At 66.0% G+C, this 42,208-nt stretch carries 36 protein-coding genes, 1 tRNA gene and 1 pseudogene (1 of these 38 cut by a window edge); 21 read left to right on the top strand and 17 right to left on the bottom strand.

Features of this window, described 5'->3' with window-relative positions; all coding sequences use genetic code 11:
• Positions 1-428 carry the 5' portion of a glutamate racemase gene (locus EH231_RS14605; RefSeq protein ID WP_124712619.1) on the bottom strand. 349 nt of this gene lie to the left of the window's left edge, so the window shows 428 of its 777 coding nt (coding positions 1-428); its start codon is at positions 426-428; its stop codon lies off the left edge, out of view.
• Entirely contained in the window at positions 425-2,353 is a 1,929-nt protein-coding gene (locus EH231_RS14610; protein ID WP_124712620.1) for a methyltransferase domain-containing protein, read from the bottom strand. Before EH231_RS14610 ends, EH231_RS14605 begins: the two co-directional genes overlap by 4 nt.
• Positions 2,354-2,463: 110 nt before the next feature.
• On the opposite strand from EH231_RS14610, the gene EH231_RS14615 reads away from it, so the two are divergent.
• Together EH231_RS14615 and EH231_RS14620 are read left to right on the top strand one after the other, a co-directional pair.
• The gene (locus EH231_RS14615) at positions 2,464-3,597 is read left to right on the top strand and encodes an AfsR/SARP family transcriptional regulator (RefSeq protein ID WP_124712621.1); all 1,134 of its coding nucleotides are present in this window, start codon (positions 2,464-2,466) and stop codon (positions 3,595-3,597) included.
• Positions 3,594-4,451, top strand: coding sequence for a serine hydrolase (locus EH231_RS14620; RefSeq protein WP_124712622.1), 858 nt, complete (start codon positions 3,594-3,596; stop codon positions 4,449-4,451). Before EH231_RS14615 ends, EH231_RS14620 begins: the two co-directional genes overlap by 4 nt.
• Here EH231_RS14620 and EH231_RS14625 read toward each other — a convergent pair.
• From EH231_RS14625 to EH231_RS14635, 3 genes are all read right to left on the bottom strand, one after another.
• The gene (locus EH231_RS14625) at positions 4,439-5,812 is read right to left on the bottom strand and encodes a serine/threonine-protein kinase (RefSeq protein WP_420891972.1); all 1,374 of its coding nucleotides are present in this window, start codon (positions 5,810-5,812) and stop codon (positions 4,439-4,441) included. The genes EH231_RS14620 and EH231_RS14625 overlap by 13 nt on opposite strands.
• A 151-nt stretch (positions 5,813-5,963) precedes the next feature.
• On the bottom strand, positions 5,964-6,422 hold the full coding sequence (locus EH231_RS14630; protein WP_124712624.1) for a lipoprotein LpqH: 459 nt from the start codon (positions 6,420-6,422) through the stop codon (positions 5,964-5,966).
• Between the two features lie 41 nt (positions 6,423-6,463).
• Positions 6,464-7,096: a cutinase family protein gene (locus tag EH231_RS14635; protein WP_090427634.1), complete on the bottom strand. Its 633-nt coding sequence runs from the start codon at positions 7,094-7,096 to the stop codon at positions 6,464-6,466.
• 149 nt (positions 7,097-7,245) lie between these two features.
• Here EH231_RS14635 and EH231_RS14640 point away from each other — a divergent pair, with 149 nt between their 5' ends.
• From EH231_RS14640 to EH231_RS14660, 5 genes are all read left to right on the top strand, one after another.
• Positions 7,246-8,109: a CDP-diacylglycerol diphosphatase gene (locus tag EH231_RS14640; RefSeq protein ID WP_124712625.1), complete on the top strand. Its 864-nt coding sequence runs from the start codon at positions 7,246-7,248 to the stop codon at positions 8,107-8,109.
• Between the two features lie 476 nt (positions 8,110-8,585).
• Complete coding sequence (locus EH231_RS14645; protein ID WP_124712626.1) at positions 8,586-9,761, top strand: hypothetical protein; 1,176 nt, start codon at positions 8,586-8,588, stop codon at positions 9,759-9,761.
• Positions 9,730-11,385: a hypothetical protein gene (locus EH231_RS14650; protein ID WP_124712627.1), complete on the top strand. Its 1,656-nt coding sequence runs from the start codon at positions 9,730-9,732 to the stop codon at positions 11,383-11,385. The genes EH231_RS14645 and EH231_RS14650 overlap by 32 nt, the downstream gene beginning before the upstream one ends.
• Positions 11,386-12,002: 617 nt before the next feature.
• Complete coding sequence (locus tag EH231_RS14655) at positions 12,003-12,977, top strand: hypothetical protein (protein ID WP_124712628.1); 975 nt, start codon at positions 12,003-12,005, stop codon at positions 12,975-12,977.
• The gene (locus EH231_RS14660; protein WP_124712629.1) at positions 12,974-13,717 is read left to right on the top strand and encodes a hypothetical protein; all 744 of its coding nucleotides are present in this window, start codon (positions 12,974-12,976) and stop codon (positions 13,715-13,717) included. The genes EH231_RS14655 and EH231_RS14660 overlap by 4 nt, the downstream gene beginning before the upstream one ends.
• A gap of 338 nt (positions 13,718-14,055) precedes the next feature.
• Here EH231_RS14660 and EH231_RS14665 read toward each other — a convergent pair.
• Together EH231_RS14665 and EH231_RS14670 are read right to left on the bottom strand one after the other, a co-directional pair.
• Positions 14,056-14,129: transfer RNA gene (locus EH231_RS14665), tRNA-Leu, on the bottom strand.
• Positions 14,130-14,240: 111 nt separating this feature from the next.
• Positions 14,241-15,263 (bottom strand): zinc-dependent alcohol dehydrogenase family protein, encoded by a 1,023-nt coding sequence (locus tag EH231_RS14670; protein ID WP_241177987.1) that lies wholly within the window; start codon positions 15,261-15,263, stop codon positions 14,241-14,243.
• A gap of 211 nt (positions 15,264-15,474) precedes the next feature.
• Here EH231_RS14670 and EH231_RS14675 point away from each other — a divergent pair, with 211 nt between their 5' ends.
• The 3 genes from EH231_RS14675 (at position 15,475) to EH231_RS14685 (ending at position 19,197) form a co-directional block, all read left to right on the top strand.
• Positions 15,475-15,816, top strand: a complete 342-nt coding sequence (locus tag EH231_RS14675) for a nitroreductase family deazaflavin-dependent oxidoreductase (protein ID WP_164481200.1) — start codon at positions 15,475-15,477, stop codon at positions 15,814-15,816.
• A gap of 187 nt (positions 15,817-16,003) precedes the next feature.
• The gene (locus EH231_RS14680) at positions 16,004-16,711 is read left to right on the top strand and encodes an ABC transporter ATP-binding protein (protein WP_420891965.1); all 708 of its coding nucleotides are present in this window, start codon (positions 16,004-16,006) and stop codon (positions 16,709-16,711) included.
• 89 nt (positions 16,712-16,800) lie between these two features.
• Complete coding sequence (locus EH231_RS14685; protein WP_234940678.1) at positions 16,801-19,197, top strand: FtsX-like permease family protein; 2,397 nt, start codon at positions 16,801-16,803, stop codon at positions 19,195-19,197.
• Here EH231_RS14685 and EH231_RS14690 read toward each other — a convergent pair.
• From EH231_RS14690 to kdpA (EH231_RS14720), 7 genes are all read right to left on the bottom strand, one after another.
• On the bottom strand, positions 19,184-19,807 hold the full coding sequence (locus EH231_RS14690; protein ID WP_090427608.1) for a class I SAM-dependent methyltransferase: 624 nt from the start codon (positions 19,805-19,807) through the stop codon (positions 19,184-19,186). The two genes, EH231_RS14685 and EH231_RS14690, sit on opposite strands and share 14 nt — an antisense overlap.
• Entirely contained in the window at positions 19,804-20,376 is a 573-nt protein-coding gene (locus EH231_RS14695; RefSeq protein WP_124714277.1) for a DUF4389 domain-containing protein, read from the bottom strand. The genes EH231_RS14690 and EH231_RS14695 overlap by 4 nt, the downstream gene beginning before the upstream one ends.
• A 10-nt stretch (positions 20,377-20,386) precedes the next feature.
• On the bottom strand, positions 20,387-21,631 hold the full coding sequence (locus EH231_RS14700; protein ID WP_241178181.1) for an FAD-dependent oxidoreductase: 1,245 nt from the start codon (positions 21,629-21,631) through the stop codon (positions 20,387-20,389).
• A 79-nt stretch (positions 21,632-21,710) separates the two neighbouring features.
• Positions 21,711-22,427, bottom strand: coding sequence for a type III PLP-dependent enzyme domain-containing protein (locus EH231_RS14705; RefSeq protein ID WP_164480893.1), 717 nt, complete (start codon positions 22,425-22,427; stop codon positions 21,711-21,713).
• A 119-nt stretch (positions 22,428-22,546) separates the two neighbouring features.
• Positions 22,547-23,176, bottom strand: coding sequence for a hypothetical protein (locus EH231_RS14710; RefSeq protein WP_164480894.1), 630 nt, complete (start codon positions 23,174-23,176; stop codon positions 22,547-22,549).
• 95 nt (positions 23,177-23,271) lie between these two features.
• A complete protein-coding gene (locus tag EH231_RS14715) occupies positions 23,272-24,129 on the bottom strand; it encodes a type III PLP-dependent enzyme domain-containing protein (RefSeq protein WP_164480895.1) in 858 nt (285 codons plus the stop codon).
• A gap of 139 nt (positions 24,130-24,268) precedes the next feature.
• Complete coding sequence (kdpA, locus tag EH231_RS14720) at positions 24,269-25,942, bottom strand: potassium-transporting ATPase subunit KdpA (protein WP_164481201.1); 1,674 nt, start codon at positions 25,940-25,942, stop codon at positions 24,269-24,271.
• Positions 25,943-26,172: 230 nt separating this feature from the next.
• Between kdpA (EH231_RS14720) and EH231_RS34590 the strand changes: the two genes are divergently transcribed.
• Genes EH231_RS34590 through EH231_RS14755 form a run of 7 tightly spaced genes read left to right on the top strand, consistent with a single transcriptional unit; the run spans position 26,173 to position 34,324 of the window.
• Positions 26,173-26,304, top strand: a complete 132-nt coding sequence (locus EH231_RS34590; RefSeq protein WP_268952423.1) for a hypothetical protein — start codon at positions 26,173-26,175, stop codon at positions 26,302-26,304.
• Positions 26,301-26,390, top strand: a complete 90-nt coding sequence (locus tag EH231_RS14730) for a potassium-transporting ATPase subunit F (RefSeq protein ID WP_019347277.1) — start codon at positions 26,301-26,303, stop codon at positions 26,388-26,390. The genes EH231_RS34590 and EH231_RS14730 overlap by 4 nt, the downstream gene beginning before the upstream one ends.
• Complete coding sequence (kdpA, locus tag EH231_RS14735) at positions 26,390-28,060, top strand: potassium-transporting ATPase subunit KdpA (protein ID WP_090427599.1); 1,671 nt, start codon at positions 26,390-26,392, stop codon at positions 28,058-28,060. Before EH231_RS14730 ends, kdpA (EH231_RS14735) begins: the two co-directional genes overlap by 1 nt.
• Positions 28,060-30,207, top strand: coding sequence for a potassium-transporting ATPase subunit KdpB (kdpB, locus tag EH231_RS14740; RefSeq protein ID WP_124712634.1), 2,148 nt, complete (start codon positions 28,060-28,062; stop codon positions 30,205-30,207). The genes kdpA (EH231_RS14735) and kdpB overlap by 1 nt, the downstream gene beginning before the upstream one ends.
• A 1-nt stretch (position 30,208) precedes the next feature.
• On the top strand, positions 30,209-31,069 hold the full coding sequence (locus EH231_RS14745; RefSeq protein WP_090427594.1) for a potassium-transporting ATPase subunit C: 861 nt from the start codon (positions 30,209-30,211) through the stop codon (positions 31,067-31,069).
• 19 nt (positions 31,070-31,088) lie between these two features.
• Complete coding sequence (locus EH231_RS14750; protein ID WP_090427592.1) at positions 31,089-33,626, top strand: DUF4118 domain-containing protein; 2,538 nt, start codon at positions 31,089-31,091, stop codon at positions 33,624-33,626.
• Positions 33,623-34,324 carry a response regulator gene (locus EH231_RS14755; protein ID WP_044520029.1) on the top strand — a complete coding sequence of 234 codons (702 nt, stop codon included), beginning with the start codon at positions 33,623-33,625 and terminating at the stop codon, positions 34,322-34,324. Before EH231_RS14750 ends, EH231_RS14755 begins: the two co-directional genes overlap by 4 nt.
• Before the next feature lie 154 nt (positions 34,325-34,478).
• On the opposite strand, the pseudogene EH231_RS14760 reads toward EH231_RS14755, so the two are convergent.
• Both EH231_RS14760 and EH231_RS14765 read right to left on the bottom strand, forming a co-directional pair.
• Positions 34,479-34,910 (bottom strand): annotated as a pseudogene (locus EH231_RS14760) (phytoene desaturase family protein); the annotation flags it as partial.
• Positions 34,907-35,380, bottom strand: coding sequence for an SRPBCC family protein (locus EH231_RS14765; RefSeq protein ID WP_124712635.1), 474 nt, complete (start codon positions 35,378-35,380; stop codon positions 34,907-34,909). The pseudogene EH231_RS14760 and the gene EH231_RS14765, both read right to left, overlap by 4 nt.
• A 358-nt stretch (positions 35,381-35,738) precedes the next feature.
• Here EH231_RS14765 and EH231_RS14770 point away from each other — a divergent pair, with 358 nt between their 5' ends.
• Positions 35,739-37,610: a propionyl-CoA synthetase gene (locus EH231_RS14770; protein ID WP_124712636.1), complete on the top strand. Its 1,872-nt coding sequence runs from the start codon at positions 35,739-35,741 to the stop codon at positions 37,608-37,610.
• 92 nt (positions 37,611-37,702) lie between these two features.
• On the opposite strand, the gene EH231_RS14775 is transcribed toward EH231_RS14770, so the two are convergent.
• Positions 37,703-39,658 (bottom strand): heavy metal translocating P-type ATPase, encoded by a 1,956-nt coding sequence (locus tag EH231_RS14775; RefSeq protein WP_124712637.1) that lies wholly within the window; start codon positions 39,656-39,658, stop codon positions 37,703-37,705.
• A 106-nt stretch (positions 39,659-39,764) separates the two neighbouring features.
• On the opposite strand from EH231_RS14775, the gene EH231_RS14780 reads away from it, so the two are divergent.
• The 3 genes from EH231_RS14780 (at position 39,765) to EH231_RS14795 (ending at position 42,165) form a co-directional block, all read left to right on the top strand.
• On the top strand, positions 39,765-40,118 hold the full coding sequence (locus EH231_RS14780; protein ID WP_044521695.1) for an ArsR/SmtB family transcription factor: 354 nt from the start codon (positions 39,765-39,767) through the stop codon (positions 40,116-40,118).
• 531 nt (positions 40,119-40,649) lie between these two features.
• Positions 40,650-41,354, top strand: a complete 705-nt coding sequence (locus EH231_RS14790) for a ZIP family metal transporter (RefSeq protein WP_090427584.1) — start codon at positions 40,650-40,652, stop codon at positions 41,352-41,354.
• A gap of 25 nt (positions 41,355-41,379) precedes the next feature.
• On the top strand, positions 41,380-42,165 hold the full coding sequence (locus EH231_RS14795) for a prolipoprotein diacylglyceryl transferase (RefSeq protein WP_124712638.1): 786 nt from the start codon (positions 41,380-41,382) through the stop codon (positions 42,163-42,165).
• The last annotated feature ends 43 nt before the right edge of the window (positions 42,166-42,208 follow it).

Raw genomic sequence — 42,208 nt, forward strand, 5'->3', positions numbered from 1 at the left:
AACGGTTGGGCCACCCGGGACAGCACCTCACGTCCGGGCCGGGCCAGCCCGCGCCGGTAGCAGCCGCTGGCGATGGTGCGTCGCCCGCCGACGATGCCGACGGGTCCCCGGAGGTGATCGGGCACCGACGCCAGGCCGTGACTGATGATGCCCTCCACCGGCACCGGCGCCTGGCTCAGGCGCGGGGCGACGGTGCTCGCCGCATTGCAGGCCAGCACCGCCTCGGTAGCGCCCCTACGGGCGAGCTCGGACACCACGTCGTAGAGCCGGGCCGTCAGGTCCGCGCTGCGCATCCGGCCGTAGGGCATGGCCCCGGCATCCGACCAGTACAGCACCGGCAATCCCGGTGCGCGCCGGTCCAGTTCACGCACCAGCCCGATGCCTCCGATGCCCCAGTCGACGATGCCGAGGCACGCCGTCGGCGTCATGGGTAGGTGAGCGGGGCCGTGAGCCCCTTGTCGAGCGGTCCGGAGTCGAACGCCATCACGCGCTGTGACGGTGTCGCGGTCAGTAGCCGGAGCCGCGTACCGGGGAACCGGCTGGCGAAGTACCAGCGATACTCGTGTTCAGCACGGATCGGGTTGTGCCGCAGCATCTCGCGCCATGCCGGGTGGCTGGTCAACGCCGTCAGGTCGGCGGCGAACTGTGGCCGGGCCCGACGCGTGCGCACATGCTCGAACGCTGACCGGGCCAGCACCGGGAGTTCGCGAACCCGCACCGGATGCTCGACCATGTCCACCACCCAGAGCCGCCCGCCGGGCGCCAACACCCGGCGGATCTCGGCCATCACCGGATCCCAATCCAGGTACCGGAACGACAGAAAGCAGATCACCACGTCGACGTGATCGTCGGGGATGTCCAGCTGTGGACCGTCGACAGCGGTGAACCGCAGCCGGGAACGATGCCGGCCACGGTTGCGCGCCTGGGCGAGCATGCCCGAGGAGATGTCCACGCCGATGCCGAAGTCGAGCGCGCCGTCGTCGTCCAATGCACGCAGCAACGCACCAGTGCCACAGCCGATTTCAAGTACCCGCAGCCCCCGGCCGAGTTCGTCCCGGGCATGTGCGGCACGTTCGGACACCCACCGCCACTCGGCGCCGCGCACCCTGATGTCGGCGTAGGCACGGTCGTAGAGCTCGGCCACCGGATCGTACGAGCCGACAGAACCGGCGGGGTCGGGCATGCTGAGTACCGGCGGCTGCGCTGCCGCTCCGAGGTACTTGCGCGCGGCGCCGAGCGGCCCGTGCGACTTCCGTCCCGGCGTGTCGATCAGGTAGAGATCGGCGCGGGACATCGGGCGGCGCCCCGCCCAAGAAAACCGGTCCTTACGCGCCGACACCGTGGTGTAGTTGCGGTTCCCGAACGCGGGCACACCGAACACGTTGGCGAAGAACGGTGCGAACCAGCGCGCGGTGCGGCAGGCATGGAAGTAGGCCTGCCCGGTAGCAGTGAAAGGGATTGCCATCGAGCGCCATTCGTGCGGCGAGAACTGCTCGGGCCAGCCGGTCGATCCGAACATCGGGCCATACATTCCGGAATGGCTGATGAGATGCAACTGATCGATCACGCGGCCTGTCTCGGCCATTCGGGCGAGTTCCGCGACGAACTCCGCCTTGTGGTGCAGGCCCGACACCTTGACCTCGGCATCGGGATGGGCGGCCGCCAGCTCACGCGCCATCGTCGCGGCGGCCACCGCGAACTCGGCCGATCCACCCCGGTAGTGCGTGGTGTGGGCCACCCAGATCACCGGTGTAGCAAGCGTTTCAGGGGATATCTGGGTGAACGGAATACGCGGGTGCTGCTCTTGCGGGATCCAGGCACCGTAGTTGCCGACCAACTCCAACATCTCGGAGCGATCCACATCGAACACCCTCATGCTGGTGGCAGGCGGGCTGTAGAAATGCAGGGTCAATCCCCCATCCAGGCCGGCCATATCGTGGATCACCTCGCTGGTGATGCTCGTGACCTCGCCGGCGTGGTGCTCGGTGCTGCTGGTGACCGTCAACCGTGGACCGTTCCAGTCGAACCGCCGCTCCTCGAACCGGCCGTCCAGGGCGATGACGAAACCGCCTGCCCCGCCGTGATCGTGAGGTGCGCAGCGTTGCCCTGGTCGCCACCGGGCCAGCATGATCTCGACTTCGTCGTCGACGCGCAAGATCGTCCGGGAGTACGGCTCACCGTCATTCGGGTCGGTCGCCCTCTTGTCCAGTGCCGGCTTCGCACGGGCCACCCGAGCCAACAGTTCGGGTCCGGGGACCTCTCCCCTGACCGCGACGCCGGCCAATGTATCCAGCAGCGAATCGAGCCCGGCGGCGTCGTCGTGCCGGGCGGGCAGGTGCGAAATGGTGGTCATGCCGGAACGATGACGCCGACACCTTGCAGGATTCTCAACGGATCCTTGCGGTAGCGCCGCCTAGCGTCACAATGGGATGCGGACCGCGCCGAACACCGGGAAGGCTTGTGATGAGCAGTACTCGTCTCGGGTTCGGTCTGCTGGGTCCGCTGCAGGTCTCCGTGAACGACGCGCCTGTCGCTCTGGGTACGCCCAAACAGCGCGCGGTGCTGGCATTCCTGCTGATCAACCGTAATCGGGCGATCAGCACCGAATCGCTGATCGACGCTGTCTGGGACGGCGAGCCGGTGCCAGCGGCCCGCGCCACCATCCACACGCACGTCTCCAACTTGCGTCGCCTGCTCGGCAGTGGTGAGCCGGAGACACCCGCAGCGCTTGTCAAAGCGGCTCCCGGTTATCGGCTCAACGTGGCTGCCGGCAGTTGCGATCTGGACCGGTTCATCGCCGAGAAGAGTGCCGGGATCAACGCTGCCGCAGCCGGTCGGTTCGAGGCAGCCGGCACGCACCTGGCCGCAGCGTTGGCCCAATGGCGCGGCGACGTCCTCGAAGATCTGCGCGGATTCCGATTCGCCGATACCTTCGCCGCGGCCTTGGCCGAGGACCACGTGCTGGTACACACCAGCCGCGCTGAGGCCGAGATCGCCTGCGGGCGCGCCGCAACCGTCATCGCCGACCTGGAAGATCTCGCCACCAAGCATCCGTACCGCGAACCCGTGTGGGCTCAACTCATCACCGCCTACTACCTCGCGGAGCGGCAGTCCGATGCGCTCCAGGCCTACCGGCGCGTCAAATCGGTACTGGCCGAAGACCTCGGCATCGACCCCGGACCCACCCTCAGTGCGCTGCATGCGCGGATCCTGCGTCAGGAGCGCCTCGATATCCGGCAGGCCGCCATGGCCACCGCGGCGCGCACCGTGAGCGCCGGACGCACCGCCGCCAGTCGAGGTGCGACGGCCGCCGCGCTGCGCGACGCCGACGGACGCCGATACCCGTTGAAGCCGAACGTCACCCGGATCGGCCGGTTACCCGACAACGACATCGTGCTCGATGACGCCGAGATCAGCCGCCACCATGCCGTGATCATCGACACCGGAAGCAGTTTCGTCATCACCGATCTGCAGTCGGCGAACGGCGTGCAGGTGCGGCAGGAACGTATCCACCCCAGTGCCACCGTCGGCGACGGCGACCACATCCGCATCTGCAGCCGCGAGTTCACCTTCGAACTTCAAAGCGCTGCGCCGTGACATCCATTCGCAGCGGCCGGGTGTGGGCCCTCATCGCCGTCTTCGCCGCGATCGCGCTCGCCGCGGGGGTGATCATCGGGACTCACCTCGGTTCACGCGGGTCCGCACCGGAACGCTCCACGGCTGCCACGTCACTGGCCGCGGAGTTCGCCCGGCTGCAGCCCCAGTTACATGCCGTGGCGGGCATCGCGCTCAGCGGGGTCGGACCCGGACAGGAGCCGATGACCTTGGGCGAGTGGCAGAGCGGCCCCGCCTGGTCGACGATCAAGGTGCCGTTGATCATCGCCGCGCTCCGTGAGGAGGAGCCCCCGCGGGTCACCGAGCCCATGACTGCGGCCATTACCGAATCCGACAATGCCGCAGCGGAATCGATCTGGGAGAGCCTGGGCTCGCCGGCCGAGGCCGCAAGTAAGGTCGAAAACGTGCTGCGGCAGGCCGGTGATCCCACAATCGTCCAATCGCAACGGGTGCGCCCGGAGTTCAGCGCCTCGGGGCAGACCGACTGGCCGCTCACGGATCAGGTGAAGTTCACCTCGGTTGCCGTGTGCGACAACGAGAACGATCCGGTATTCGACCTCATGGGACGGGTCGAACCCGATCAACGGTGGGGCATCGGCACGATTGCCGACAGCCGACTCAAAGGTGGCTGGGGACCGTCACCCACAGGTGGGTATCTGGTTCGCCAGATCGGTGTCCTGACCACCCCGACGGGAATGGTGGCCGTGGCGTTGGCGGCGCTGCCGGATTCGGGGAAGTTCGAGGACGGAACCGCCGCGCTTACGCGGATGGCCACTTGGCTGCGTGAACGTCTGGGTGCCCTGCCGACGGGACACTGCCCGGCTCACCAGAGATAGACACGGGCATTCTTGCCGCCCGTGCAGGTGATCCAGCTGTCACCCGGAGACTGCTGACAGTGCATCAGGAAGTTGGAGCCGTCGCACAAGGCGCCGGGCACCTTGCCGCAATCCACGGCGCCCGGCGCCGACACCGCGCGCGGCAGCGGGCTCGCGTTGCCGTATTCGGCCCAGTACGACGTCAGCACGCTGTTGGTGAAAAGGCATGAGGTTTCCGCGGTTCCGCGTCCGGCGCGGCTGCCGAATCCCGTGCCGGTGGTCACCGCGAAACCGTCGTCGCACGACTGGTGCAGGCTGCTCTGATCCGGTCCGGTGACCAGGGGCGGCAACGGGCCCCCGCCGTGCGCCGGGTCTCCCGCCGACGCCGTGGCCGGTGTATCCGCGGGCTGGCCCGCGTTCTTGACGAGCATGCCGATGACCACGCCGATGCCACCGAGGATCAGCGCGGCGGCTACCGCGATGACGGTCGGCAGCACCCAACCGCGCCTGCGCGGTTCGGACTCTGCGTGAACCGGTGTGGGGTGGTCGGGCACCGGACTGTAGACGGGCGCGGCAAGCGTCGCCGCGACGCTCGGAGCCGGGTGCGTTGCGGTCGCCGGTGCCGAACCGGCCTGCAGCGCCCGCTGCGCGGCACGCCCCAATCCGCCTGCGGTTCCGTACCGGTCGTCGGGGTCCTTGGCCATGCCCCGCGTGATCACATCGTCGAAAGTCGCGGGTACGGCAGGATTCGTCGTGCTGGGTCGCGGAGGCGGTACGGAGATATGGGCGGCGAGCACGCTTTCCAGATCGTCACCGGGAAACGGCACATGGCCGGTCAACGATTCGTACAGCACACAGGCCAGCGAGTACGAATCGACCGCGGATGTCACCGTCTTTCCGGTGAACCGTTCGGGCGCCATGTAATTCAGGGTGCCGATGCGGCTTCCCTCGGTAGTCAGGTGGCTGTCCCCCTCGCTCTCCGCGATGCCGAAGTCGACCAGGTAGGCGAAATCGGCTGGGGTGACGATGATGTTCTGCGGCTTGATGTCACGATGGATCAAACCGGCGGCGTGTGCCGCGTCGAGCGCAGCAGCGACCTGGGTGACGATGGCCACCGCCCGGGCCGGCGCGAGCGGTCCGTCGGCGATCAGATCCGACAGCGTTGCGCCCTGCACCAGACGCATGTCGATGTACAGGTTGCCGTCGATCTCGCCCCAGTCGTGGATGGGGATGACATGCGGCTCCTGCAGGACCGCGGCGGCGTGGGATTCGCGTTGGAATCGGGTCCGAAACGTGGTGTCGTGTGAGTACTGGTCGGCGAGAATCTTCAGGGCGACGGTGCGGTTCTTGTCGTTGTCGAAGGCCTCGTATACCTCCCCCATTCCGCCCCTGCCGAGTAGGCGCGTGATGGAGTACTTACCGAACGTCGTGCCGACGCGCGAGTCCACTGCCGATCCCCCTGGTCGTTCGTTATAGACGCAGTATCGCCTGCACGGCCACGCGATGCAGATGATTGCCGACCTTGCGGCCCGGTCAGGGGCTCCCGATCGCGGGCACTGTGTCGGGCGGGCCCTTTGGCCGTTGGTACCCGGGGCAGGCTATCTCGATCTTGACCTGGCGCCATCCCGGCCCCTCCTCGGCAGGCATCCGTCCACTGATCGTGTAGACGTCGTCGACCTTGATGGCCGTCATTTCCTGCGAGTCCTGGGTGAAGCCACTGCCTTCGGGGAGATGAAAGCCCGCCGCCGTGACGACCAGGCGGTGTGTCGTCGCCAGCATCACCCGGACGCTGCGTCGGTGATTGGTCGCCGACGGCGAGGCATAGATCAGCAGATTGCCGTCGGGAAACCTGGTGCAGGTGACATGCGCGGCCAGGGTGTGCACGTCACCGTCCAACACGATCGAGACGTCGGACGTCCCGCCACCCGACGCGCACCCGGCCACGAGTGTTATCGCAGCTACCGGCGCCGCGACACCGACGACGGCACGCATGTGTGCAGTATGAACCGGTGATTGCGCCGGAGCGACCGGAACTAGAGTCGGCCGGCGGCGAAATCGGCTGCCTGCGCGACCTTTCCGGACTGCACATACGACACGTGCGCACCCATGTCCCAGCCACCTTCCCAACAGATCGGGTCAGCTTCGTTGCACTGGTCGATCGAGTTGGCGGCGTACTGCGGCGCCAGCGTCGGCAGCGGCATCCCGGAAGCCAGGAGGCCCGAGAAGCTGGTGCGCGGCGTACCGAACAGCGCGGTGGCCGCCACGTGATCGGCGGTCTGGGGAGACGCTGCGGTGGTGGCCTGCTCGATGACGGCCGCGCCCTGCGAGTAGCCGCCCAGCACCATCTTCGTGTTCGGGCAACTGGCCGCGATGGACTCGATCAGCGACCGCGCCGCGTCGGTGCCGGCCGGGGTGCTGTTGTGGAAGTCGTTGTTGGCCGGGTAGTCCACCGCAGTTCCGTCGACGGTGCGCGGTGCCACCCGGGCCCGCAGGTCGTCGACGAACGGACCGCCGACGCTGCCCAGGCCAGGCGGTTCATTGGTGCCGCGGGCGAACACCACCTGAACATCGGGGCACGGCGCCGCCGCGGCCGGCGCGGCTGTAGCCATAGGGACAGCTGCGGCGAATGCCGCCAAGGCCAGGATCAAAGCAGGCTTGCTGGTCATACCGATCGATCGTAGGACCGCAGGCGCCGTTCCCCCGATCGGTGGACACGCGATTCCGACGATTCATGGCCTGACCAGCGGACAGACGTGGCGGCTCCCAGCCGGGATGGTGTTTTCAACACACCAACACCGATCGAGGGGAACACCACATGACCACCAACACCACCAACCGCATCGGCTACTTCCGCCGCGCCGCACTCATCGCCGCAGCGGTGGCCGTACCGGCAATCGGAATCGCCGGCGCGCCGACCGCCAGCGCTCAGGCCGCCGATTTCGGTCCGTGCGGAAACGTGCACGACAACGTCGACCTCTGGAAGGACGTCAAATACGCCACGCCAGCACACAAGGACGGCGCCATCGACGTCGTGTTCCCCGGCGGGGACAAATCCCGCGGCTACGCGGTCCGGCAGGGACACAAGCCGGCCCAGCTCACCGACCTGCTGGTGATCCCGACGGCCCGCGAGACCGGCATCGAGTGCGACAACCTGACGGAAGCCGGCGCTCCCCACTACTTCAAGGACGCCTTCGAGCAGGCCAGCATCCTGCCGCCAGGCAACCAGGGCCAGGCTCCGGACTGGGCACTGGGCATCAACTCCGCCGACAACCGCGGCCAGGATCAGCTGCACATCCACGTGACCCTGCTCGACCCCACCGCCCGCGCCGACATCGACCAGGCCGTCAAGAACCACAAGGTCACCAAGGATGAGAAGGCCTGGAAGACCTCGGTGATCGGGGTGCGTGGCCACACCGAGAAGGGCCCGATCGAGACGAGCCCCCGCGGCTACCGGGCCTGGAACACCGACAACATGGACCAGAACTACTTTGCCGCGCTGAACACCCAGATCGTCGCGCCGCTGAAGAAGGCGGGCGCCGACGTGGGCATGAACAACGAGACCCTGCTGATCACCAAGAACCACCAGGGACCCGGGTTCATCGTGCTCGCCAGCGACGAGAAGTCCGGCATGACTCCGTTCGGCGTCAACAACATCGAGCGGCTGCTCGACAAGGGCTGACGCTGCCCCCAAGCCCAACGGTCACCCGAGCACGGGTGGCCGTTGATGTTGGATCGGTGCCCCAGTCGGACTCGAACCGACACTGTGCGGATTTTAAGTCCGAGATTGGTGGCGTTTGTCCACACTGAACACATGCTTATCGAGCCACTGAACTGACCCGACTCGGAGCCGCGTGCATACATCCCGCTTACAGACATGCCTCACGCGGGAATATGGGGGTCGGCTGAGCAGACATCTCGAATCCGGTGAAGAAATCCAACAGGTTTCGACGCACGCCCGTGACAAGATCACTTAGTTGATCAACTAGATTGCGGGGGTCAGGCTCGGGTGATGGGAAAGACGCTTTGGTAGCGCCGCAGCGAGATGACACGAAGCGGCTCGGGCGCGCAGTGGTGTTTGTGCACCAGCACGACCACCGAATCACAAACCCGCTAATCCGGGCAGAGGTCGAGGTACTGCTGCTTACGGGTAAGGCCATGGATTTCGCTGCCAGGCTGAAAGGTCACCAGGATTTCGTGACCCTCTCTGACGAGCTCGTTCGTCGATATGCCGCATATGCGGGATTGGGAAATCTTGAGCTGATGAACACCGTTCTACCGGCTCTCAAACGGGCGGACCTCATTGACTACCAGCTCGCGGACGGGCAAATCACGCATCTCGATGAGTACGTCGGCATCTCAGCTACCGTTGTTGAGCAAACAGTTGCCGTGTTGAATGCGTTGTCACCTCGACGCTCAGATCTTGCGTTCCTGCACTCAGTGGAAGTTGGTGCCATAGCACCACTCGCCGAAAGCCAGCACCTCGAGCAGATTGTTGCGCGTGGTTTCTCCGATGAGGAAGCCGCAGGGGCGCTGCAGCTTTCCCGAGCGGTAGGGCTCAACCTGGATGCACCGTCACAAGAGCTCAACGAGACAGTGGTGTACAGCCCGTACGTCTGGGGCACTAAACAACTCTCGCTCGCTAAGTTCCTACATAACCTCCCGCCGAATGAACGCGACGCGCTGCTCGGCATGAGCGAACAAGTGCTGTCCACTCCTGGCCTGCACATATCAAAATTGGCCGCCTCGAGCGCAATCGTCAGGAGCGCACAAAGTGCAGGCTTGATCCAAGTGGCGTCTGTGCGGACGTCGACGGGTGCAAGCTCAAGCTATGCGTTCTCCCCTCTCCTAGAAACCGAGGACAACACATGCACCACCACTGAGGCGTTCCACATGCGCAAGCTCTTCGTAGCGCACATCCTCTTCGGCCATGAGAAGTCCCGACCCGGTCTAGGGAACATCGCGAGTCCGAGTGTGTTGGTTAGTTCGCTCATCAACCGTGGTCGGGTGGGGCCGGCGACGAACATCGGGACCGACTATCACCTGCTGGAGGCCGCTGGCGTCGTCGCTGTGGAACCTGTTGGTAACCGGGCCTTCCTGCGACTGGTGAAGCCTGAGATCGCCGAGGCAGGGCTCGACTGGATTCGCAAGATTACGGACCCGACTGGTACTGCTGATCTCACACTCTCGCAACGACCCGCTGAGTTCGTAAGTCCTGAGGATGCACGTCGGGTCGATGTTTCTTGGGCCTCCCACGAGATAATGGTGTCCTCGATCAACGAACTTCGGAAGGAAATGCAGCGTGCCGCCCGCCGCGAAGACCCCTGGAATTGACGCTGGAACTCAAGCTGAGGTCCGGGTAGCGCAAGCTTGGTTCTGGGACGGCTGCTACGTACGCCGGGGCGTCGATCTACAGCATCGGTTCGGAGCCGACGTCTCGCTGGTGACGGATCTAGATGTCCTCTGCATCGCCTTCGACGATTCACTAGTCGCCCACAAGTACATCGGTGAAGTTAAGACCGGAACCTCGAAGAGCACTCCGAGACCCCTTGATCGAGCGCTATGGATTCGCGGACTGCGCGAGGTTGTCGGCGCTGAAGCCAGCGAAGTCACAACCGCGCTCCGGGTCTCGAACGTGGTCCGCGACGTCTGCAACCGCCTCGGGACCACCATCCAGCACCTAGATGATCTGCAGAAGCGCGAAATGCGCTTGCGCATCAGCGAAGTTGCGGACATGGGCTCTCAGGGCGAAACCGTTGCCCTGCTGCGCGCCGAGGTTGCCTCCTTTGTCAAGTCCGATGCAATCTTGGAACGAGGCTACTGGTTCCTAGTCTCCGAAGTATGGTTTCTGGAACCGTTTGATGCGCTGAAACGCACCCTCGGGTTGATACGTCAACTGAGCAAAGCATGGCCGCCGGAAACTGATCGAGTAGCGAACCGTGTTGCGCGTTGGTTCTTTGCTGAGGCGATTTCAATCGCAACGGTGAACATCGCACTAGTGGCACGCAAAGCCGTCACGATGGACCCAAAGTCCTTTGCGGACACCGCAACGGCACAGCTGTCGTCGGGCGACATCCCCTTCCACTCGATGCGCGCATTGTCTGACCGCGTAGACGAGTACGTCGGCAAGTTACTCGCTTCCGTAGATGCTCCAGCAGACATGCTGGCGAGCGCAATCGGCGCGTTCCTTCCTTCGCCACCCAGCTACGCAGAACCCCTGCTCGAACTGATCATGAGACTTGCAGCTGAGGCATCGATCACGGCACGCCTACCCAGACAACTGGATTTGATTCTGTTCGAACGCCTAGTCCACCAACGACAACTAGCGCCCGCACTCTATCCACGATTGAACCTAACGCCGTCAACCGAACGAATGATGCGGTTGGTCGCGGCATTTTTACGGGGGCAGTTCAGCATCCCCGAACCGGTGGATAAAGCTTTGACGTCATCTCTAGCCCCTTCCCCTTCAAAGCCACCGTCATCGAAGACTGACCCCACATCACCTGATGTCCCTCGGAGCGAGGAGCCAGCCGCGCAAGGCCCCCCATCCGCGGCAACCACGACTACCTCCGCCCCTGAGCCGGCCAAGCGCGAAAGCTCCTCCGATACCGATCAAATCGGCGTGCTGCCACGGGTCGAGGGGGTGGGTTCACCTCCGCTTCGTCAGAACGGCAGTCAAACTCAGACGCGACGGTGGCAGTTAGTACTTGAAAACCAAACTGACAGCCCCGTGACAGACGTGACATTTCACTATGAGGACGCTAACGGTCAGCAAGTACTGGAGTTCGACGTGCTTGCCGGAAAACACCACAGCATCGATCTCCTCGCCCCCCACGAATCGGTCGAATTTCCGCTCCTCCAAGTGTTCGGCTCCCCGCGGTCGGCGATCTGTGCCGTCGAGTGGTCCGATAAGGAAGGGCAACGACACGCTTCCCGGGTCACCGTCCAGGTCCCCTAGATCGGTGAAACTGCGAACCACACGTCATCCGATTTTCAACTCTCGGACAACGGACGTTAAAGGGTGGCGCGGCTAACGCCCAGTGCATCGGAGACCACGGGCGTCAGCTCACCGTTTCCCCGCGTCCAGGAAGGCAGCGTGACTGGTGACGGTTCGCTCACGGCACCGAAGATTACAACCTTCTTACATTCGTCAGCCGGGGACAGCTAAAAACATGCACTGACTTGGTGCCCCCAGTCGGACTCGAACCGAAACTTGGCGGATTTGAAGTTGACCCTGTACGCTTTGCCCCGATTTCAGCAAACCCCTATCGGCGCAGGTAGCAACATCGCGTGATCTACGAACCATGCTGTGTACCGACCGATTTCGGATGACTGATGGTGTTTGTTGGCGGTAGCGAGCTGCGTTCTGTCGGTCCCCTGGTGCTGGTGCTGGGGTAGTGCTGGGGCGAAATCGGCCCGCACAGCGAACGCCGCAGGTCTGGCACGTTCGATGCATTGGCTACCAAACCGCGCAAGCGCTGGGGTGAGACGGCAAACGCCGTGAGAGTAGGTTAGCTGGGCGTTTCGCTAGGTAAATCAGCCGAAATTTCCGAGCGTGCCAGTACTGTCCACGCCGTGGGAATCTGGAAGACCTATCGAACCTTCAGCACAGCGGTGCAGTGGCTTCTCGGGCTGTCGTTCGTTCTGGGTTGCGTTGCGCTGGCGGTTGGCGTGCGTATCGACGTCATGCGGCCCGCGTGGTGGGCAAATCTCTCATTCACACAAAACGTCGCAGCATCACTGGTCGGATTCCTAATTGGCGTTCCAGTTGCACTCACCGGACTGGCTGCGTTTACAGCAGACCGCGAACACCGGATCGAACTCGCCAGGGTCGAAGCTCTCTCACATACGACGTGGGCGAGATTTCGCGAGGCTATATCGGAGTTCTGTAATCAAAACCGCCGTGACGCCCTGGCGGAAACGGTACCCGAACTGGATAAAAGCAAACGGGCCGTCTCCGAACTCTTGGAAGCAAATCTAACCAAATACCAAACGGCTACACATCCAAAAAATGAGCACTTCCCAGAATTCGGTGCCGAATACGTAACAACGCGTAATGCATTCGAAAGAAATTACTACAAGGTTACCCGAAGTATCGGCACCACCTCGGAGATCGAGCTGGGATGGAGCAGGGTGCTTGCGACATGGACTGAGCTAGATGGGTACGTAAAGAATCAGCGCAGCAAAGTGGGATTGCCCTGGCTCATCGATGAAATCGACACAGATATACGCAACCGGATCACTGGCCGAGAAAATCCTATGAATGAGTTTCTACGCGTACACGAATACGACGCCGGCGGTGCCGAAAAGACCAGCATGGGTGAATTTCTTCGAAACATTAATGACTCCGGCGAACCGAATACAAATGACGCTGACAAATTTGGAACCTGGCTTGTACTCATGTCGGTAATGTTCAGCGATAAACACGTCTCCGATTACGGCAAGCTAGCCAATGCCGCGCTAACCGACCTTTCCGGATTACTGAGCGCATTTCAGCGGGCCAACGATGCGGGTTGGCCTAGCGCAATTCCAACCCTGGCGGGCTCATGAGCATCCTAGCCACGGTAGAACCGTGGCTAAAGGGTGCGATCGGACCGGTCGTCGGTTACGTGCTCGGCGTGGCAACTCCCTACGGGCGTCGGTTTCTACGCACGGCGAGAAGACAACCCGACCTACAAATTCACGTCGAGCACGATCCGGCCATCATTTTCGCGAATGCCCCTCGAAATACGGTCGGATGCCCGATGTTCGTTCCCGGCTCAACCGTCAGCTTGAATCCTGGTGATACCCAAGACGCATTCGCGATTCGGCAATGGGCACTTGAGCACGACGGGTTTCCTGCCATAACCGACTCCGTAGAGGTGACCCTTACCGCGTGGGAAAAGCTCGATGTGGTCGTGGACGCTGTAACGATCAATTGCCGCCAGATACCGATTCCTGACGGCATCGTTGTCATGGCACCCGTTGGCGGTGCGGATATCCATCGAAAGCGGCTCAACGTAGAACTGGCGGCGCATGGGGCACGCGCTGAATACGTTCCTCTCAACGATGATTCGACCAATTTCTCGTTCAAGCTTGGTAGCGGAGATACAGCGAAAATCTACTTGAACGTGTCGGCCGCGAAGTGGAGCAGTGAAAGTGAACGTGGTTACGAATGGACTGCCGATCTACATCTGCTGGTCAACAACAAGCGCAAAACAATTACCGTTGGCGATAACGGCACGCCATTTGAATTCGCTCGGCGGGACGCCGGGCCGATGACGCTGTGGAACGGCAGTGAATGGCAGTAGCCTGCCGCCCCAATCCCTAGCCAGTGGGTTGGCCAGCGGTACCACGTTCGTGATCGATTTCGGTTCTGGCGCGGGGTTTTCCGATTCGGCTGCCTCGCCCTCAATCAGGTCTGAATACACCATGAGCGTCACGGTGTGATCGGGGTGCCCAGCCACTGCGACACCGTGCGGAAATCGGTACCCGAACCCAACCACGTGTAGACACAGCCAAGGCGACGCGCTCAAGGCAGCTGCCGACAGTTTCGGGCGGGTTGTAACAATCGGTGACACCGACACCGACACCGGCGCTGGCGGCTGACCTCAAACCACCGAAATAGTCTCTACCAGTGCTTTTACAGTGCCCCCAGTCGGACTCGAACCGACACTGTGCGGATTTTAAGTCCGCTGCCTCTGCCAATTGGGCTATGGGGGCGTCGCACGAGAGCATATTTCAGGTCGATTCGCCGTCATCGGACCGCCCTCCCGAGCACATCATCCGGGGGCGAACCGGCGCAGACCGAACGCCCGAGAACCGAGCTGCAGATCAACCGACCTCGACAACGACCTTGCCGAACGGGCCGCGATCGAGATTGTCCAGCGCCGCCGGCAGATCATCGAACCTATGGCGCGCACCGACCACGGGTTTCGTCCCCGTGCTGTCGATGGCGCTGACCAGGTCGCTCAGTGCACGGCGATGCCCCGTGCCGATGCCGTGAATCGTGATGTCTTTCATCAGGATTGGCATGACCGGCGTCGAGACCTCGAACCCGTCGAGCGCGCCGATGAGATGGATGTGGCCACCGACCGCGGCGACTTGCGCGGCCTTGCCGAGATGAGCGCCCCCGACGAGCTCCAGCACATGGTCCACACCGCGGTCGCCCGTGATGGCGAGGATGGTTTCGGCCCAGTCCGCGCTCCGCCGATCCACGACGTGGTCTGCGCCCAGTTGGGTGACGCGGTCCAGTTTGTCCGCACTGCCCGACACGATGACCTCGGCGCCGTGCATCTTCGCGATCTGAAGTCCGAACAGCGCGACGCCACCGGTACCTTCGACCAGCACGACCTCACCGGCCCGCACGTGCCCGCGTTCGACCAGCGCGAACCACGCCGTGAGCCCGGCCACCGGCAGCGTGCTGGCTTCTGCCGGCGACAGGGTCCTGGGAGCCCGGACCACCCAATCCTGGGGAAGCACTACGCATTCGGCGAGCACCCCGGGGTAGAAACCGCCGAGCGTCCAATACGAGGGCGTCCGCGCGTCACCCGCCCGGGCACCGTCGATCCAGTCCGGGGTGAACACCGAGATCACCTGATCGTCGACGGCGAATCGGGTCACCGAATCTCCGACCGCGACGACGGTCCCGGCGAGATCGGACCCCGGCGTGAAGGGGAATTCCAGTGGCAGGCCGCGCCCGGTTTCGATCACCATCTTGTCGCGATGGTTCAACGCAACCGCGGCCACCTTGATCAGGACGTCGCCGGGGCCCGGTTGCGGGATGGCCACCTCACGCAACCAGAGCGCGTCTCGGCCGATTCCATCCATCTCCCAGCGGCGCATGATTTCAGCCATGCGGTGCTGCAACCAGGCCGGACAGACGCATATTCCCCGGGGATGCCGGGCCGACCGGCGGAACTACGACCCGCGCTGAGGGGGTTGCGCAGATTTGGTTGAATGTGTCCCAGGGGTGGGACAGCGACGGGGGCCGCACATGCCAAGCAGTATCGCCAATTCGATTGCCGTAGTTGCCGAATGGATCGCGGCAGCGCTCGGACCACGGGCGATGCGGGTGATCGCCCACATCAACAAGTACGTCACCAATCCGCTGCAGCGGCTCTGGGCACCATGGTTGCCCTACATGGCGGTCATCGAGCACACCGGCCGGAAGTCGGGCAAGCCGTACCGGACCCCGGTCATGGCGTTCGTCGACAGCAAGTCCGTCTCGGTAGTGCTGAACTACGGCGAGCACTCCGATTGGGTGCGCAATGTCCGGGCCGCCCGATCGGCCCAACTAGTGCATCGCGGCAGGCACTACCAACTGAGCAATCCCCGCATCATCCCGGCCACTGACCAGAAGGCGCGGTTGGTCGCCACCCTGACACCGGTTTCTACGCCTGGGTCGTGAAAATCGGGGCAGCACGGCCCTGGTGTCGAAAGCGGCGCCGTGGCCATGGTGGAAGCCCGCTCTGACTGCTCGATGCCACCGAGCGTGCGCAAAACGCGCCGAGTCGGGGCAGCAGCCCGCACGTTCGCCCAGATAGGCAACAGCACCCGGCGTAGGCTGCGCATATCCCGACTCCCGGGAGGCTGCGATGCCCGAACTGGCCATCGAACTGCGCGACGTGGTGCGCGAGTACAAGGTCGGCGGTCAGATCGTGCGCGCCCTCGACGAGATCAGCCTCCGACTCAACGGCGGCCAGTTCGTGTCGATCGTCGGCCCCTCCGGCGCAGGTAAGAGCACACTGCTGCACCTGCTCGGCGCACTGGACTCCCCCGATTCCGGCTCGATCACCTTCGACGGCGAGGAAATCGGCGCCCTGGGCGACGAGCAGCAGTCGGCGTTCCGTCACCACCGGGTCGGCTTCGTCTTCCAGTTCTTCAACCTGTTGCCGACCCTGTCTGCCTGGGAGAACGTGGCCGTCCCGAAGCTACTCGACGGGGTCCGGCTCGGCAAGGTCAAACCGCAGGCCGTGGAACTGCTGGACCGCGTCGGCCTCGGCAACAGGACCGAGCACCGCCCGTCCGAACTCTCCGGCGGCCAGATGCAACGCGTCGCGGTGGCCCGGGCCATGATGATGGACCCGCCGCTGATCCTGGCCGACGAACCGACCGGCAACCTCGATTCGACGACGGGTGCGGCGATCTTGACCCTGCTGGCCGAGGTCGCCCACGAGGAGGGTCTGGGCCGGCTGGTGGTGATGGTGACCCACAATGCCGACGCGGCGGCGGCCACCGACCGGGTGATCACCCTGCAGGACGGGCGGCTCGGCTCCGACGAGATGTCGGTGGTGCCGGGGTGAAACTCGCGGCCGCGGCGAGTCGGCTCCGAGTGTTCAGCCTGCGCGAACTCACCGTGCACCGGCGGCGCACCCTTGCCTCGATCGCCGTAATGGCCGTGTCGGCAATGTATCTCGTCACGATCCTCGGCATCTTCGGGTCGATCACCGGATCGGTCAACCGGCTCGCCGACGGTGTCGCCGGCATCGCCGCGCTCGAAGTATCGGGAGTCACCGACGCGGGATTCCCCGACGCCGTCCTGGCCGACGTCGCCAACGTTCCCGGCGTCGCGACCGCCGCACCGATGATCCGGATGACCACGCCCACCGCCACCGAAACGGTCCTGCTGTTCGGCGCCGACGACCGCAGCCGCGCCTTGGAAGGCGCGCTGAAAGATGCCGTCGGAGTGGAGGTCCAATCCCCGACGGCACAGGAGGGCGTCCGCGTCGGACCCGCCGTCGGCCACGCGAAAGGCGAGACGTTCCAGCTCGGCTCGGGATCGGTGACCGTCGCCGAGGTCCTGGAGGGCAAGCAACTCGCCGACCTCAACGGCGGTCACTACGTGCTGGCCCCACTTCCGTTGGCGCAGAGCGTGACCGGACGCCTCGGCCAGCTCGACTCGATCCTGATCACCACCACCCCGGACGCCGATCTCAACACGGTGCGCGAGCAGGTCACCGCGGCCGTGAACGGCAGGGCCATCGTCGCCGCGCCGAGCTTGCGGGCCGCCCGGGCCGGTGACGGGGTCAAGTTGATGAACTACATGGCGCTCATGGGCGCGGCGGTCGCGTTGGTGGTCGGCGCGTTCCTGATCTACACGACGATGACCATGGCGATCGCCCAACGCCGCCCGGTCATCTCGATGCTGCGTGCGATCGGCGGCCGGCGCGCGACCATTGTCCGCGACATGCTCGCCGAGGCCGCGATCCTCGGGCTGATCGGCGGCACCATCGGGTCGCTGCTGGGAATAGCACTGGGCCGCATGGCGATCGGCCGGCTGCCACCGACGGTGACGCAGGGTCTCGAGGCCCGCATCGAATACTGGTTGCCCAGCTACGCGATCCCGGTCGCCGTCGCGGCCACCGCACTGACGAGCGTGGCGGCGTCGGCGATGGCCGCCCGCCAGGTGTACAAGGTCTCACCGATCGAGGCGCTGGCCCCGGTCGGAGTGTCGGCCGCGGACAACGTGCCGCGCTGGCTGCGCATCGCTACCGGAATCGCCGCGGTGGCCGTGCTCGCGGCGTCGATCCTGGTGGTGTTCTACCTGCCGGGCTCCATGGCGTTCGTCGCGATCGCCGCCCTGTTCACCGCGCAGATCGCGCTCGGTTTCGCGCTGGCCGGGCCCATCGTCAAGGCCACCGCCGCGGTGGCGCGCCTGTTCGGCTCGGCCGGTGCCCTGGCGGCGGCGACGGTGGAACGCGCCCCACGGCGCGTGTGGGCCACCGTGATGACCGTGCTGATCGCCGTCGTCACGACCGTGGTGATCACCGGGACCAACAACGACATGATCCGGTCGGCGCGCGACGTCTTCGCACCGGTCGCCGACGTCGACGTCTGGGTGAGCGCCAATTCACCCGACCAGTACCCCACCGACCTTCTGCCGCAAGGCCTTACCGACAAGGTCACCGAGGTGCCCGGGGTCGGGCACGTCACCGAAGGTTCCCTGGGCTTCGCCGTCGTCGGCGGCACCCGCGTCATGCTCGACGGGTTCGCCCCCGGCAGCCACGACGCCCTCTTCCGCGCCCTCGACGACCGGGTCCGCAACGACGTGCTCGCCGGCCACGGCGTCGTGCTCTCGCAGAACCTGGGCAAGACCCTGGATGTCCAGGCGGGCGACCAACTGGAGTTGCAGACGCCGCACGGCCCGCAGCGGACAACCGTGTTGGCCCTGGTGCCGTACTTCTCCACGGTGATCGGCACCGTCGGGATGGGCCTCGATCAGATGCGCGCCTGGTTCGACCGGCCCGGCGCGACCACCCTCCAGGTCACCGCGGCCAGGGGCACCGACCCCAACCGCCTGCTGGCCAACATCCGCCATGTGGTGCCCGCGCCGAACCATACTTATGACGGCCGCACCGCGCTGGCCGGTCTCGAAGCGCCCCTGCACCAGAGCATGCTGATCGCCAACGCCGTGTGGATCATCGTGGTGTTCGTCGCCGCCGTGGCGCTGCTGAACACACTGACGCTGTCGGTGCTGGAACGGCGGCGCGAGATCGGGGTGCTGCGCGCGATGGGATCCAGCCGCCGCTACACACTGGCCATGGTGCTGGCCGAGGCCGCGGCCATCGGCATCGTCGGCGGTGTCCTGGGGCTGATCGTCGGGCTGGTCGATCAGTGGCTGTTCAGCCTCGTCAGCGGAGACATCATGAATTTCAACGTCACGTTCCGGCCGAGTGCGATGGCGCTGGTCTTCACTCTCGGCGCACTGGCGATCAGCCTGCTGGGCTCGCTGCCGCCGGCACGACGCGCGGCGCGACTCAACATCATCGAGGCCGTCAGCGTCGAATAGTCGCGACTCCCTGCAGATGTGGCGTACACGGAGGCGGCACCAGCGTCCGCCGGGTACTGCGCAGCCCGCTGGTGTCGAACCCGGCCGCGGCGATGGCGTCGACGGTACGGCGGTTCGGCTCACAGCCCGATGACAACCACGCCCACGGCCTGGCGATCAGATCCTGGAACCGCCCCATCAAGCCCTCACCGCGCACATGCTCGAGCACGACCAACCGCCCATCGGGGGTCAGCACGCGCCGGATCTCGGCGAGCGTGGCGGGCACATCATCAACCGAGCACAACACCAGACCAACATGAACCGAGTCGAAACTGCTGTCCGGGAACGGAATCGATTCGCCCGCCCCGGCGACGACATCGACGTCGACACCGTTGCGACGGGCCAGCGCACTGGCCATCCGCCGCATCGCGGGATCGGGCTCCACCGCCGCGACGGACGTCACCGCGTCGGGTAGGAACAACAGATCGGTTCCCGGCCCGACCCCGATCATCAGCAACCGGCCGGTCGCATGACTCATCGCCGACCGGCGGTATCGCCGGTAGAACAGCCTGTCGAATATCGGCATACCGAGCCGATACACGTACGGGAACAACGGGTTACGGTGCCTCAATCCGAGCCCCCCAGATCCATTCGGAACGGTGGATACTCGTCGGTCATCAGCGAGACGTACGCGGCGACCCGGTAGCGCCACCGCACCATTCCCATCAGGAAGTCGAACATGCTCTGCGAGACCGTCCCCCGGACCAGCAGCCGCACCGCGGAGATGACGCAAAGTACTTGCAGGGGGGCCTCCATCGCCCAGCACATGATGATCTGCGGCAGCGCCAGCAGCCACGACTTCACCAGCACCGGCCATCTCGAAAGTTGTTCGGGATAGTCGACCTGGAGGTCGCCCGGATAGTCGGCCTGGGGTTTGAGGGTGAACGGCGGGTACTGGTCGGTGGTGTTCATCGGGAACCGGTAATTCATCACCCGCCACGACCAGCGCAGCACCCCGACGTTGAAATCGAACAGAGGCCGCGGATACCGGCCGGTGAACAGGATCGCGATACCCGCGGCGAGCACCACCAGCGGGTACACCAGGTAGAGGCCGATGAGGATCGGGTAGTGCGGCACGGCCAGCACGCACCATTTGACGAGCCACAGGCGGTTCGACGGCGCGTCGATCGCGCCCCGCACCCGTACGGGCTCAGCGGGCATGTTCGTCACTGCCGGACGTCGTCGCCCCGGCGAGGTCCCGACTGATACCCGCGGCCATCCGGCGGTGGCTCACCACCCGCAGGAACGTCGCCAGCACCCAGGTCATCAGCCGGTCCGGGACCATCGCGGCGGGCCGCAGCACCGCCTCACCGTGCGACACCTGCAGCGAGGCCACCCGGGATACCGCCGCGACGCGGCGTCGGCGGGTCTTCTCGTACCAGCGGAGCGCTCCGGACAGGTCGCCGTCGGGGCTGTGGCGGAAATCCGAGATCGCCTTGCACAGCACCATGGTGTCGAGCAGTGCCTGGTTGGTTCCCTGCGCCAGCGTCGGCGGCATCGTGTGCGCCGCATCGCCCAACAACGTGAGCGCGCCGTGGCCCGGCCCCGGAATGGGATGACGGAAATGCGGGTAGGGCGAACGCGCGAGGTCAGCGTCGGTCAATGTGGCGAGTACTTGGTCGACCAGCTCGGACCAGCCGGTGAAATTGGCGCGGATCACGTCGATCGGGCGCTCTGGCCTGACAAAGTCCGGCGACCACGGCAGATCGAACCACCACTGCACCTCGGTGCCTCCGGCCGGCCACAGGCCGAGGTTCCCGTGCTCGCCGACGATGACGAAAGCGACGTGGCGATCGGCCCCGTCCGGAAGCCTGGCCAGTCCTTGCCAGCTACACCAGCCCGTCGGCTCTGCATGCTGTGCGCCGACGATCTCGCGGACCGTGGAGTGCAGGCCGTCCGCGCCGATCACCAGATCACCCTCCGCACAACGGCCGTCGGCGAAATCGAGGCGAATCCCACGACCACCGTCCTCGACGCCGACCACTTGCGTGTTGCACCGAATCCGTTCAGCCGGAAAACCTTCCAGCAGTCGTTCGAGCAGAATCCGGCGCGGGACCATCCGGACCGGAGCACCCATCCGGCTCACGATCGCCGTCACGTCGAGAGTGGTCATCGGGCGTCCCGTCGACGTCACCACCCGCACCGTCGACAGCTCCTGGCCGGCGCCGTCCATAGCGACGCCGAGTTGCCGCAGCACAGTTTCGCCGTTCGACCAGATGGTGACGGCGCCGCCGCCGGCCCGCACATCGGGGCGCTGCTCGAACACCGTGACGTCATGGCCGTCCCGCAGCAATCCCCGGGCGATAGAGATGCCACCCACCCCGGCGCCGACAACCAGGATCCGCAGCGACCGTTTCGGCGCTGGCTGGACGTAGTGCCGGCTCTGGGGCCGTATTGAGCCCACGGCTCAATTTATGTCGGGTCCGGGGCCGCTGTACAGGTTTGTGCGGTACCGGCCTACCGGGGTCGCCCCGCTAAGCCGAGACGACCACCACCGGGCGCGGGAAACTCAGCGTCGCGCACGCATCGTCGAGTGTCATCTCAATGGCCTGCCCGAGTTCGGACAGATCCTCAGGACCTGTGCTGAAGTCGAACCCGCCGCCGCCGATCCACACCCGAGTGAGCACCACGGCGTGCCGGCGTCGAACATCAGCCATCTCCGCGATCAGGTCACCGACCATCTCCGGAAATCCGGTGAAACAGTCCTTACCCGAATCGATTTCGCGATACAGGCCGACGAGATCGAGCCGAGGACCGTTCAGGACCGCGGCCACCGCGTCGACAGCGCTCGCACCGAGGACGACCCGCTGCCGCCGGTGCCGCACGGCACAGGAAACCAGCAGGTGAACCTGCTCGACACTGTTGGCCACCACCCGCCCCACCCCGAGATTGGCGCTACAGAACACCAGTTCGTCAGCGCTGAACCCATCGGCATGCACCACCAATCGCATCGGATGGATGCCCGTCCCGATCGCGGTCGCCAGGTCCCCGCTGCTGCGCACCTCGACGGTCAACCCGTGATCGCGGGCCCATTTGGCCACGTTGTTGTCTCGAAGCGCCCTGGCGGGCAGGGCCAGCTCGACGGGATCAAGCGACCGGCACCACGTGGCGCACCGGTGCATCGCCTCGTGCTCGGGCGATCGCGGCAGCATCGCCGTCGATGTGGACCACAACCCAGTCGTCAGTGTCACCAGAACCTCTTCTTCACCGCGCCGCGGCCGGATGCCGCATGCGCCTGCTTCGAGCCTTCCGCTGTCACGACGGGTGGACCAGGATATTTGCGGTGTCTTGATGCGACCGGATGAAACATTCACGCTGCGTTGACATCTCGTGGCAACAATGCGTGTACAGACGGGGCGACGGTCAGCGCCGGCCGGGGGAAGCGGTAGCGCGCGCATTGCTCCTCAAGGACGTCACCGAGCGCGCCGGCGACTCGGCGCAGTGCCCACGGATGCAGACCGAACAGGCCACCGTCCATGCCCGCCAGGCTGATTCGGCTCAGCAGCACCGAATGGCTACGCCGGATCATGGCCATGTCAGCGAGCGCCGACCGCAGCGCCCCGAGCCCGATCGGATCATGCGCCGGGTCCGCCGCACAGTGCAGACCGACGGGGTCGAGCGCACGGTGCCTCAGCACCTCGGCCACCACAGCGGGCATTCCAGCGTCCGCACACACAAACACATGCTCAAGCCGGCGCGCGCCGCGGGCGAGGGCTGCGGCCTGCTCACCGGAGTCCACGACAAGCCGCGAGACCTGCCCCATACCGGCGCTCGCGAGCGCGGCGGCGTTGCGCGGGTGCATCACGAGTTGCGCCGACCGGATACCTGATGCCAGTGCCAGGTTGAGCTCCGCGGCGGTCACGACATCGACGGTGACACGGTGGCGGCGCATCCAGGCCGCGGCCGGTTCCACGTCGAGCAACTCAGCGGGGTAGCTCACCGAGAATCCTCTGAAAGCGCTGCGCCACACCGCGCAGCGCCTCAGTACAACCGCCTCGTCCAGCAACCCCCTGGGGCGCTCGACGTAACTGGTGGTCACGCGGCGTTCCGTCCACCGACCGCGACGGGGGCGGACAGAACCACCAACGGTCTCGGGAATCTCAGCGTCCCGCAGGCATCGTCGAGCGACTCATCGATCTCAGCGGCGATCCGTCGCCATTCGGCCGTCCACGTCGCGGGTGGGACGATTCGCCCGCAGCCCAGCCCGAGGCGAGTGAGCAGAACACCGTGGTCGTGCCGGACCTGGGTCATTTCGGCGATCATCTGACCGATAGCGGCCGGATAGCTGATGAAGTCGTCATCACCGGTGCCGATGTCGCAGTGCAGCCCAACCAGATTCAGCCGGTCATGCCCGATCACTGCTGCCATCGCGACATCCGCCTCGGTGCTGTCGAATCTGAAGCCGCGCGGAGCGGACCCGGTCAACGCGCGCATGGTCACGCTCGCGTCGGACATTCGGATGGCGACGTCCTGCTGTTGCACGACAACCGATCTCAGGATCTCAATCTGCTGAACCGTTCCGGTCACGATATGGCCGAACCCGAGTTCGGCCGCCGCACGCAACTCTGATTCACGCAGCCCATCGGCGAAGACCGTGACGTGAGAGAGCGGAATGCTCGCCGCAACCACGCCCGCGATGTCGGCTCCTGAGCGAACATCGACGCTGACCTGCTGATCCCTGGCCCACTTCGCCAACGCGCGGTTGCCGAGCACCGCGGCGGGCAGGGGCACCTCAGCCGCCCGGAATGTCCTGCGGTAGTCCTGGTAACGCATCAGATCCTCGCCCCATGGCTCGCCCACTGGACTTCGGACGGCCTCAGTTGCAATCGCGGCCGCGCGGGCGCGCGGTGTCTGTGCGGACAACACGTGCATCAGGAAATCCGAGAGAGTCACCGGGAACTTGTTCTTCCTCAAACGCGGCCCTGGCCCGCTGCCAGTGGCCATCCTTTGACGATCCCGCAGCAGGAGCACCGGCCACGAGGGCCTTAGCGGTCTCTTGACACCGTGCGGCCCAACCTTGACGCGGCCTTGATCACTGAAGCGCGTCCGCGATCGGGCCGACCACCAGAACGGGCAGGTACTCCAGGCCGATGAGGAGCAGGGTCGAGGCCAGTGTCAGCACGACGAAGGTCGGCGTGTGGGTCTTCAGCGTGCCGGCGGTGACGACACCGGGCCGCTGGGCGGCGAAAGTACCGGCGAGGGCCAGGACCGCGATGATCGGCAGGAAGCGGCCGATCACCATCGCGATCGCCAACGCGACGTTGAACCAGGTGGTGTTCCCGCTGAACCCGGCGAAGCCACTGCCGTTGTTGGCCGCTGAACTGGTGAACGCGTACAGCGCCTCGGAGAGCCCATGCGGCCCGGAGTTGAGCATCGCCGCGCGCTGTCCGGGCAGCGCCATGGCGATCGCCGTGCCGACCAGGACCGCGATCGGCAGCGCCAGGAGGTAGAGGCTGACCAGCTTCATGTGCCGGGCCTGCAGCCGCTGTTTGAGGTACTCGGGCGTCGTCCCAACCATCAGCCCGCCCAGGAACACCGCCAGCAGCACCATCATCACCAGGCCGTACAGGCCACTGCCGGCACCGCCGGGGGCCACCTCGCCGAACATCATGTTCAGCATCAGCACCGCGCCGCCGAGGCTGGCGAAACTGTCGTACGACGAGTTCGCCGCACCGTCACCGGACGCGGTGGCCGCCTGACCGAACACCGCGCTCCCGGGCACACCGAATCGCATTTCGGTGCCTTCCACCGGTGCACCGACGGCGTGGACGACGGTGCCGTGCGGCACCGACGTCGCCGCGACGAGGGCCACCGTCGCCAGGATGTACAGCGATGCGACGACGGCGACGAGCGCCCACCCCTGCCTGCGGTCCCCGACCATCACGCCGAAGGTCCGCAGGAAGACCACCGGGATCAACAGCATCGCAACGATTTCCACGACGTTGGTCAACGGTGTCGGGTTCTCGAAGGGATGCGCACTGTTGACGTTGAAGGCGCCGCCACCGTCGCCCGACATCAACTTGATCGACTCCCACGTGGCCACCGGACCACCGAGCAACGTCTGGCTGCCGCCGGCGATCGTCGAAACGCCCTGGGCACCATGGATGTTGTTGACTACACCGAGGGCCAGCAGGATCAACGTGACGATCACCGACAGCGGCAGCAGGATCCGGACCACGGTGCGCACCAGATCCACCCAGAAGTTGCCGATCTCCTGGTTCTGATAACGTGCCAGCCCGCGGATCAATACCACCGCAACGCACATGCCGACCGCAAGGCTCGCGAAGGCCTGCACCCCGAGGCCGGCCACCAGCCCGACGTGACCGAGAGTCGCCTCGCCCGGGTAGTTCTGCCAACTGGTATTGGTCGTAAACGATATTGCGGTATTGAACGCTAATGCCGGCGTCATGCCTTTATGGCCCCACGGTTCGGGCAAATACACCTGCAAAAGCAACAGCCCGTACAGGGCCAGAACACTGACCGCTGAGAATGCCAGGATCGCGCTCAGGTAGCCCGTCCAACGTTGCTGGCTATCCGACTGCACCCCGACCAGACGGTAGATCACCCGCTCCACCCGCCAATCGGTGCGTGCGGTGTAGACGGCCGCCAGGTAGTTACCCAGCGGGACATGCAGAAATAGAACGAGGACAGCGATCGCGACCAGCTGGCCCAAGGCCGCCGTTCCCCACAGCGATGGATTGTCGATGGCTCCAGCTCCTTCACGCGCCGACACTCTCGGCACACGGTAGGAATCAGCGCGGCGAGAATTCGACGGCGATTACGCATTTCCTACGCCACAACCAGGCGCTGTTGACACCATCTTTACGCCGCTGACGAGGGCCTCCAGGGGCCCCGGGAAAGAACCCGTAAAGGTCCGGCAGCCGAGCGTAAAGAAGACATAAAGATCGTCGCCGGCCACCCGCAGCAGACGGACGCTTGATCAGTCGCCGAGATCCGGCGGCCCGAAAAGGTGTTGGAGAACCCATGTCCGTAGTGGTGTTCATCGTGCTGACAGTGGCGATCTTTGCGCTGCTGGGCCTGGTGCAGAAGTTGGTCGAGGGACTGTGAGCTACGAAAACGTCGTCGGCCTGGGCCTGGCGATCCTCATCGCGCTGTTTCTCTTCGCGGCGCTGCTGTTTCCGGAGAGGTTCTAGTGACTACTACAACCGCGGGGATCGTTTTCCTCGTCGTCCTCATCGTCGCGGTGGCGGCTGTGCACGTGCCGCTCGGCGACTACATGTACCGCGTCTACACGACCGAGAAGCACTCACGTGTCGAACGGCTCATCTACCGGCTGATCGGCGCCGATCCGAAGGCCGAGCAGACCTGGGGTGCCTATGCCCGCAGCGTGCTGGCCTTCTCCGCGATCAGCGTCCTGTTCCTGTTCGTCTTGCAGCTGGTGCAGGGCAAATTGCCGCTGCACCTGAACGATCCGGGAACCCCGATGACACCGGCGCTGGCCTGGAACACCGCCATCAGCTTCGTGACCAACACGAACTGGCAGGCCTATTCGGGTGAGAGCACCCAGGGCCACCTGGTCCAGATGGCCGGCCTGGCGGTGCAGAACTTCGTCTCGGCCGCGGTCGGCATGGCCGTGGCGATGGCCTTCGTACGTGGCCTGGTCCGGCGCAACACCGGCGATCTCGGCAACTTCTGGGTCGACCTGGTGCGCGGCAATCTCCGTATCCTGCTGCCCATTTCGATCGTCGGCGCGCTGATCCTGCTCGGCGGCGGCGCGATCCAGAACTTCGCGCTGCACAGCGAGGTCGTCAACACGCTCGTCGGCGGGACACAGACCATCCCGGGCGGTCCGGTCGCCAGCCAGGAGGTCATCAAGCTGCTCGGCACCAACGGCGGTGGCTTCTACAACGCCAACTCCGCGCACCCGTTCGAGAACCCCACCACCTGGACCAACTGGGTGGAGATCTTCCTGATCCTGATGATCCCGTTCTCGCTGCCACGGACATTCGGCCGCATGGTCGGCAGCGTGAAGCAGGGCTACGCGATCGCCGCGGCGATGGCCGTGATCGCCACCGTCAGCGTCAGCCTGATGATGCTGTTCCAGCTGCAAGCCCATGGCACCGTCCCCACCGCCGCCGGCGCCGCGATGGAAGGCGTCGAACAGCGGTTCGGTATCGCCAACTCGGCGGTGTTCGCGGATGCGACGACGCTGACATCGACCGGCGCGGTGGACTCGTTCCACGATTCGTACACCAGCCTCGGCGGCATGATCACGATGTTCAACATGCAGCTCGGTGAGGTGGCTCCCGGCGGCGTCGGCTCCGGCCTGTACGGCATGCTGGTGCTGGCGATCATCACGGTGTTCGTCGCGGGCCTGATGGTCGGCCGCACGCCGGAATACCTCGGCAAGAAGATCACCCCCCGTGAGATCAAGCTCGCCGCAACGTATTTCCTGATCACTCCGTTGCTGGTGCTGACCGGCACCGCGGTGGCGATGGCCATGCCGGGTCAACGGGCGGGCATGCTCAACACCGGGCCGCACGGCCTGTCGGAAGTGCTGTACGCCTTCACGTCAGCCGCCAACAACAACGGTTCCGCCTTCGCCGGCATCAGCGTCAACACCGAGTGGTACAACACCGCCCTCGGACTTGCGATGGTGTTCGGCCGGTTCCTGCCGATCATCTTCGTGCTGGCACTGGCCGGATCACTGGCCAAACAGGGCAAGACGCCCGAGTCCATCGGCACACTCCCCACCCATCGGCCCCAGTTCGTCGGCATGGTCGCCGGCGTCACGCTGATCCTGGTCGCCCTCACCTTCTTGCCCATGCTTGCGCTCGGGCCCCTTGCTGAAGGAATTCACTGATGTCAGTACCTACTCTCGATTCACCGTCGTCCGCACAGCCGAAACCCGGTAGTTCCAACCGAATCAAGGGCGGCCTGCTGGACCCGAAGATGCTGTGGAAATCGACGCCCGATGCGCTGCGCAAGCTCGACCCGCGCACGCTGTGGCGCAACCCCGTCATGTTCATCGTCGAGATCGGCGCGGTCTGGAGCACCATCCTGGCCGTGCTCAACCCGTCCTGGTTCTCCGGGCTGATCGTCATCTGGCTCTGGCTGACGGTGGTCTTCGCCAACCTGGCCGAAGCCGTCGCCGAGGGACGCGGCAAGGCCCAGGCCGAGTCGCTGCGCAAGACCAAGACGTCCACCATGGCCCGCCGCCTGACCGGCTGGGCCCCGGGCGTCCCGGGACAGGAAGAAGAGGTCGCCGCACCGCTGCTGCAGCAGGGTGACGTTGTCGTGGTCGAGGCCGGCCAGGTCATCCCCGGAGACGGTGATGTCGTGGAAGGCATTGCCTCGGTGGACGAGTCGGCGATCACCGGTGAATCAGCACCCGTCATCCGGGAGTCCGGTGGCGATCGGAGCGCGGTCACCGGCGGCACCACCGTGCTCAGCGACCGCATCGTCGTGCAGATCACCCAGAAGCCCGGTGAGAGCTTCATCGACCGGATGATCAACCTGGTCGAGGGCGCCAACCGGCAGAAGACCCCCAACGAGATCGCACTCAACATCCTGCTGTCCTCGTTGACGATCATCTTCGTCTTCGCCGTCGCGACCCTGCAGCCGCTGGCCATCTTCTCCAAGGCCAACAACCCGGGTGTCGCAGACACCCTGGCGCTCAACGGAAACGGCATCTCGGGCATCGTCATGGTGTCGCTGCTGGTGTGCCTGATCCCCACCACCATCGGCGCCCTGCTCTCGGCGATCGGCATCGCCGGCATGGACCGGCTGGTGCAGCGCAACGTGCTGGCCATGTCCGGCCGCGCCGTCGAGGCAGCCGGGGACGTCAACACCCTGCTGCTCGACAAGACCGGGACCATCACGCTCGGCAACCGTCAGGCCGCCGCGTTCGTACCGCTGTCGGGCATCACCGAAGATCAACTCGCCGATGCCGCACAGCTGTCCAGCCTGGCCGACGAGACCCCCGAGGGTCGGTCCATCGTGGTGTTCGCCAAACAGCAGTACGGTCTGCGGGGCCGCACCCCCGGCGAACTCGACAAGGCGCACTGGGTGGAGTTCAGTGCCAACACCCGGATGTCCGGCGTCGACCTCTCCGGCGACCACCGGCTGCGCAAGGGCGCGGCGGGCGCGGTGGCCGAGTGGGTGCGATCCGAAGGCGGCCTGGTACCAACCGAACTCGGCGACATCGTGGACGGGATCTCCGCGGCCGGCGGCACACCGCTGGTGGTCGGGCATGTCTTCGACGGAATTGCCGAAGTGCTCGGTGTCATCCATCTCAAGGACGTCGTCAAGCAGGGCATGCGGGAACGCTTCGACGAGATGCGCCGGATGGGCATCCGCACCGTGATGATCACCGGCGACAATCCGTTGACCGCCAAGGCCATCGCCGACGAGGCCGGGGTGGACGACTTCCTCGCCGAGGCCACGCCCGAGGACAAGATGGCGCTGATCAAGAAGGAGCAGGCCGGCGGCAAGCTCGTCGCGATGACCGGTGACGGCACCAACGACGCGCCCGCCCTGGCCCAGGCCGACGTCGGTGTCGCGATGAACAGCGGGACCTCGGCGGCCAAAGAGGCCGGCAACATGGTCGATCTCGACTCCGACCCGACCAAGCTCATCGAGATCGTCGAGATCGGCAAGCAGCTGCTGATCACCCGCGGGGCGTTGACCACGTTCTCCATCGCCAACGACATCGCGAAGTACTTCGCGATCATCCCGGCGTTGTTCGTGGCCCTGTTCCCCGGCCTGGACCTGCTGAACATCATGCGGCTGCACAGCCCGCAATCGGCGATCCTGTCCGCGGTGATCTTCAACGCGATCATCATCGTGGCGCTGATCCCGTTGGCGCTCAAGGGTGTCCGATACACCCCGAGCAGCGCGTCCAAACTGTTGAGCCGCAATCTGTACGTCTACGGCCTCGGCGGCATCGTCGCGCCCTTCATCGGCATCAAGCTGATCGACCTCGTCGTCCAACTCTTCCCGGGAATGTGACATGAAATTCTCCAACCTGCTCCGCCAACATGCAGCCGCCCTGCGGGCCCTGCTGGTGCTCACCGTGATCCTGGGCATCGGGTATCCGGTCTTCATCTGGCTGGTGGCCCAGATCCCCGGTCTGCGCGACAAGGCCGACGGATCGCTGATCGAGGTGAACGGAAAGCCGGTGGGCAGCAGCCTGATCGGTCAGTCCTTCACCGATGCCGACGGCAATCCCCTGCCGCGCTACTTCCAGAGCCGCCCGTCGGCCGCCGGTGACGGCTACGACCCCATGGCCACCAGCGCGAGCAACCTCGGGCCGGAAAGCGTTGTCGACACTCCGGACAAGCCGAGTCTGCTCACCCTGGTGTGCTCACGCAGCGCCGCGGTCGGAGAGCTCGACGGCGTCGACGGCGCCCGCCCGTTCTGCACCGGAGACGGTGTCGGTGCGGTGCTGTCGGTGATCGGGCCACGGGATGCCCGCGGAAACGTCATCCACCCGACCAAGGTGGTCAGCGTCAACCAGCCGTGCGACACCACGAAGACGCCGTTCATCAACACCTATGAAGGCGTGCGGGTCGAATGTGCAAAGGCGGGCGAGGACTACAGCACCGGCCTGATCGTGCCGATCCGCGGCAGCGCTCCCGCAGACCCTGCGGTGCCCGCCGACGCGGTGACCGCCAGCGGCAGCGGACTGGACCCGCACATCTCGTTGGCCTACGCGGATCTGCAGGTCAACCGGGTGGCCAAGGCCCGCGGTCTCAACCCCGAACTGGTGCGCTCCATGGTGGCCCAGCACACCGACGGACGCACCCTGGGCTTCTTCGGCGAACCGCGGGTCAACGTGTTGGAACTCAACATCGCCCTCGACTCGCTGTAGGCACGAGGATGATGGTCTTGTGAGTACGTCGGCGCCGAACCCCACCAAACGCGGTGAGCTGCGCATATATCTGGGTGCGGCTCCCGGCGTGGGCAAGACCTACGCGATGCTCGGTGAGGCGCACCGCAGGCTCGAACGCGGCACCGACCTGGTTGCCGCGGTGGTCGAGACGCACGGGCGCAAGAAAACCGCCGACCTGCTCGACGGCATCGAGACCATCCCGCCGCGCTACGTCGAGTACCGGGGAGGCAGCTTCCCCGAACTCGACGTGGCCGCGGTGCTGGCCCGCAATCCCCAGGTGGTGCTGGTCGACGAACTCGCCCACACCAACACCCCGGGCAGCAAGAACCCCAAGCGCTGGCAGGACGTCGAGGAACTGCTCGAAGCCGGGATCACCGTGATATCAACGGTCAACGTCCAGCACCTGGAAAGCCTCAACGACGTGGTCACCCAGATCACCGGAATCGAGCAGCAGGAGAAGGTTCCCGACGAGGTGGTCCGGGCGGCCGACCAGATCGAGTTGGTCGACATCACCCCGGAGGCGCTGCGCCGCAGGCTGTCCCACGGCAACGTGTACGCGCCGGAGCGCGTCGACGCCGCACTGTCGAACTACTTCCGGCGCGGAAACCTCACCGCACTGCGCGAACTGGCCCTGCTGTGGCTGGCCGACCAGGTCGACGCCGCACTGGCCAAATACCGTGCCGACAACAAGATCACCGACACCTGGGAGGCCCGCGAGCGCGTGGTGGTCGCCGTCACCGGCGGCGCCGAGTCGGAAACCCTGGTGCGCAGGGCATCCCGCATCGCGTCGAAATCCAGCGCCGAACTGATGGTGGTGCACGTCGTTCGCGGGGACGGCCTGTCAGGGGTTTCGGCACCGCAGATGGGCAAGGTGCGCGAGCTGGCCACCAGCCTCGGGGCCACTGTGCACACCGTCGTCGGCGACGACGTCCCCACCGCGCTCTTGGATTTCGCCCGCGAGCGCAATGCCACCCAGCTGGTGCTGGGCACGTCGAGGCGGTCCCGCTGGGCCCGGATGTTCGACGAGGGCATCGGCGCGGTCGTGGTGCAGCATTCCGGCAAGATCGACGTGCACATGGTGACCCATGAGCAGGCCCGTCGCGGCTTCGGCTGGTCGACGGCCACACCCCGGCAGCGCCACATCGCTTCCTGGCTCGCCAGCCTGGTGGTTCCGTCGGCGATCTGCCTGGCGATCGTGACCCTGCTGGACCCGTATCTGGGGGTCAGCGGCGAGAGCGCCCTGTTCTTCATCGGCGTGCTGATCGTCGCGCTGCTCGGTGGCGTTGCCCCCGCCGGACTCTCGGCGCTGCTGTCCGGGCTGTTGCTCAACTACTTCCTGGTCGACCCGCGCCACACATTCACCATCGCCGAACCCGACAGTGCGGTCACCGTCGTCGTGCTCCTGTTGGTCGCGGTGGCGGTCGCGGCGCTGGTCGACGGTGCCGCCAGCCGGGCACGCGAAGCCAGGAAGGCCTCCCAGGAAGCCGAGCTGCTGACCTTGTTCGCCGGGTCGGTGCTGCGCGGTGCGGATCTGACCACCCTGTTGGAACGGTTGCGGGAGACGTACTCCCAACGGGCGGTGAGCCTACTGAGGGAACGCAACGGCACCGCCGACATCGTGGCCTGCGTGGGCACCAAGCCGTGCGCAGACGTGGACACCGCTGACACCGCGATCGAAGTCGGGGACGACGAATTCTGGCTGCTGATGGCCGGACGGAAACTGGCCGCGCGCGATCGCCGCGTGCTGAGCGCCGTCGCGAAACAGGCTGCCGGGCTGGTCAAACAGCGCGAGCTCACCGAGGAAGCCGGCAAGGCCGCCGCCATCGCGCAGGCCGATGAACTGCGCCGCTCGCTGCTGTCGGCGGTCAGCCATGACCTGCGCACCCCGCTGGCCGCGGCCAAGGCTGCCGCCTCGAGCCTGCGCAGCGAGGACATCGACTTCTCGGCCGAGGACACCGCCGAACTGCTGGCCACCATCGAGGAATCCATCGACGCGCTCACGGCGCTCGTCGGCAACCTGCTCGACTCGTCCCGGCTGTCGGCCGGGGTGGTCCGCCCCGAGCTGCGCCGGGTGTACCTGGAGGAGACGACGCAGCGTGCTCTGCTGGGAATCAGCAGGGGCGCCACCGGATTCACCCGCGAGGGCCTGGACCGGGTCAAGGTCGACGTCGGCGATGCGGTGGCGATGGCCGACGCTGGGCTGCTCGAGCGGGTGCTGGCCAACCTGATCGACAACGCGCTGCGGTACGCGCCCGGCGGTCCCATCCGGGTGAGTGCCGGGCAGGTGGCCGACCGGGTGCTGATCGCGGTGATCGACGAAGGGCCCGGGGTGCCACGCGGGGTTGAGGAACAACTCTTCGCCCCCTTCCAGCGACTCGGCGATCACGACACCAGCATCGGCGTCGGGCTGGGCCTGTCCGTTGCCCGCGGCTTCGTCGAAGCCATGGGCGGGACCATCTCGGCGACCGACACCCCCGGCGGTGGCCTGACCGTCGAAATCGACCTTGCTGCACCGCCAAAGGACGAACCGGCATGACACCTACCAACGCCATCAAAACCCGGGTCCTTGTGATCGACGACGAACCGCAGATCCTTCGCGCGCTGCGGATCAACCTGTCCGTGCGCGGCTACGAGGTCGACACCGCCACCAACGGCGGCCAGGGACTGCGGGCCGCCGCCGATCACCGCCCCGACGTGATCGTGCTCGACCTCGGCCTGCCCGACATGTCCGGCATCGAGGTGCTCGCCGGACTTCGCGGTTGGCTGTCGGCGCCGGTGATCGTGCTCTCGGCCCGCACCGACTCGTCCGACAAGGTCGAGGCGCTCGACGCGGGGGCCGATGACTACGTCACCAAACCCTTTGGCATGGACGAGTTCCTGGCCCGGCTGCGCGCTGCGGTGCGCCGCGGTGCGGCGGCTTCCGAAACGGACGAGCCCGTCATCGAGACCTCGTCGTTCACCGTCGACCTCGCCGCCAAGAAGGTGACCAAGAACAACCACGAGGTGCACCTGACCCCCACCGAGTGGGGCATGCTGGAGATGCTGGTGCGCAACCGCGGCAAGCTGGTGGGCCGCGAAGAGCTGCTGCGCGAGGTGTGGGGACCGGCCTACGCGAAGGAAACCCATTATCTGCGGGTCTATCTGGCGCAGCTGCGTCGCAAGCTCGAGGACGACCCGTCACGCCCGGTCCACCTGCTGACCGAGGCGGGGATGGGGTACCGCTTCCAGGAGTAACCTCTTGCGCCGAGCAGACGCAAAACTGCCCCCTTTTGCGTGAAAAGGGGCAGTTTTGCGTCTGCTCGCGCTAGGTGGTGACCAGCACCGGCAAACGCTGCCATCCGGCCGGCTCCCCGACTTTCGCCCGCGAACCCACGGTCAACGCCAGGACCAGCGTCGAGATGAGAGCACCGCGGATCTGCTCCCACTGCTCGAAGAGCGCGTACCAACGCAGGCCGTCACCGACCTGGCGGCGCTCCAATTCCGCAACCGTGCGGTCGATCTCGCGATAGATCACCGGGGCATCGTCATCATCGGGCGAACGGGGGTGACCGACCACCGCGGGAGCGTGAGTCCACCGCAGCCCGTGGTCCTCTAGATGCAGCGCGGCCAGCGCAGGCGAAACCACGGACAACGGGTAGAAGGCGCTGTAGAGGTCGCTGACATACCCCGGGAAGAGTTCGGCGCTCTTCACCGCACCGCCGGGCACCGACTGGGCTTCGAGCACCATCACGTCCCAGCCCGCATCGGCCAGCATCGCCGCGGCAACCAGGCCGTTGTGACCGGCACCGATCACCACCGCATCGGCATTGTCTGTGCTCATTGCGGCTCGGTGCGGCGTTCGGCCAACGCCACCAATCGTTCGGTGCATTCGCGATTGCGGGGATAGGCGACCGCCAACGCCAGCCGGCGCGGCACCCAGTTCAGCGGACCGCCTACCGGAACCTCCGCCATCTCGATGCGCGATCCCGAAGAGGTGTCACTGAGCCGCAAAGCAATTCGTGCCAGTCCGAAGGGTCTGGCCTTGGCCAGCAACACCAGTTCCTCACCCGGCGTGCAGGACTCGACGACGGTCTCATCGTTGAGCGCCATCGGCCAGATGCCGATTGTGTGGTGAATCACACTGCCGGGGGCCGGCCAATTCGGATCGACCGCACGCATCCGGGTATTGCCCACCACCCACTGCGAGTACGTCCACCCGTCGGCGATGACGTCCCACACCTGCTTGCGGGTCGCAGTCGTATCGCGCTTGACGGTGAGGGAACTGTCCACTGCAACCGAGGTTGAGTTCATGTCACACGATCCTTTCGAATCAGGTTCGTCCCGGAGGGTCCGGAAATCAGCCGGCATGGCACTGCACCGAATCCGGATGGCACCCGGTCAGCCAGGCCGATGGCCTGGGATAGAACGGACTCGGCTAGTACCTCGCCGACCCCTCATGAGCGCCTCATCTCGTGCCCGGCGGGACGCGATTCGATCCCAGCGTCACCATGGCGAACATGCGAACGGTCGTGCTTCAACCATGGTCATTGGGCTACCCGGCGGTGCCCGAATCAAACGTGGCTGCCGTCCGCAGACAAAAGGCCACCGCTTGTCGATCATTTGCGGGGTTGTGCCGAGTTTGCGAGTGACGCAGATTACGGTTTGCGCTATGTCCGGTTACCGCGCCCTCTTCGACGCCAGCCTCAACGACCCGGCCACCTTCTGGGCCGACGCCGCCAAGGCGGTGACCTGGACGTCCGAGCCGCAGCGCATACTCGACGACACCAACCCGCCGTTCTACCGGTGGTTCCCCGACGGCGAGCTCAACACCTGCGCCAATGCCCTCGACCGCCACGTCGCCGAGCGCGGCGATCAGACCGCGCTGATCTACGACTCCCCCGTCACCGGCACGAAGGCCACCTACACCTACAGCCAGTTGCGCGACGCCACGGCCCGGTTCGCCGGTGCCCTGCGCGGACTCGGGGTGAAGAAGGGCGATCTCGTGGTGATCTACATGCCGATGGTCCCCGAGGCCGTCATCGCGATGCTGGCCTGCGCCCGGCTGGGCGCGGTGCACTCGGTGGTGTTCGGCGGGTTCGCCGCACACGAGTTGGCCACCCGGATCGACGACGCCCGCCCGGTGGTCGTGGTCAGCGCATCCTGCGGCATCGAGCCGACACGCACCGTCGAATACAAGCCCATGCTGGACACCGCACTCGAGATCGCCGAGCACAAGCCCCGGGCCTGCGTCATCCTCCAGCGCGAGCAGTGTCCCTGCGAGCTGGTCGCCGGGCGCGATCACGACTGGCGGCAGCTGGTGGCCGACGCCGCACCGGTCGATCCGGTGCCGGTGGCCGCGACCGACCCGCTGTACGTGCTCTACACGTCGGGCACCACCGGTAAACCCAAGGGCATCGTCCGCGACAACGGCGGGCACGCGGTGGCCCTGCTGTGGAGCATGCGCCACATCTACGACGTGGAACCCGGCGACGTGTTCTGGGCGGCCTCCGACGTCGGCTGGGTGGTCGGCCACTCCTATATCGTCTACGCGCCATTACTTTTGGGCGCGACAACCGTTCTCTACGAAGGTAAACCGGTCGGCACCCCCGACGCCGGGGCGTTCTGGCGAGTGGCCGCCGAGTACGGCGTCAAGGCGCTGTTCACCGCCCCGACCGCGATCCGGGCGATCAAGAAGGAAGATCCCGAAGCCACGCGGCTGGCCGACTACGACCTGTCGGGGCTCAAGTACCTGTTCCAGGCCGGCGAGCGCCTCGACCCCGACACCTACCACTGGGCCAACGACAAACTCGGCATCCCGGTGGTCGACCACTGGTGGCAGACCGAAACCGGCTGGGCCATCGCCGCCGACCCGATGGGCGTCGAACCCCTGCCGATCAAGCCCGGTTCGGCCACCGTGCCGATGCCCGGCTACGACGTACAGATCCTGCGTTCGGACGGCACCCGGTGCGAGGCCGACGAGGAAGGCGCCATCTGCATCAAGTTGCCGCTGCCCCCGGGCACCCTGCCCACGTTGTGGGGCGACGACCACCGCTACGTCGCGTCGTATCTGTCGGCCTTCACCGGCTACTACCTCACCGGCGACGGCGGCTACGTGGACTCCGACGGCTACCTGTTCGTGATGGGCCGCACCGACGACGTGATCAACGTTGCCGGACACCGGTTGTCGACCGGGTCGATCGAGGCCGTGCTGGCCGACCACCCCTCGGTGGCCGAATGCGCGGTGATCGGTGTCGCCGACGAACTCAAGGGCCAGGTGCCGCGCGGCTTCGTGGTGCTCAAGACCGGGGCCTCGACCGACGGGATCACCCAGGAGCTGGTCGACCGGGTGCGGGAAAACATCGGCGCGGTGGCGGTTTTCAAGAAGGTCGACGTGGTCGCGGCGCTGCCGAAGACCCGTTCGGGCAAGATCCTGCGCAAGACCATGCGGGGTATCGCCGACGGCCTGGACGAGCCGGTGCCCTCCACCATCGAGGATCCCGCGGTGCTCGACGCGCTCAAGGACGTCCTGCAGCACCCTTAGTTCTTCCCGCGAGCAGACGTGAATGTACCCGACACGCCGGTGTTTTCGGTACATTCACTGGGGACCCTCCCGCTTGCGGGGGACTGCTCGCGCTAGGGAAGCCGGGGCCAGGCGCGGTTGCGCAGCAGCCGCAACCCGTTGAGGGCGACCAGGATGGTCGAGCCCTCGTGACCGGCAACGCCCAGCGGTAACGGCAAGTGTCCGAACAGGTCCCAGGTCACCAGGACGGTGATGACGGTGCCCGCGATGACCAGGTTGGCGATGACCAGCCGCCGGGCCCGCTTGGACAGCGCGACCACAGAGGCGATCGCCGAGAGGTCATCGCCGACGGTGACGACGTCGGCGGTGTCGACGGTGAGATCGGCACCGCTGCGCCCCATCGCCATCGACGAATGCGCGGACGCCATGGCCGGCGCGTCGTTGACCCCGTCGCCCACCATGAGAACCCGACGCCCACCGGATTCCAGTTCCCGGACCGCGGTGGCCTTGTCTTCGGGCAGCAGTCCGGCCCGCACATCCTCGATGCCCAGCTGCCCGGCCAGTTGCGCTGCCGCGGCATGGTTGTCACCGGTGAGCAGCACGGGCGAGCATCCGGTAAGGGACCGAAGCGCCCGCACGGCGGCGGTCGCGCCCGGGCGGGCCTGGTCACGCAGCCCCAGCACCCCGATGGCGTGGCCGTCGACGGTCACGACGACGGCGGTCGCCCCGGTCCCCTCGATCTCGGCCACCGCCGCTATCGCCGGGCCCGCATACGCCGCGGGGCTGAGTACCTCGACCGGGCGCCGGTCGACGGTCGCCCGGACCCCGCGGCCCGCGCAGGCGGTGAAGCCGGTGGCCTCGGGCACCGCGACGGCGCGGGATGCCGCCTCGGCGACGATGGCCCGCCCGATCGGGTGCTCACTGAATTGTTCTGCGGCAGCGGCGGTTGCGAGGACCCGGTCGGACTCCACCTCGCCGAGGGGCACCACGTCCGATACCCGCGGAGCGCCGGTGGTCAGTGTTCCGGTCTTGTCGAGCACGACGACGTCGGTGTCGGCCAGCCGCTCCATGGCGACCGCGGATTTCACCAGCACGCCGCGCCGGCTGGCATTGGCTATCGCGCACAGCAGGGGCGGCATGGTGGCGAGCACGACCGCGCATGGCGAGGCGACGATCATGAAAGTCATGGCGCGCAACAGAGTTGAGCGCAGATCGGCGCCCAGCGCCAGCGGCACCGCGAACAGCGCCAGGGTCGCGACCACCACGACCACCGAATAGCGCTGCTCGACCTTCTCGATGAACAGCTGCGTTTTGGCCTTGGTCGCCGAGGCCGCGGCGACGGCCGCGACGATGCGGGCCATCACCGTGCTCGACGGATCCCGAGTGACCGTTACCTGCAGCGCCCCAGCAGTGTTGAGCGTCCCGGCGAAGACGTCGTCACCCACCTGTTTGACGACGGGCAGCGGTTCACCGGTGATCGAGGACTGGTCGACGTCGGAGGACCCACCGGTCACGGTGCCATCAGCCGAGATCCGCTCCCCGGGCCGGATGAGGATGCGGTCGCCGGGCCGCAGCGACTCTGCGGCGACGGTGCGCTGGGTGCCGTCGTCCTCGAACAATGTCGCATCGGGCGGGGCCAGGTCGAGCAACCCGCGCACCGAACGTTCCGTGCGAGCGGTGGCCACATCCTCCAGCGCGCCTGACGTCGCGAAGATGACGATCAACAGTGCGCCGTCGAATACCTGCCCGATGGATGCCGCACCGATCGCCGCCAGGATCATCAGCAGGTCGACATCGAGCGTGCGGTCACGCAGTGCCCGCACGCTCGACACCGCGGATTGCCAACCGCCTGCGAGATAGCACGCGAGATACAGCGTCCACCACAGCGGTTGTGGCGCATCGGCCAACTGCACAACCACGCCGCAGAGCATCAACCCCAGTGCCGCGACGGCCCAGCGCACCGAGTCCAGAGACCAGATCCACGTGCCGATCCGGCGCGCACCGCCGGGCCGGGCGGTGCCGTCATGGCCCTCACGCACCGGCAACCGGTCGGCCGACAGAGCGGTCATCGAGTGCGCCTCCCGTTCATCCTCGCCGTACACACCTAAGATATTTAAACATGTAGAGATTGAAATGTATCACCTACATTTTGGGCCACGTGCTTGAATGAATGCCATGGGTCACGGAGTTGAGGGGCGGGCGACACCGGCAGCGTCCCTCGACGCAGCCTCGGCGGCCAAAGTTGCCGAGACCCTGCAGGCCCTGGCCTCCCCCAACCGATTGCTGATCCTGACCCGACTGCGGGAATCGCCGTGCTCGGTCACCGAACTGTCCGCGGCGGTCGGCATGGAACAGCCCGCGGTCTCCAATCAGCTCCGGCTATTGCGGGCGCTGGGACTGGTGACCGGCGACAGGTACGGCCGCAATATCGTGTACCGGCTTTACGACAGCCATGTGGCGCAACTTCTCGACGAAGCCATCTACCACATCGAGCATCTCCGACTGGGCGCCCGCGACACCACCGCTTGAACCCCTAAACGCGCTGCAGCCAAAGAGTTTCACGCATTGTTCACTTCAGCGGCCGACCCGAAACAAGCCTCGTGGGCAAAACTCGCGCCGTTGCCGGAATCCTTTATTTTCGCCGTGACCCGAACTATTGTGAAGTCGTTATATGTTGATGTCCGCCCAAACTCGGGAGTTTGCTGCCGGCCATACCGGCGGTACCCGAACAGTGAGGAGTTGAACAACGATGCGCATGGCAACCAAGGGATCCTGCACCTGTCGCTGCAATGCCTGCGACGGTGGCCACCACTGCGGAAACCCCCCGAACTGCAACGCGCGGCGCTGACGCCGTCGGTGGCCTGTCGTCCGGGCAACCGGCGACAGGTCACCACCCCTAACCGCTACGCCGCCTGATCATCGGGCCATAACCTCATCGATCGCACCGATCGGTCGTGCGATTTCGCGCTGTCTCGCCTCTCAGGCCGTTCTCTCCGGCATTTTTCTCCCCGCCGCCCCCAATTTCCCGGTTCCCATCCTGCGCTGTCTTATGCTGCGGGCGTGCTCACCGCGCTGACCTGGGGCCTGGTCGCTGCATCCTCGCTGCTCATCGGCGCGGTCGCCGGCGTGGTCCGGGACTGGAATCAACGCCTTGTCGGCCTGGTCCTCGGATTCGGCGCCGGGGCGCTCATCTCCAGCATCTCCTTCGAACTCGCCGAGGAAGGCTTCCGGGCCAGTGGCGCCTGGGCGGTGGCCCTCGGTCTCGCGGTCGGAGCCGTGGTGTTCTATCTCGCGGACAAGGCAGTAGATCGGCTGGGCCGCAAGGGAACCCAGACCGCCGGGCTGCCCCTGCTCCTCGGCGCCCTGCTCGACGGCATTCCCGAACAGGCCGCCCTCGGCATCGGCATCGCGGCCGGAGCCGGCGTCAGCCTGGCCCTTGTGGTGTCCATCTTCGTGTCGAACCTGCCCGAATCCATCGGATCGGCCAGCGACATGAAATCCGCGGGAGAACCGGCCCGCCGGATCGTGGGCAGCTGGGCGGCGATCGCCGCACTGTGCGCGCTGGCCACCGTCGGCGGCTATCAGCTGCAGAACGTGGCCGGCGCCGAATTCCGGGGAGGCATCAACGGTTTCGCCGCCGGGGCGCTGTTGGTCATGCTGGTGGGCTCGATGATCCCGGAGGCCACCGAGAAAGCCAAGGAGAACGCCGGCCTGGCGGCCGTGCTCGGTTTCGCCGTCGCCGCGGGATTGTCGCTGGCCGGGTGAACCGGCGGCGGGTTAGGTTCGGCAGGTGACTGCGCAGTGGCACCTCGGGCCCGTCAGCGTCGGGGTGCACAACCTGTTCGTCGCCCTCGGGGTGTCCGCCGCGCTGCTGGTGTTCGTCCTCGAGGCCCGCCGGCGCGGTGCGGTCAACGAGCAGTCCGTGGTCGCCGCGGCCGGGGCGCTGATCGGTGGCGCGATCGGGATGAGGTTGACCGGGTGGGTACGGCACCTGGACTTCAGCGCGAATCCGACCCTGGCACAGGCCTGGCAGTTCGGCTCGCGCAGCATCCTCGGCGGACTGCTCGGCGCCTATCTCGGGGTGCTCATCGCCAAACGACTCGGCGGCTATCGCGGAAAGACCGGCGACCTGTTCGCCCCCGCGGTCGCACTCGGCATGGCGATCGGCCGCGTCGGCTGCCACCTCACCGAAGCCCCCGGCCGCCCCACCACCCTGCCGTGGGGCATCCACGCACCGGCGGACACCCCCGAGTGCCCGGGGTGCCTCACCGGCGCCGCCATGCACCCGTCGTTTCTCTACGAGATCGCCTTCCAGCTCACCGCATTCGCCGTGCTGTTGTGGCTGCGCCCCCGCATCGGCAGGCCCGGTGAACTGTTCGTGCTCTACGTCGCCTGCTACGCGGTGTTCCGCTTCTTCGTCGAATTCGTCCGGGCGAACGAGACCGTGTGGCTGGATCTGACCCGCCCGCAATGGTTCCTGCTGCCGTCGTTGCTGATCCTGGGGTTTCGGCTGTGGTACGGCTACCGCCGCGGGTACTATCGCAACCCAGCCCACTCTCAGGAGGTGCCCGCATGACGACACCGCCCGGCCCACCTGACGATACGACCCCACCCGGCGA

The organism is Mycolicibacterium nivoides (assembly GCF_003855255.1).
GTDB lineage: Bacteria > Actinomycetota > Actinomycetes > Mycobacteriales > Mycobacteriaceae > Mycobacterium > Mycobacterium nivoides.

Coding starts and splice junctions, on each gene's coding strand:
- EH231_RS14610 (WP_124712620.1), bottom strand. CDS start 2,353: ATGACCACCATTTCGCACCTGCCCGCCCGGCACGACGACGCCGCCGGG.
- EH231_RS14615 (WP_124712621.1), top strand. CDS start 2,464: ATGAGCAGTACTCGTCTCGGGTTCGGTCTGCTGGGTCCGCTGCAGGTC.
- EH231_RS14625 (WP_420891972.1), bottom strand. CDS start 5,812: ATGGGGGAGGTATACGAGGCCTTCGACAACGACAAGAACCGCACCGTC.
- EH231_RS14630 (WP_124712624.1), bottom strand. CDS start 6,422: ATGCGTGCCGTCGTCGGTGTCGCGGCGCCGGTAGCTGCGATAACACTC.
- EH231_RS14635 (WP_090427634.1), bottom strand. CDS start 7,096: ATGACCAGCAAGCCTGCTTTGATCCTGGCCTTGGCGGCATTCGCCGCA.
- EH231_RS14640 (WP_124712625.1), top strand. CDS start 7,246: ATGACCACCAACACCACCAACCGCATCGGCTACTTCCGCCGCGCCGCA.
- EH231_RS14645 (WP_124712626.1), top strand. CDS start 8,586: ATGGATTTCGCTGCCAGGCTGAAAGGTCACCAGGATTTCGTGACCCTC.
- EH231_RS14660 (WP_124712629.1), top strand. CDS start 12,974: ATGAGCATCCTAGCCACGGTAGAACCGTGGCTAAAGGGTGCGATCGGA.
- EH231_RS14670 (WP_241177987.1), bottom strand. CDS start 15,263: ATGGCTGAAATCATGCGCCGCTGGGAGATGGATGGAATCGGCCGAGAC.
- EH231_RS14675 (WP_164481200.1), top strand. CDS start 15,475: ATGCGGGTGATCGCCCACATCAACAAGTACGTCACCAATCCGCTGCAG.
- EH231_RS14680 (WP_420891965.1), top strand. CDS start 16,004: ATGCCCGAACTGGCCATCGAACTGCGCGACGTGGTGCGCGAGTACAAG.
- EH231_RS14685 (WP_234940678.1), top strand. CDS start 16,801: ATGGCCGTGTCGGCAATGTATCTCGTCACGATCCTCGGCATCTTCGGG.
- kdpB (WP_124712634.1), top strand. CDS start 28,060: ATGTCAGTACCTACTCTCGATTCACCGTCGTCCGCACAGCCGAAACCC.
- EH231_RS14745 (WP_090427594.1), top strand. CDS start 30,209: ATGAAATTCTCCAACCTGCTCCGCCAACATGCAGCCGCCCTGCGGGCC.
- EH231_RS14755 (WP_044520029.1), top strand. CDS start 33,623: ATGACACCTACCAACGCCATCAAAACCCGGGTCCTTGTGATCGACGAC.
- EH231_RS14765 (WP_124712635.1), bottom strand. CDS start 35,380: ATGAACTCAACCTCGGTTGCAGTGGACAGTTCCCTCACCGTCAAGCGC.
- EH231_RS14770 (WP_124712636.1), top strand. CDS start 35,739: ATGTCCGGTTACCGCGCCCTCTTCGACGCCAGCCTCAACGACCCGGCC.
- EH231_RS14775 (WP_124712637.1), bottom strand. CDS start 39,658: ATGACCGCTCTGTCGGCCGACCGGTTGCCGGTGCGTGAGGGCCATGAC.
- EH231_RS14780 (WP_044521695.1), top strand. CDS start 39,765: ATGGGTCACGGAGTTGAGGGGCGGGCGACACCGGCAGCGTCCCTCGAC.